Annotated in this window: 60 protein-coding genes (2 of these 60 running past the window's edge); 57 read left to right on the forward strand and 3 right to left on the reverse strand. The window is 58.0% G+C overall.

Features of this window, described 5'->3' with window-relative positions; all coding sequences use genetic code 11:
• The 14 genes from ACYQ11_RS01355 to ACYQ11_RS01420 form a co-directional block, all read left to right on the forward strand.
• Positions 1-175, forward strand: the end of a protein-coding gene (locus tag ACYQ11_RS01355) for a DNA adenine methylase (protein ID WP_459921929.1). 3,683 nt of this gene lie to the left of the window's left edge; the window shows 175 of its 3,858 coding nt (coding positions 3,684-3,858); its start codon lies beyond the left edge, outside the window; its stop codon occupies positions 173-175.
• A 16-nt stretch (positions 176-191) separates the two neighbouring features.
• Positions 192-554 (forward strand): hypothetical protein, encoded by a 363-nt coding sequence (locus ACYQ11_RS01360; protein ID WP_459921930.1) that lies wholly within the window; start codon positions 192-194, stop codon positions 552-554.
• A gap of 18 nt (positions 555-572) precedes the next feature.
• On the forward strand, positions 573-1,436 hold the full coding sequence (locus tag ACYQ11_RS01365) for an HK97-fold major capsid protein (protein ID WP_459921931.1): 864 nt from the start codon (positions 573-575) through the stop codon (positions 1,434-1,436).
• A gap of 12 nt (positions 1,437-1,448) precedes the next feature.
• Positions 1,449-1,811 (forward strand): hypothetical protein, encoded by a 363-nt coding sequence (locus tag ACYQ11_RS01370; protein WP_459921932.1) that lies wholly within the window; start codon positions 1,449-1,451, stop codon positions 1,809-1,811.
• Entirely contained in the window at positions 1,798-2,256 is a 459-nt protein-coding gene (locus tag ACYQ11_RS01375; RefSeq protein ID WP_459921933.1) for a hypothetical protein, read from the forward strand. Before ACYQ11_RS01370 ends, ACYQ11_RS01375 begins: the two co-directional genes overlap by 14 nt.
• Positions 2,253-2,615, forward strand: a complete 363-nt coding sequence (locus ACYQ11_RS01380; protein WP_459921934.1) for a hypothetical protein — start codon at positions 2,253-2,255, stop codon at positions 2,613-2,615. The genes ACYQ11_RS01375 and ACYQ11_RS01380 overlap by 4 nt, the downstream gene beginning before the upstream one ends.
• A gap of 245 nt (positions 2,616-2,860) precedes the next feature.
• A complete protein-coding gene (locus ACYQ11_RS01385; RefSeq protein ID WP_459921935.1) occupies positions 2,861-3,112 on the forward strand; it encodes a hypothetical protein in 252 nt (83 codons plus the stop codon).
• A gap of 12 nt (positions 3,113-3,124) precedes the next feature.
• A complete protein-coding gene (locus ACYQ11_RS01390; protein ID WP_459921936.1) occupies positions 3,125-3,406 on the forward strand; it encodes a hypothetical protein in 282 nt (93 codons plus the stop codon).
• Positions 3,407-3,584: 178 nt separating this feature from the next.
• On the forward strand, positions 3,585-4,238 hold the full coding sequence (locus tag ACYQ11_RS01395) for a flavodoxin family protein (RefSeq protein WP_459921937.1): 654 nt from the start codon (positions 3,585-3,587) through the stop codon (positions 4,236-4,238).
• Between the two features lie 128 nt (positions 4,239-4,366).
• On the forward strand, positions 4,367-4,774 hold the full coding sequence (locus tag ACYQ11_RS01400) for a pyridoxamine 5'-phosphate oxidase family protein (RefSeq protein ID WP_459921938.1): 408 nt from the start codon (positions 4,367-4,369) through the stop codon (positions 4,772-4,774).
• Between the two features lie 153 nt (positions 4,775-4,927).
• Positions 4,928-5,278, forward strand: a complete 351-nt coding sequence (locus tag ACYQ11_RS01405; protein WP_459921939.1) for a DsrE family protein — start codon at positions 4,928-4,930, stop codon at positions 5,276-5,278.
• A 91-nt stretch (positions 5,279-5,369) separates the two neighbouring features.
• On the forward strand, positions 5,370-5,951 hold the full coding sequence (locus tag ACYQ11_RS01410) for a DUF1638 domain-containing protein (protein ID WP_459921940.1): 582 nt from the start codon (positions 5,370-5,372) through the stop codon (positions 5,949-5,951).
• An 89-nt stretch (positions 5,952-6,040) separates the two neighbouring features.
• On the forward strand, positions 6,041-6,745 hold the full coding sequence (locus ACYQ11_RS01415; protein ID WP_459921941.1) for a Crp/Fnr family transcriptional regulator: 705 nt from the start codon (positions 6,041-6,043) through the stop codon (positions 6,743-6,745).
• Positions 6,746-6,815: 70 nt separating this feature from the next.
• Positions 6,816-7,301, forward strand: a complete 486-nt coding sequence (locus ACYQ11_RS01420) for a phage virion morphogenesis protein (protein WP_459921942.1) — start codon at positions 6,816-6,818, stop codon at positions 7,299-7,301.
• A 10-nt stretch (positions 7,302-7,311) separates the two neighbouring features.
• On the opposite strand, the gene ACYQ11_RS01425 is transcribed toward ACYQ11_RS01420, so the two are convergent.
• The 3 genes from ACYQ11_RS01425 to ACYQ11_RS01435 all read right to left on the reverse strand — a co-directional run bounded on the left by ACYQ11_RS01425 (position 7,312) and on the right by ACYQ11_RS01435 (position 9,279).
• On the reverse strand, positions 7,312-7,446 hold the full coding sequence (locus ACYQ11_RS01425) for a hypothetical protein (RefSeq protein ID WP_459921943.1): 135 nt from the start codon (positions 7,444-7,446) through the stop codon (positions 7,312-7,314).
• Between the two features lie 190 nt (positions 7,447-7,636).
• A complete protein-coding gene (locus ACYQ11_RS01430) occupies positions 7,637-8,170 on the reverse strand; it encodes a hypothetical protein (protein ID WP_459921944.1) in 534 nt (177 codons plus the stop codon).
• Positions 8,167-9,279, reverse strand: a complete 1,113-nt coding sequence (locus tag ACYQ11_RS01435) for a helix-turn-helix domain-containing protein (RefSeq protein ID WP_459921945.1) — start codon at positions 9,277-9,279, stop codon at positions 8,167-8,169. The genes ACYQ11_RS01430 and ACYQ11_RS01435 overlap by 4 nt, the downstream gene beginning before the upstream one ends.
• Positions 9,280-9,431: 152 nt before the next feature.
• Here ACYQ11_RS01435 and ACYQ11_RS01440 point away from each other — a divergent pair, with 152 nt between their 5' ends.
• The 43 genes from ACYQ11_RS01440 to cap2-3 form a co-directional block, all read left to right on the forward strand.
• Positions 9,432-9,980: a hypothetical protein gene (locus ACYQ11_RS01440; RefSeq protein WP_459921946.1), complete on the forward strand. Its 549-nt coding sequence runs from the start codon at positions 9,432-9,434 to the stop codon at positions 9,978-9,980.
• Between the two features lie 17 nt (positions 9,981-9,997).
• Complete coding sequence (locus ACYQ11_RS01445) at positions 9,998-10,267, forward strand: hypothetical protein (RefSeq protein ID WP_459921947.1); 270 nt, start codon at positions 9,998-10,000, stop codon at positions 10,265-10,267.
• Positions 10,268-10,270: 3 nt separating this feature from the next.
• Complete coding sequence (locus tag ACYQ11_RS01450; RefSeq protein WP_459921948.1) at positions 10,271-12,127, forward strand: phage tail sheath C-terminal domain-containing protein; 1,857 nt, start codon at positions 10,271-10,273, stop codon at positions 12,125-12,127.
• A gap of 26 nt (positions 12,128-12,153) precedes the next feature.
• Entirely contained in the window at positions 12,154-12,600 is a 447-nt protein-coding gene (locus tag ACYQ11_RS01455) for a phage tail protein (RefSeq protein WP_459921949.1), read from the forward strand.
• A 16-nt stretch (positions 12,601-12,616) separates the two neighbouring features.
• Positions 12,617-13,294, forward strand: coding sequence for a T4 family baseplate hub assembly chaperone (locus ACYQ11_RS01460; protein WP_459921950.1), 678 nt, complete (start codon positions 12,617-12,619; stop codon positions 13,292-13,294).
• 145 nt (positions 13,295-13,439) lie between these two features.
• Positions 13,440-17,345, forward strand: coding sequence for a phage tail tape measure protein (locus ACYQ11_RS01465; protein WP_459921951.1), 3,906 nt, complete (start codon positions 13,440-13,442; stop codon positions 17,343-17,345).
• A gap of 7 nt (positions 17,346-17,352) precedes the next feature.
• On the forward strand, positions 17,353-17,664 hold the full coding sequence (locus ACYQ11_RS01470; protein ID WP_459921952.1) for a DUF7768 domain-containing protein: 312 nt from the start codon (positions 17,353-17,355) through the stop codon (positions 17,662-17,664).
• A 2-nt stretch (positions 17,665-17,666) separates the two neighbouring features.
• Entirely contained in the window at positions 17,667-18,137 is a 471-nt protein-coding gene (locus ACYQ11_RS01475; protein ID WP_459921953.1) for a CIS tube protein, read from the forward strand.
• On the forward strand, positions 18,134-18,424 hold the full coding sequence (locus tag ACYQ11_RS01480; RefSeq protein WP_459921954.1) for a LysM peptidoglycan-binding domain-containing protein: 291 nt from the start codon (positions 18,134-18,136) through the stop codon (positions 18,422-18,424). The genes ACYQ11_RS01475 and ACYQ11_RS01480 overlap by 4 nt, the downstream gene beginning before the upstream one ends.
• 98 nt (positions 18,425-18,522) lie before the next feature.
• Complete coding sequence (locus tag ACYQ11_RS01485; protein WP_459921955.1) at positions 18,523-19,788, forward strand: phage late control D family protein; 1,266 nt, start codon at positions 18,523-18,525, stop codon at positions 19,786-19,788.
• Between the two features lie 13 nt (positions 19,789-19,801).
• Positions 19,802-20,233 (forward strand): YcbK family protein, encoded by a 432-nt coding sequence (locus tag ACYQ11_RS01490; protein ID WP_459921956.1) that lies wholly within the window; start codon positions 19,802-19,804, stop codon positions 20,231-20,233.
• Entirely contained in the window at positions 20,220-20,546 is a 327-nt protein-coding gene (locus tag ACYQ11_RS01495) for a hypothetical protein (protein ID WP_459921957.1), read from the forward strand. The genes ACYQ11_RS01490 and ACYQ11_RS01495 overlap by 14 nt, the downstream gene beginning before the upstream one ends.
• A gap of 15 nt (positions 20,547-20,561) precedes the next feature.
• Positions 20,562-21,611 carry a phage baseplate assembly protein V gene (locus tag ACYQ11_RS01500; protein WP_459921958.1) on the forward strand — a complete coding sequence of 350 codons (1,050 nt, stop codon included), beginning with the start codon at positions 20,562-20,564 and terminating at the stop codon, positions 21,609-21,611.
• Between the two features lie 11 nt (positions 21,612-21,622).
• A complete protein-coding gene (locus ACYQ11_RS01505; protein ID WP_459921959.1) occupies positions 21,623-22,390 on the forward strand; it encodes a glycosyltransferase in 768 nt (255 codons plus the stop codon).
• Positions 22,383-22,757: a hypothetical protein gene (locus ACYQ11_RS01510; protein WP_459921960.1), complete on the forward strand. Its 375-nt coding sequence runs from the start codon at positions 22,383-22,385 to the stop codon at positions 22,755-22,757. The genes ACYQ11_RS01505 and ACYQ11_RS01510 overlap by 8 nt, the downstream gene beginning before the upstream one ends.
• Before the next feature lie 2 nt (positions 22,758-22,759).
• The gene (locus ACYQ11_RS01515) at positions 22,760-23,026 is read left to right on the forward strand and encodes a PAAR domain-containing protein (protein WP_459921961.1); all 267 of its coding nucleotides are present in this window, start codon (positions 22,760-22,762) and stop codon (positions 23,024-23,026) included.
• A 10-nt stretch (positions 23,027-23,036) separates the two neighbouring features.
• Complete coding sequence (locus ACYQ11_RS01520) at positions 23,037-23,324, forward strand: hypothetical protein (RefSeq protein ID WP_459921962.1); 288 nt, start codon at positions 23,037-23,039, stop codon at positions 23,322-23,324.
• Between the two features lie 12 nt (positions 23,325-23,336).
• Positions 23,337-24,308, forward strand: a complete 972-nt coding sequence (locus tag ACYQ11_RS01525) for a hypothetical protein (RefSeq protein ID WP_459921963.1) — start codon at positions 23,337-23,339, stop codon at positions 24,306-24,308.
• Positions 24,308-24,763: a GPW/gp25 family protein gene (locus tag ACYQ11_RS01530; RefSeq protein ID WP_459921964.1), complete on the forward strand. Its 456-nt coding sequence runs from the start codon at positions 24,308-24,310 to the stop codon at positions 24,761-24,763. Before ACYQ11_RS01525 ends, ACYQ11_RS01530 begins: the two co-directional genes overlap by 1 nt.
• A 76-nt stretch (positions 24,764-24,839) precedes the next feature.
• Positions 24,840-26,249, forward strand: coding sequence for a putative baseplate assembly protein (locus ACYQ11_RS01535; protein WP_459921965.1), 1,410 nt, complete (start codon positions 24,840-24,842; stop codon positions 26,247-26,249).
• Positions 26,249-27,820, forward strand: coding sequence for a phage tail protein (locus ACYQ11_RS01540; RefSeq protein ID WP_459921966.1), 1,572 nt, complete (start codon positions 26,249-26,251; stop codon positions 27,818-27,820). The genes ACYQ11_RS01535 and ACYQ11_RS01540 overlap by 1 nt, the downstream gene beginning before the upstream one ends.
• 9 nt (positions 27,821-27,829) lie before the next feature.
• Entirely contained in the window at positions 27,830-28,423 is a 594-nt protein-coding gene (locus ACYQ11_RS01545) for a hypothetical protein (protein ID WP_459921967.1), read from the forward strand.
• Positions 28,424-28,432: 9 nt separating this feature from the next.
• Positions 28,433-29,419: a hypothetical protein gene (locus tag ACYQ11_RS01550; RefSeq protein ID WP_459921968.1), complete on the forward strand. Its 987-nt coding sequence runs from the start codon at positions 28,433-28,435 to the stop codon at positions 29,417-29,419.
• A gap of 4 nt (positions 29,420-29,423) precedes the next feature.
• Complete coding sequence (locus tag ACYQ11_RS01555) at positions 29,424-29,555, forward strand: hypothetical protein (RefSeq protein WP_459921969.1); 132 nt, start codon at positions 29,424-29,426, stop codon at positions 29,553-29,555.
• 46 nt (positions 29,556-29,601) lie between these two features.
• Complete coding sequence (locus tag ACYQ11_RS01560) at positions 29,602-30,003, forward strand: hypothetical protein (RefSeq protein ID WP_459921970.1); 402 nt, start codon at positions 29,602-29,604, stop codon at positions 30,001-30,003.
• Between the two features lie 13 nt (positions 30,004-30,016).
• Positions 30,017-30,550: a phage tail protein gene (locus ACYQ11_RS01565; protein ID WP_459921971.1), complete on the forward strand. Its 534-nt coding sequence runs from the start codon at positions 30,017-30,019 to the stop codon at positions 30,548-30,550.
• Positions 30,551-30,561: 11 nt separating this feature from the next.
• Positions 30,562-34,155, forward strand: coding sequence for a DUF4815 domain-containing protein (locus ACYQ11_RS01570; RefSeq protein WP_459921972.1), 3,594 nt, complete (start codon positions 30,562-30,564; stop codon positions 34,153-34,155).
• A 13-nt stretch (positions 34,156-34,168) separates the two neighbouring features.
• On the forward strand, positions 34,169-34,474 hold the full coding sequence (locus ACYQ11_RS01575) for a hypothetical protein (RefSeq protein WP_459921973.1): 306 nt from the start codon (positions 34,169-34,171) through the stop codon (positions 34,472-34,474).
• A complete protein-coding gene (locus ACYQ11_RS01580) occupies positions 34,471-35,784 on the forward strand; it encodes a glycoside hydrolase family protein (protein ID WP_459921974.1) in 1,314 nt (437 codons plus the stop codon). Before ACYQ11_RS01575 ends, ACYQ11_RS01580 begins: the two co-directional genes overlap by 4 nt.
• Positions 35,785-35,997: 213 nt before the next feature.
• A complete protein-coding gene (locus ACYQ11_RS01585; RefSeq protein ID WP_459921975.1) occupies positions 35,998-36,993 on the forward strand; it encodes an amidoligase family protein in 996 nt (331 codons plus the stop codon).
• Positions 36,990-37,490: a DUF5049 domain-containing protein gene (locus tag ACYQ11_RS01590; RefSeq protein WP_459921976.1), complete on the forward strand. Its 501-nt coding sequence runs from the start codon at positions 36,990-36,992 to the stop codon at positions 37,488-37,490. Before ACYQ11_RS01585 ends, ACYQ11_RS01590 begins: the two co-directional genes overlap by 4 nt.
• Positions 37,490-38,272 (forward strand): class II glutamine amidotransferase, encoded by a 783-nt coding sequence (locus ACYQ11_RS01595; protein WP_459921977.1) that lies wholly within the window; start codon positions 37,490-37,492, stop codon positions 38,270-38,272. Before ACYQ11_RS01590 ends, ACYQ11_RS01595 begins: the two co-directional genes overlap by 1 nt.
• The gene (locus ACYQ11_RS01600; RefSeq protein WP_459921978.1) at positions 38,269-38,844 is read left to right on the forward strand and encodes a gamma-glutamylcyclotransferase family protein; all 576 of its coding nucleotides are present in this window, start codon (positions 38,269-38,271) and stop codon (positions 38,842-38,844) included. The genes ACYQ11_RS01595 and ACYQ11_RS01600 overlap by 4 nt, the downstream gene beginning before the upstream one ends.
• A gap of 199 nt (positions 38,845-39,043) precedes the next feature.
• Entirely contained in the window at positions 39,044-39,265 is a 222-nt protein-coding gene (locus ACYQ11_RS01605; RefSeq protein WP_459921979.1) for a helix-turn-helix domain-containing protein, read from the forward strand.
• On the forward strand, positions 39,258-40,112 hold the full coding sequence (locus tag ACYQ11_RS01610; protein ID WP_459921980.1) for a BrxA family protein: 855 nt from the start codon (positions 39,258-39,260) through the stop codon (positions 40,110-40,112). Before ACYQ11_RS01605 ends, ACYQ11_RS01610 begins: the two co-directional genes overlap by 8 nt.
• On the forward strand, positions 40,096-40,677 hold the full coding sequence (locus ACYQ11_RS01615) for a BREX protein BrxB domain-containing protein (protein WP_459921981.1): 582 nt from the start codon (positions 40,096-40,098) through the stop codon (positions 40,675-40,677). The genes ACYQ11_RS01610 and ACYQ11_RS01615 overlap by 17 nt, the downstream gene beginning before the upstream one ends.
• Positions 40,678-40,693: 16 nt before the next feature.
• Entirely contained in the window at positions 40,694-44,338 is a 3,645-nt protein-coding gene (gene brxC / locus ACYQ11_RS01620; protein WP_459921982.1) for a BREX system P-loop protein BrxC, read from the forward strand.
• A 3-nt stretch (positions 44,339-44,341) separates the two neighbouring features.
• Entirely contained in the window at positions 44,342-48,247 is a 3,906-nt protein-coding gene (gene pglX, locus ACYQ11_RS01625) for a BREX-1 system adenine-specific DNA-methyltransferase PglX (RefSeq protein WP_459921983.1), read from the forward strand.
• Positions 48,248-48,256: 9 nt separating this feature from the next.
• Positions 48,257-50,020, forward strand: coding sequence for a DUF262 domain-containing protein (locus ACYQ11_RS01630; protein ID WP_459921984.1), 1,764 nt, complete (start codon positions 48,257-48,259; stop codon positions 50,018-50,020).
• The gene (locus ACYQ11_RS01635; protein WP_459921985.1) at positions 49,980-52,619 is read left to right on the forward strand and encodes a PglZ domain-containing protein; all 2,640 of its coding nucleotides are present in this window, start codon (positions 49,980-49,982) and stop codon (positions 52,617-52,619) included. The genes ACYQ11_RS01630 and ACYQ11_RS01635 overlap by 41 nt, the downstream gene beginning before the upstream one ends.
• 10 nt (positions 52,620-52,629) lie before the next feature.
• Positions 52,630-54,657, forward strand: a complete 2,028-nt coding sequence (gene brxL, locus ACYQ11_RS01640; RefSeq protein ID WP_459921986.1) for a protease Lon-related BREX system protein BrxL — start codon at positions 52,630-52,632, stop codon at positions 54,655-54,657.
• A gap of 283 nt (positions 54,658-54,940) precedes the next feature.
• On the forward strand, positions 54,941-56,086 hold the full coding sequence (gene mblB, locus ACYQ11_RS01645) for an anti-phage 6A-MBL system MBL-fold protein (RefSeq protein ID WP_459921987.1): 1,146 nt from the start codon (positions 54,941-54,943) through the stop codon (positions 56,084-56,086).
• On the forward strand, positions 56,076-57,273 hold the 5' portion of the coding sequence (gene cap2-3, locus ACYQ11_RS01650) for an anti-phage 6A-MBL system cap2_3 protein (protein ID WP_459921988.1). 1,100 nt of this gene lie beyond the right edge of the window; 1,198 of the gene's 2,298 nt are visible here — the first part of the coding sequence; the start codon lies at positions 56,076-56,078; the stop codon falls past the right edge of the window. Before mblB ends, cap2-3 begins: the two co-directional genes overlap by 11 nt.

The following is a 57,273-nucleotide window of genomic DNA, read 5'->3' on the forward strand; positions in this document are numbered from 1 at the left end:
CGCGAAGGCTTCATCCGGCTGCGACGATCCGCCCCTGCGCAGCGATGCGGGCGTACGTCCGAAGGACATCGAAGACAAGAAGACGAGTCTCGAGGACCGGCTAAAGAGCGGCTTCATGGCTGCCTACCGGCAACGAGTGGCGTCCGCGACCGGCGAACCGGTTTCGAACAACTGACAAAGGAGGAATGACCATGGCTTTCATCAATCCCAATCACCGGGGCCTCGCTTACGGCGACGGCTACCTGCAGGGCGACGGCCAACTCGGCCAGGTGGTGAGGATCGTCGGCAACGACCTCTTCGCCGTGAACACCACGCCGACGGCCAAGTCCTTCGGCATTCTGATCAAGGACTACAAGAACGGAGAGATGCCCGGCATCTACTGCATGGGCGGCGTTTATGAAACCGACGTCTTCGAGGGGACCGTGAATCCCGGCGACGACCTGAAGGTCTCGGGCAGCGGCAAACTCACCGCGGGCGTGCAGGCGGGCGAAGAAGTCATCGCTCGGGCCGTCTCCGTCTCCGGCGGAACGATCAAGTTCCGGCTGTTCATCTGATTAAAGGAGGAAAACGAAATGGAGACGATCCGCATGAACGTGCACAGCCAAGAATACATGGAGACGATGGCGCGCCTGATGTCCGAGGCGCTTGAGTCCCCGGAGGGGATGCGGGCGCTGGCCGCCGCCATCTCCGAGCCCATCGAACAGGAGATCAAACGCAAGGAGATCTCTTCGCTGCTGCTCACGAAGCACACCCTGCCCAAGGGCGAGCGTCCTCTCTACCAGAAGAAGCCCAAAGTAAAGGCCTACTGGATTTCCACCGAGGGCGAGGCTCAGGAGCAGGAGGTCGGCAAGGACGAAGTGGAGTTTCCCACCAACCGTATCCACTCCGCACCCATGGTCGACGTTTCGGTGCTCAAGAACGGCAACATCGGCACACTGATGGACATCCAGACCGCAGCCGCGGACGAAATCCGCAAGGAGATCGACAAGCGGACCATTACGGTGCTTTCGGCGGCGGTGCCCGCGGCCAACACCGTTGAAGTAACCGGCGCGACCCTCACCGAGGAGGCACTCAACGAGGCGATCTCCATCATCGAGGACCTCGAGTTGACGGTGAAGTACATCGTCATGCGGGGCCGCCGCTTCAATGACCTGCGGGGTTGGAACCTGGACCCGGAGACCAAGTCTGAGTTGCGTGCCAAAGGTCTGATCAAGAACTACGGGACCGGCGGCATTCTGTTGACCGCCGCACAGGCCATCGACGAGGTGCTGCTCATCCCCGATGAGGAGGTGGGCAAGATGCCGGTACGCGAGAACCTCAAGACCGAGGCCATCGAGCAAAAAACCCGCTTCAAGACCGGCTGGCTCGTCTGGTCGGAACTGGGGCAAGGCATCACTCGGCCGGATATCCTGGCCAAGATCAAGATTCTCGGCTGACGGAGGTGAGTTGTGACGGTGAAACTGAAGAACATCCGCCCGGGAGTCTTGATCATTGCCGACGCCAAGCTGCGCCTCGATCCGGGCCAGGCCTTCGAAACGGAGTCGATCTCCCCTCAGATGGAGTCGGCATTGTCCGCGGGAAGGCTCGCGCGGATGGACGGCGGAGATGATAAGCCGAGAGAGGAATCAACCTCGTCGGCCGAGCCGCGGCGAGAGGACATCACCGATCTTACCGCAGCCGAGGCTATTTCCCGGATCGGCGTCGAAAAGGACCCTGACAGACTTAAAGCCCACTTGGCGGGCGAGAAACGACGAACGGTGATCGACGCCCTCAAGAAACGGCTGACGGAGGTGGAAGGTGGCGCTGGCTGATCTCGTCGCCGTTCTCCGGACCGATCTGTCCGATCCACAGGGCGAGTTGTTCACTGACGATGTCCTTTCCCGCTGCATCCTGAAAGGCGTCTATCGTCTGGCGCGCGACCTGGAAATCTCTCTTTCCATCCTGAACGGAGAGGTGGTTCCCGAGCCGGAAGGCGAACCGCGCGAGTTGCTGCTCCTGCTGGGACAGATACATGCCTGCCAAGTCATGCGGGCCCAGACCGCCAATGCGTTTTCCTTTTCCAGCGGCGACAAGCGGGTGGATAAAACCAAGCAACCCGCGCATTGGGCCGGGCTCGAGGAAGACCTCAAGGCCGTGTACAAGCAGCGGCTGAGTGAAATCAAACCGGGAGCCGCCGCATCCCCCGAGGACTACATCATCACCCCCGGAGGACTCGCGCCGGTCATCTACGATCAAGGAAGCGAGCTTGAGCTGTGACCCTGCTGAGCGATCCCGAGAAAGCGTCTGCCGTCGGGGACGTAAAGGAACTGATCCTGGCAAGCTCACAGGAAGCCGCGTTGCTGCGTGCAGTCCCCGGTGAGCGATTGTATGGATCGGACGACGCCTCGTTCACTGAAGTGGAGACCTTTCCGCTCGAGTTCATCGAGACGCCGCCGGAGGACCTCGCCAACAAGATCGACGCCACGGCCTGCGTGCTCCCCGCCCTGGATGTGAGACCGGAAGACCGGGTGCGCAGCGGGGCGGACGTTTTCCGGGTTCAGACCGTAGTGGAAGAGCGTCTCTTCGGCGTCGTGACCCACAAGGTGCTGAAGCTGGTGTGGCTGCATGGGATTTAGCCTTTCGGGGACTTGCGACTATCCACGATCTACTTTTTTAGTTGCTTGCACTGGTTTGAGCAATCATTTAGATTTCCCTCCATGCCGCCCCCATGCCAGCCTTTTTCCTAAAACGTGCCTATACTAAGTTCTTCAGCGTCTGAAAAGTTTTCCATTGTAGCGATTGCTACGGCACTCTCCGATTTCCATTGTTATTCTAAATCAGAAGGTAACCCCAACACATAGTGATTGATTAGGAAGGCGATATGCAGACTCTCAAAGACAGGATAAACGACCTCAAGCTGAACTCAGTTGCAAGAATTCCCAAGGATTTCAGATTGATCATGCAATCCTCTACCGAGGATTTGAGTAAATCGGGCATTCTAGAGCAAGCTGTACAAAAGGGGGACACGTTTCCCGATGCGATGCTTATGAATAGCCGCAGTTTGCCAGTCAAACCAGCAAGTTACCTATATCGAGAATATACGGTTGTCACCTTCTACCGGGGAATTTGGTGACCTTACTGTAATTTGGAGCTGGAGGCTCTAAATGATTTTTTCAACGAATTCAATATGATAAGAGCTGGCTTAATTGCAATTTCTCCCCAAAAGCCGTCAATCAATCATGCGGTAAAACGTAAATTAGGGCTTAAGTACGAAGTGTTCAGTGATGTCGGACTTACCCTCTCCGAATCTCTCGGTTTGTTTTTGAGTTACCTTATCGTCTGCAAAAAGTCTACGCCGCTTTGGGAGTGGACCTTCAACGAGCCAATGCTGACGGACTATGGCGGCTTCCCATGCCGGCACGGCTGATTGTTGATCGAAGTCGGCGTATTCTCGATGCCGAGGTGAATGTGGACTACACAATACGGCCTGAGCCGTCAGAAACAATCAAAAAACTTGAGTTGATTATAATTCGTAATCGACAGGTTTAATCGATTACTGAAGATGATTTCATTAAATGGTTCCATTTAATAAAGGAGTGCCGATTATGAGAACACAAATTATAGGTGTATCTGGAAGCCCGATCCAAAATAGCAATACGGATCGATTGATCCAAGCGGTATTGAAAGCAAGTGGTCTCAGTGCAGAATTCATAAAATTATGTAAGACACGTATCAGCCCATGCATAGCTTGTTTGGGTTGTAAAAAGGACAATATCTGCAAAGTGGACGACGCTTTCCCAGCAATTGCAGAGAAGGTGCGTAATGCGGGAGCGCTCGTAGTCGGTGGATACAGCCCCTATGGCGGCGTGGATGGTTTTACGAAAGCTTTTCTGGAACGTCTCTTCTCCCTTCGTCATCAAAATGGCCTTAACAGAGGAAAACTGGCTGTTGTTGTCGCTACGGGGATAGGACGTGGAGCGCCCGGTCTTAATGAGGCTGCCGATCAAATCTCTCATGCTCTTAAACTTGAAGGGATGGAGGTATTGGGCCAATTGAAAGCAGTTGGCAATCCCGAATGCATGGTATGCGGTTATGGCGAGACATGCCCCATGAGCGCTCTCCCTTGGATATTCGCTGAGGACACGACCGTGACATCCGAGAAATTCAGCACTATTGAAAACCAAAAAGAAACATGGCAGCAGGCACATGATCTCGGACTTGTAATCGCTGCCCGTTTGCGTGGACAACTGGCAATGTAACAGTGGAGTGTGACCACACCAACGGAAAGGAGGTGAAACACGATAATAAAGACGGAGAATTTTATTGCTGGCCGAATTATAAGCGTTTTCATGTTTCAAAGACATCTTATGACACACAGGAGGCAATCATGGCGTCAAGTATTTCCAAAGAATTGCAGGAATTTGTAAAGGGCAAGCTGGGTTGGGTGGCCACAGCTAATCAGGATGGCATGCCCAATGTCACCCCCAAAGGCACTATTCAGGTGCTGGACGAAAACACGATTATCTTTGCCGACCTTTTTTCTCTCAAAACCAGGGACAATCTCAAGAACAATCCAAAGGTCGCAGTAACCCTTGTAGATCATGAAAAATTCATTGGGTATCAATTCAAGGGAAAAGCGGAGCTTATCGACAGCGGTCCAATTTACGAGAAGGTAAGAGAGGAGCTGAAGAAGGCGCCAAAACCGCTCCCCGAGCCCAAATACGTGGCAAAGATCACAGTTGAAGAGATTTATGATCAGTCTCCTGGTCCCAACGCAGGAAAGAAAATAGGATAATGCTCTGATCATAGTCACCAATTGGTCATGTGGAAAGCATTAGGTGACATGCTTTCCGAGTCAGGAAGGTGCCCCGGGGGCAGTAGTATATCTCCTGTCCCCGGGGCCACCGCCATTTTCTGGAGTCTATAAACGCGGAAGGAGTCGATTCCCATGAAAAGCGACTTTCACGATTCCCTCGTGATCGTATGGAGTTCACAAGACCCAGACGTCGCCCTGAACATGGTATTTATGTATTGTAAAAATTCTATGCTCAAAGGGTGGTGGGGTACTGTCAGAATGCTAGTTTGGGGGCCATCTGCGAAGCTACTTTCAGAGGACTTAAAACTGCAGACCGAACTCGTCGAAATGAAGAAGGTTGGTGTTGAAACGTTGGCGTGTAAGGCCTGCGCTGACAGGTACGGAGTGTCTGAAAAACTCGAAGAACTAGGTTGCCAGGTTATTTATATGGGAGAACCCTTAACACGATATCTCAAGGAGGGGTGCATGGTTTTGACTTTTTAATTTATAAAGTGCCGTGACCAATAATTGTACGGAGAATGTGACAAAATAACAAAGAAAGATACCAAAAATGTAGACCTGGAGGAGGTATTTCATGAAAGTGGACAAGATTTTAATAGCATGTGGGATTTTCAAGGATGAGATCAATTTCTTACTGGAAAGAAAGCGTGGCTTAATAGACATTGAAGTGATATGGCTTGACGCTGGACTTCATTCCGATCTTAAATTGCTGGAAAATGAGTTATCGTCCACTATCGATAATGCCAAAACTTTTGGAAGCGGTGATGTCAAGATATTGTACGGTAATGGATGCCTTCCACAGATTAGGTCCATGGCTGACAGAAAGGGCGTGCATATTATATCTACAAAAAACTGTTTGTCTGCCTTCCTCGGAGAAGAGAAATTAATAGAATTAGAACAAAACAACACGATGCTTATGACACCTACATGGGTGAGAGTTTGGCCTACAAATATGAGACGATTCTTCGGATGGAATGAGGTGGATTTCCGTATGAATCTTGGAAGGTATGAACGAATTCTTGTGCTGGATTCCGGAATTAATTCTTTGACGGAGGATGAAATACTCGAATTTTTCGACTTGGTACAGGTACCCATCGAGACCACGAGCTTGAACTTGGATCATTTTCATAATATATTAAATTTGTTGCTGAGGTGATTCTGATCCAAAAGTGGCGTGGTCCCTTCGGCTATTTTTTGCCACGACAGTCCAGTGAATTGGAAAATTGCAGGAAGGAGGCAGGTCCGATGAGTTGCCTATGTGAAAAGCTAAAACCGAAGGATAGTGAGTGGTCTCAAATATGCATCGGGCAGCTGTGGGTTTTTGAAGGCCTACGTCAGGCGGAAGTGGAAGCGGTCATCAGAGGGGCGTTGCGTCAAAGATATCAAGTGGGCCAATCAGTTTTTATGCAAGGCGATACAGCGAAACAGATTTCGTTGATCAAAGCCGGTCGCGTAAAATTGAGCAAACTCTTAGAGGATGGTACGGAACTAACCCTGGATATAAGGAAGCCTGGCGATTTTTTGGGGGAGTATATATTTAACGACGATTTCAACTATCCTGTGAGTGCGTGGAGTATGGAGGAGACGTTGGTGTGCAGCTTTACAAAAGATCGGTTTGAAAAATTGGTTCTTGAATATCCCAATATCGGTCTCCAGGTCATCAAGAACTTAAGTGGTCGTATCGTTCAGTTAACTGATCGAGTTGGGGCCATGTCCCAAACTCACCTAGAAGAAAGACTTTACCGTGTCCTCCTCAATGTTGCTCGGGAACATGGTGAAAAAAAGGAAGAAGGCTATGTCATTCAATTTCCGTTAACGCATGAAGATTTGGGTTTTTTGATCGGAGCGCATCGCGTCAGTATTACACGTGTTATGAAACGGCTAAAAGACTCTGGGAAGATCCTCCAAATGGGTCGAAAACTTGTACTGCCACTGGAAGCTATGACATGATGTTCATGCCCGCAACCGTTTTGCCTTGGCTAAAATCTAAAAGAAATACTTTTGAAAATGAGGAAGATTTATGGGAGTTAAGCGCTTCGGAGATTGGGACAAAGCGAAGGCGAAACTGGCCGCCAATCCGGGAGCCCGACTCGCCCTGGCGGTCCGGCAGGCGACCATCAAGAACGCCCTATTCCTCGTCCGCGAAATCAAACGCGGCATCCGCTCCCAGGCACCGGGCGGCAAGGCGTTCGTCAAGCTGGCCGAGAGTACCATCGCACGCAAAGGCTCCAGCAAGGCCCTGATCGACACCGGCTTTCTGGTCAATTCCATCACTCAGCGCATCCTCGCCGATCGGGCTTTCGTGGGGCTACTGCGCGGCACGGTCAACAAGGACGGCGACGACCTGGTGAACATCGGCGCGGTAATGGAATACGGAGCTACCATCCAGCACCCCAACGGCGCGGTGATTGTCATCCCGCCCCGTCCCTTCCTGCATCCCACGATGGAAAAGTACCGCGGGCAGATCATCGAGAACTACCGCCAGGCCATCCGCTCGGTGATTTGATGGGCGGTCTTTATTCCTTCTTACCGATTCCGCTCTTGATAAGCTTGTTCACCGATGAATGACCGGTCTGTTTGAGCAGGGTGTCCACATGCATGTCCGAGCGCACCCCGAAATCCCTATCGTACTGTTCTTCCAGCGTGCCCACGTGCTTGTCGTCGCGGGTGTCTCTGAGACGGCCATTCGTTTGATTTCGCGATCTGTTACCGCGCATTGAAGGATCATCTTTTGCCATTGGATATATACCTCTTCTTGGGTTATTGGTGCGATCATTGTCGCACTATATCGTCACCAGGTTTGGGTGACGGAATTCCCATAATGCTCAAATGCCCGGATCATCATGTCCGGGACCTGTGACCTTCCTGCCGCCGAATGAGGTCCGCAAAACGCGAGACGATCTTCTCGGTGATGTGCTTGGGATTCGACCGCCTAACGGTTTGAGAAAAAACCTCCGCCTCTTTGCCGGTGATTCCGCCGACCTTGTGCAGTTCTGCCACAAGCTCAAGCCCCCACAGCAACGAAACCCCTTCCTGTTTGCACAACTTCCGTAAATTCTTGTCGTTGGTCACGCAGGTTAAACCATGCCGTTTGGCCGTTAGCAGGCACAGCCAGTCCTCAAACGATAATGGTCCGGATCGGCCGCCGGCGGCATACGCATCTTCGATTTCCGGCTCGATGATGATCAGTCCGAGGGCTACCAGTTCGTTTTCATCATCGATTTCGTTGACCTCGTCGACGACCGGGCTGGTCACGTGCAGCGGCCCGATATGATTCACCACGAGTTCCAGCACGGCCCGCTCCGCCTTGATGAAATCGATCAGCACGCATGCATCCATGATCATCAACTTGCGGGGAGCCGGGCGGCGTGTCACAGAATGACCTCCCAATTCTGGAGCAGGTCCTGCATCTCCTCAATGCCGATCCGAAGCATCTCCGCGCCGCGGCTGAGCGATATTTTGTCTTTTTCCACCGCTTCCCTGGTCAGGCGTTTGAATCGGTCTTCGTAGAAATCGAACCTTTGCATCCCGAACGGCTCCGCTGGATCGATGCCCATCGGTTCTTCCTTGAAGGAAAGCTTCCGGTTGAAGTGTTGCTGATAGGCCATGTTGAACTTCATCCAGATGGACTTGTCCACGGCCCCTTCTTCCAGGAGACGCGAGAGAACGGTTTTATAACTGACCCGGAAAATGCGCTTGACCTTGAAGACCCTGTCGACGAAGTGTAATCCGGCCGCTTCATTCCATTCCTTGCGGAACCCCTCGTTCGGCATCAGAAAATGCCCGGCGAAACGGTCGGCTTCGTGCTCTTCCTCTTTGTTTTCCTCGACCTTGGTGACGTCGTAGGCGTCGGGATGCAACATGAGATGGCCGAGTTCATGGGCGGCGCTGAAAATGCGCCTTTCCACCGAAATCCGCTCCCATACGTTCACCACCACCGCCGGCCCGCCGTCCTCCTCGCCCACAGAGAGGCCGAAGAAACTATCGGAAGCCATGGGGACGGGGAAAACCTTCACGCCCGCGTGTTCGAGTAGGCCGCAGATGTCGTGGATGGGTTCGGTGGCCTTCAGCCCCAGCTTTTTCCGGCAGAGTCCGGCCGCCTCGGCGAGGCGGTCTCTGGAGCATTGCCTCCGGACAGCGCTAAGGCTGAACGGCATCTTTTTGTTCAGACTCTCCTCGAGGAAATTGAAATCATCGAGCCACCTCGCCACCTCGGCCAGGACATTCTCGCGATTTTGCATCCGCTTCGCCGAACGGAACCGGACGGTGCGCAATTCCCGAACCGGCTGAAAAAGCTCCTGAAGCTTCACATCGAGGGCCTTGGCGATTGCCTGCATGGTCCTCATCCGCGGCTCGCTCTTTGCGAGTTCGAGACTCTTTATCGCCGGCAAGGAGAGACCCGCGTTATCCGCCAGAGCGCTTTGGCTCAAGCGATTCGCAGTTCTCAACCGCCTCACATTTTGGGCGAGTATCTGCAGATTCATGGGCGCCTCCTTTCTAGTTTTTCTAAAATATACCACACGACAAAATAATGTCAAGTGGTATTTTTTAAAGCCGGAAAAGCCGCCCCGACACTTCCCGTCCGCCTCCGGTAGGTATCCAGCGGAAACAGTCGCTCGAACCGGAGGAACCGGAATTGGAAACCGTTCGCACAATCGTTGAAAACCTGATCCGTCTGGTCAAGGCGGAGATCGACCCAGACGCGGTGCTCGTCGCCGCGGACGACGTCTTCGAGGTGCCCAACGTGCCGAGCCTGATCCTGCAGGGACCGACGCTGGCGGAAAACGGCGACCGCCGCACCATGGCCCACATAGTGGAGAAGGATGTCCCGAACCTCATTTATGAACAGTGTCGGCATCCCCGGCTCTACCACCTCGACTTCGACGTCATCGTCACCGCCGGCCATGAAGGCGATCTGCTGGACCTCCAGGAACGGGTGGCCCGTTTCTATCAGCTCCACACGGTCCTGGCCGTGGAAGACCGCGGGTCCCTCAACCTGACGGAGATCGTCCCCTTGGGCGGGTTGCGTCGGGTGAACCTGTCCAACCTGCGCCAGAGCAGCGGCCGCTGCCGGATCGAAGACTGCCCGGTTTACGACGGCCTCGTCGAAACGGGCCCGCTCATCAAAGACCGCCGGTTTGAGTTCCGGGACGGCGTCGAGGAGGATCGGCTCCATACCCCATGAAACAAGGAGGAACCACTGTGATCGAAATCAAGAATCTTCTGTTCCAACCGCTCACGTTCCACCTCGCGGGAAGCGGCCGGGGGCTTCATCTGAATCCCCGCGAGCGCAGAACGCTGGGTGAGGACGACATTTCCCCCGAGATCGATGCCGCGGCAAAGCGGGGCTTCGTGTCGTTGACGCCGGCGACGCCGACCGTTCCCGAACCCGAGACGGCGCGGGAAGAGCCGGTCGAGACCGAGACGGAAAACACCGGCGCAAACGGCGGCAAACGTCGGAAACGGAGGTAACCCATGGGCACGTATCTTTCACCGGGCATCTATACCCGCGAAGTCGACTTCAGCTTTTACGTCAAGCAGATATCCACCTCCTCCTGCGGCATGGTGGGCGTGGCCGAACGCGGCCCTATCAATAAGCCCGTTCTGGTCACGAGCTGGGAGCAGTTCATCAACAAGTTCGGCTCTTACCTGCAGGCCGGATACCTCGCCTACGCCGCAAGGGCGTTCTTCGACAACGGCGGCTCCGTCCTTTTCGTGAACCGCATCGCCCATCTGACCGACCCCACGGATCGGAACACCCTGACCGCCGTGAAAGCCCAGGTCGTCCTCAAGGACCGGCGCGTAGCGACGGCAACGCTCGCATCCGGCACCATCGGATCGGATCGCATTGCGTGGCGGGCGATTCAGCCGGGGGCCGCGGGAAACGCCGTCTCCGTCGAACTCGTCGCATCGGGAAACGATACGCCGCTGTCCGTTGAAGTCTTGGGGCAGGCGATCACCGTCAATCTGGCGACCGACGGGGCGGGCGATCCGGCTTCCACCGCGGACCAGGTGGTCGCGGCCGTCTCCGGGACTCCGGAGGCCTCCGCGCTGGTCACTGCGGAAACGCAGGACGCGGGCATCGTCCAAGTTGCGGCCTCGGCGAACCTGTCCGGAGGCATGGACGCGCTGGACACGCTCAAGGTGCGCGCGGCCGATGAAGGAACCTGGGGCGCGCGGCTCTCCGTCCAGGTCGAAGACGGTTCTCTCGATCCGACCGTCGCGTTCAACCTGGTGGTCCGCCACAAGGGTGAAATTGTGGAGGTCTTCAAGGACCTCTCGATGGACGAAGCGGCTCCGAACCATGTCGAGTTGGCTGTAAACGAACGGTCGGACTTCATCACCGTCGAGGACCTTGGAACCGCATCCGGCCTTCCGTCGGACCGGCCGGTGATCGGGATGTTCGATCTTTCGGGAGGAGACGACGGTCTTACCGGGCTCGACGATGCCGACTACTCCGGCGATCCGTCCCAGCACACCGGCTTCTACGCCTTCGACGAAATCGACGCGCTGAACCTGATCATGGTTCCCGGCGTCACGACCGCCGAGGTGATTCACGCCGGCGTCACCTATGCGGAAAACCGCCAGGACCTCATGCTCCTCGCCGAAACGCCTATTCACCTTGAACCCCTGGAAGCGGTGGATTTCCGCAAGGGCCAGGGAATGTATTCCCACGGTGCCTTCAACTCGTCTTATGCGGCGCTCTACTATCCATGGATTGAGATCAACGATCCGGTAACCGGCAAGCGCAAACTCGTCCCGCCCAGCGGAGCTGTGGCCGGGTGCTACGCCCGCAGCGACAAGAAGACCCACGTCTGGTACGCGCCCGCGGGCATCGACCGCGGCCGGGTCTTCAACGCCTTGTCCCTGGGCTACAAAACCAGCCGGGGCGAGCGGGATGTGCTCTATCCCGAGGGCGTCAACGTGATCGCCTCCTTCCCCGACAGCGGCATCAACATCTGGGGCCAAAAGACCCTGCAGAGCCAGCCATCGGCTCTCGACCGCGTGAACGTGCGGCGGCTGATGATGTTCATCGAAGAGGCCATCGCCGAGTCCTCGCGTTTCGTGGTCTTCGAGCCAAACAATCCACAGACCTGGCGCGCGCTGATCCGGCTGATCAACCCCTTCATGCAGGACATCAAGGACAAGGGCGGGCTCTACGACTTCGCCGTCCAATGCGACGAGGAGACCAACACCCCGGCCGTGATCGACCGCAACGAACTTGTGGCGCGCGTCTTCGTCAAGCCGACCAAGACGGCGGAATTCGTCGAGCTCAACTTCGTGCTCACCGCCACGGGGGCCGATTTCAAAGAGATATTCAAGACCGGGTAAGGAGGTAAGTCATGCGCAGCGGCAACATGCCCAAGAGTCTGTATCAGAACTGGCAATTCGCCGTCGAGGTGAACGGCTTCGACGTGGCGCTCTTCAAGAAGGGCCAGGAACCCAAGACCGAGTTCGACGAAGTGGCTTTCGCGCCCGCCGGTTCCATGTTCGACCAGAAGGTGGCCGGACGGGTCAAGTTCGAGGACATCACTTTGGAGAAAGGGATTCTCCAGGACGGTTCCGACGAGGCCGCCAGGGAGTGGATCAAGAAACAGGTGGACGTCAACGCCGTGGTCGGCGGCCTGCCCAACGACTACATGCGCGACATCGACCTCGTCCGCTACGACCGAACCGGCAACGAAACGCGACGGTGGACCCTGCACGGCGCGTGGATCAAGGTTCTGGAGTACGACGAACTCGAGGGCGCGAACACGGACAACACCATCGAGAAGCTCGCCATTTGCTTTCAGTATTGGACCTGATCCAAGGAGGTAGACCATGCACACCTTTGAATTGCCGAGCGGCCTCGAGATCGAGCTCCGGGAGATGACCGGAGCCGAGGAGGAACTGCTCACCAACCAGCGTCTCATCCGGACGGGAGACGCCGTCAACCAGGCGCTCAAGAACTGCATCGTGCGGCTGGGGGACAACGACGAACCGACGGTGAAGGACGTGCTCGACCTCCTCTCCGGGGACCGGCTGTTCATTCTGGTCCGCCTGCGTCAGGTCTCTCTCGGCGACGAGGTCGAGCTGGAACTAACCTGCCCGAACACCGCCTGCCGGGCGTCGAACGCCGTCACGGTCAACCTGGAAGAGCTGGAGGTCACGCCATACGGAGAGGAAAGGGAATTCGCTTTCACGCTCCCCGGCTCCGGGCGCAAGGTCCGGTTCAGCTATCTGGACGGCAACAAGGAAAAACGCCTGGCCGCTCTCAAGGAGCCTTCCATCTCCTCGGCCATGCTGATCCGGATCATCGACGTTGACGGCGCGCAGCCGACCAAGAAGCTTATGAACGATATGTCGATGCGTGACCGAAGCGCCCTCCGGCAGGAAATGCTGCGGGTGGACGCGGGTGTCGACACAACCGTGGAGACCGACTGCGAATCCTGCGGGATGCGTACCCGCACGCGGCTGGAGGCGGAACCGGGTTTTTTGTTCCCCGGAGTTCGCTTGTAAGGGACGCGTTTTTCCTCGCCTACGGCGGGCTCCACTGGAGTTTCTCGGAAACACGGGCGCTGCCGCTCTCGGTCCGCCGCGAATTCGTGGAGGCCCTGGAGCGGCAGCTCGCTTTTGAGCGTGAAGAACTGGAGCGCAGGCGCACATGAACGGAGATCTTGGACTCGGCATCATCGTTTCGATGAAGGACGCGTTCTCGCAGAACGCGGGCCGGGTCCAGTCGTCCATGCAGTCGCTGGACGCGACGGTGGCCGCCTCCAGCGAGCGCATGACGCGCAATCTCGACCGAATCCAGAAAGGCACCATGATGATCGGCGCGGGCTTGGCGCTCATGGCCGTGCCTGTCGGACTCGTGGCCTCCACCGCCGCGACCCAGAAAGCCCTGGGCGAGATGGCATCGCTCGGCACCAAGGACCTTCGCGCTCTCGAGGACGCCGCCGAGAGCTTCACCAACACCTGGGCCGGGTACAGCAAGGGCGAGTTCATCAGCGCGGCCTACGACGTAAAGTCGGCGCTCGCCGGCTTGAGCGACGAAGCCGTGGGCACATTCTCCGCCATGGCCGCGCTCACCGCCAAAGCCACCAAGGCCAGCATCCAGGAGATGGTCGGCACTTTCACCACCGGGTACGGCATCTTCAAGCCGATCATGGCGGACATGACCGACATGGAGTGGGCCAAGGCCTTCTCCGGGGCCATGGCCCAGACCGTGGCGTCGTTCAAGACCACAGGGGCGCAGATGGCGGAAGCCGTCAAAAACATCGGCGCGGTGGCAGCCTCCTCCAACATTCCGCTGCAGGAACAACTCGCCATTCTCGGACAACTGCAGACCACCATGCCCGGTTCGGAAGCCGGAACGCTTTACAAGGCTTTCATCATGAAGGCGGCGGAAGCCGGTGAGCAGTTGGGGCTGTCCTTCGTGGATTCCACGGGGAGACTCAAGGGGGTCATCCCCATTCTCCAGGAGATCAAATCGCGCTTCCCGGACCTGTCCCAGGCCGCCGCCCAGGTGCAGATCAAGAAGGCGTTCGGCTCCGATGAGGCGGTGAAGTTCCTGCTCCAGATGTCCCAGGGGATGGAGTCCCTGGAGGGCAACATCAGCTCCATCGAACACGCGATGAAGAGCGGCACCGCCGTCACCGAAGAAATGGCGCGGGCCATGAACATGGACATCGGCAGTCAGTTCCAGCTCCTACGCCAGCAGGTCGGAAACCTCGCTGAAATCCTCGGCCGCACGCTCCTGCCCGTGGTCACGCCGATCATCCAGGGGATATCGAAGGCTGTCCTGTTTTTCCAGAAGCTCGCACGTTCGATGCCGGGGTTGACCAGGGTCCTCCTGACCTTGTCCATGGCCCTGGGTGCCGTGCTGGTCGTTGTCGGGGGAGTGATCGCTGCGGCCGGGACCATCGGCCTGATGCTCCCCGCCATCAAGGCGGGGCTTGCCGCCATGGGCGCGGCAATCGCCGGTGTGGGAAGCACGTTCGCCGCATATTTCTTTCCAGTGGTCGCGATCATCGGCGGTGTGGTGCTCGCCGTCTATCTCCTCAAACGAGCTTGGGAGACCAACTTCGCCGGCATCAGGGACACCATCCTCGGCGCGTGGGAAAAGGTGCAACTCGTATTCCAGGGAATCCGGGCGCTGACCACCTCGCTCTCCGGCGGAGCCGGGACCATGTCAGCCAACCTGGCGCAGAAGCTCGAACAGGCCGGACTGATGGGACTGGTGGTCACGGTCTTTCGCATCTACTACCGGGTGCGCCAGTTTCTGACCGGCTTGTGGCAGGCCTTCTCCGATGCGTTCGGAAAGATCAGGGCGATTCTCGAACCCGCAGTCCGTGCGCTCATGCAGGCTTACGGCACACTGTACAAAGCGATCTTCTCGGTCCTTGAAATCTTCGGCTTGGCGGCCTCTTCCGCTGATGCCTCCTCCTACCGGAGTCTCGGCGAGACCCTCGGCACGGTGCTCGGTGTGATCGCCAAGGTCGGAGCCTATCTCCTTAAGTTCGTCATCTACAACATGGTGGCCGTCATCACGGTGGTCGCTTGGGTCGTGCGCGCGGTCGTTTGGCTCGGCAAGACCATTGTCACCGCTTTCATCGAGGCGGGGAAGTTCATCTACAAGTTCTTTCTGCCGGTCCGGCTTTTGGTCGAGGCACTCCGCGCCGCGGCCCGGGTGGTTTACACGGTCTGGCGGGTGCTCACCGGCGACCTCTCCGTGCTCGACGGGCTCAAGGCCATCGGTGGAGCGGTCTTTGATTTCCTGGCAACGCCGTTCCGCTGGGCCCGGGACGTGATCGTCGGCGTCTGGGATTTCATCAAGGGACTCTTTTCCGCCGTCGGAAGTTTTTTCGTTTCAGCGGCATCGGCTTTGGCGGCAGCCTTCATGAACCTGCCTCTGGTCCGGACGCTGGCCGATGTCTTCGGCGCGGTCCGGGGATTCCTTTCCGGCGACACGACTTTCTTCGAGGCGGGCAAAGCAATCCTCGTGGCCGTCGGCAACGGCATCTGGTCGGCGGTCACCTATCCGTTCGAGAGGCTCAAGAAAGCTCTCGGGTGGCTCCGCAGTCTCCTGCCGTTTTCCGATGCGGAAACCGGTCCGTTGTCGGACCTCACCGGCTCGGGAGCGGCCATCCTCAAAACACTGGCCAAGGGAATGCTCGGCGTCCTCTCCCTGCCGGGCAAGGTGCTGGGTCTGGCGCTGCAAGGAATGCTGGGCGCGGTCCGTTGGGTATGGGACGGCTTGAAAAGCATGGGAGGCGGCATCCTCTCCGCGATCACCTGGCCGTTCAGAAAAGGAGCGGAGGCCGCGTCCGCCGTCTGGCGTACTGTCAGCACTGCGGCATCGAACGCTTGGAACGGGCTCACGGCGCTCGGTCGTGGAGCTGCTGGCGTGTTGGCCGCGCCCTTCAGTTGGATGTTGTCTACGGCCGGGACTGCCTGGAACGGCATCGAGCACGCGGCGTCAAGACTCTGGACCGACATCGGCAACGTCGGGCGCACAGCCTGGTCGCTCGTCAGCACGCCCTTTTCGTGGATCGCCGGTTCCGCGGGAGCGGCCTGGGACCGGGTTCAAACCTCTGTCGGCGCGGCCTGGGATGGAATCGCCAACCTTCTGCAGGGTGGATGGAACCGGATCGGTTCGCTGTTCCAATCGTCCTGGTCGTTCCTTTCCGCGTCCTTCGACTGGATCGCCGGGAGCGCTGCCTCCGCCTGGAGCCGGATCACCGGAACGGCGTCGACGGCATGGGACACCCTCAAGACCATGGCGCAGAGCGCCTGGGAGTGGATCAAAGCCCCGTTCGAGGGGTTGGCGTCGGTCGCATCGTCCGCATGGGAACAAATTAGGACCACCGCATCGAGCGCCTTCGGGTCTCTGGCGTCCAGCGTGTCCTCGTTGGCGGGCTCGGCGTTCGAGAGCGGCAGGGCGTTCATGACCGCGGTGGGCGACGGCATCAAGTCCGCCGTGAGCGCGCCGTACCAAGCCGCCAAGTCGGCCCTTTCGTTCGTGCGGAATCTGCTGCCTTTCTCCGATGCCAAGGAAGGCCCGCTCGCGGACTTGACCCGAAGCGGTGCGGCGCTGATCCAGACCCTGGCCGGAGGCATCACCAAGGCGGCGTCCGCACCCGCCGAGGCCATGACCCGCGCATTCGGGTTCATGACCGGGCTGACCGGCAAGATCGCCGCTCCGGCAATGTTGGCGGGAGCCCTGGCGCTCACACCGGTCATGGCGGGAGAAGCTCCGACGCTTGCCTCTTCCTTGGAAAGTACCGGAGCGGCGGTTCCGATGGAGCGACCGGCCGCTTCTCTTCCCACCGGCCAGGCCCGTCTACTCGGTGAGACCAAAGGAGCGCTCGGTCAGGAGTCCGGCCCGCCCGGCATGCCTTCGGGAGAGACGCTTCGCCCGGTGCTCGAATCCTTGCTGGCGAAACTGGAGCAACTCGGCGAGCGGCCCATTGAGGTGTCGGTGACCACGCTGCTCGACGGACGGCAGGTGGCCCGTTCCGTGTACCGGGACCTGCGCGAGCGCAAGATCAAGAACTACGAAACGCTGTGAGGAACGCATGAAACGGGTATTCATTTGCAGCCGGTACGCCGGGGATGTTCTCCGGAACACGGCGACCGCCAAGAGGCTCTGCCGGAAAGCGGTGGAGCGCGGTTGCGCGCCTTTCGCGCCGCACCTTCTCTACACGCGCTTCCTGGATGACGGGAAGACCTCCGAACGCGAGGCAGGCATCGCCTGCGGCCTGACGTTCATGGAGTTCTGCGACGAGGTCTGGGTGTTCACCGGCGAAGGCCTTTCCGACGGCATGCGCCGGGAAGTCGATCATGCCCGGCGTCTGGGCAAGCCAGTGGTCGATCTGGAGGTGCTGTAGCCGTGGCCTGGGACCAAAAAGAGATCACCGCGTATCTGGTGGACGTGGACACGGGCGACTACCTCGATTTCCAGTACAACCCGAACGACATCGTCGACGAGAAGAGCACGGCCTACGCGGCCATCAAGATTCCGGGCATGAGCCATCCCCGCTACCAGTACGTGGCCGGCGAACCGCGCAAGATCGGATTCAAACTGGTCTTCTTCAAGGGGGCGGTAAAGGAGTCGGTGGACTGGCTGCGCTCCCTGCTCTATCCCGAACACGCCGGAACCATGCTCAAGAACGCTCCGCACCGGGTGCTTTTCATGTTCGGAGACCTCTACCCGGGCGTGCTCTGCGTCGTCCGGCAGGTAAAGGTCAGGTTCTTCCACATGTTCGACCGGGACAACCTGCTGCCCCAGCACGCCGAAGTGGACGTGATGCTCGAGGAGTACATCGACCAGTCCGTGGACTATTCGGAGGTGCGCGGATGATCGGACGTCGATCCAGATACGCGGCATCCATTCTCTACACGTCGGGAGACGGAGATTTCCTGGGCACACGTCTTCCGACCGCAGGCAAGCCACGCCACGACGACCGGTTTCACACGGTGATCGAGGGGGACCGGGTCGATTTGCTGGCCCATCGCTATCTGGGACAGGCCGATCTCTGGTGGATCATCTGCGACTACAACGACATTTTCTTTCCCATGGAGCTGACGCCGGGGACCATCCTGCGCATCCCCTCGGCGGAACACGTCAGCATGCGGCTTCTGGACTGAGTCCCCGGACTCATCCATCCATCCCGACACCTCGCGCCGCGCGCCGGTAAGTATCCGGTGGAACCCGTCCTTCGGGCGGGCCGACTGGAGACCGGCGCATGGATATCGACACCTTCAAACCGACCTTTCTGATCCAGATCGAGGGGCAGACCCTCTCGGCGGATATCACGCAGGAGATCACCTCGTTCGTCTTCGAGGACAACGAGGAGGAACTCGACGTGTTGGAGCTCGCGGTCACCGACCGGAACCTCCAGTTCGTCGACGATCCCCTGTTCCAGGAAGGCAACGAGATCGTCGCCCGTTTCGGGTACGTCGGCAACCTCTCACCGCGCAAGAAGGCAGTCATCAAGGACATCGACTACGACTTCCCGGAGGACGGCGACCCGACGATCCGCATCAAAGCCTACGACAAAGGCTTCAAGCTGGCCGGGAAGGAAAATCAGAAGGTCTGGCAGAAACCCGCACCCGGCATCCTCTATTCCGAGATCGCCGAAGAGATCGCAGGGACCAACGGCCTTACTCCGGTGGTCACGCCCACGAAAGCCCGCCATCTGCGCGTGGCCCAGAGCAACGTTTCCGACGCCCAGTTCCTCAAGGAGCTGGCCGGAAAGGCGCGCGACAAGGACGGCGACGGCGTCACCGGATACGTCTTCTACATCCAGGACGACGAGCTGCATTTCCATCCCCGCGATCTGGACAAGAAGCCCGCCGCGATCCTCGAGTATTTCACCGACCGCAAGGGCGTTCTGCGTTCCTTTCGCCCCTCGACGCAATCACAGGGGGCCAAGGGCGCGGGCGTCGAGACCAAAGCCGTGGGCGTGGACCCGCGCAAGAAGGAGCCGGTCGAGCACAAGGCAAACAACGAGACCACCCCGGAGCGGACGTCCCTCGGTAAGCGGACCTACCTGGTGGACGGGAATACCGGCGAGGGGGCGTTCAAGGAGCAGGAGTCCGGGCAGGTGGTCCCCACCTTTGACCGTTCCGAGGGCTTTCACGAGGAGCCCCGGCAGGAACCGGCACAGGACCTTTCCGAGGGGAAATTCCGCGAGGCCGAGCTCCGCCAGGTGGAAGCCGACGCGGTGACCATCGGCATCCCCGCGCTGCGCGCCAAGCAGAACGTGGAGGTCAAGGGGGTGGGCCGAAAATTCTCGGGCGTCTACTACTGCCATTCGGTCCGCCACGCTTTCGGCGATGGCGGATATCACTGCGAACTGAAACTCAAGAAAAACGCCCTGGGCAAAGGGGCCGGCGACAAGTCGGACGAGGCCAAGGGCAAGCAGAACGACCAGGAAGCGCCGACCACGCCGAAGGAAGAGCCACCGCCGATGGTAACCATCGACGCGGACAGCGGGCGGAGGCTTTAAGGAGGGAAAGCGCATGGGAGATTTGAGCCGGAATTTCTCGAGGAGCGAGTTCGCCTGCCGGTGCTGCGGCAGGGCCGAGATCGATCCACGCCTGGTGGATGCGCTCCAGCAGCTCCGCGATCTTGCGGACGCGCCCGTCCGCATCACCAGCGGCTACCGCTGCCCCGAGCACAACCGGGCGGTGGGCGGCGCGAAACAGAGTCGACATCTGCTCGGACACGCCGCGGACATCGGGATCAAGGGCTTGTCCGTCGCCGGGATGTACGAACTCGCCGAACGGGTGGCGGCTTTCCGCGAGGGCGGGATCGGCGTCTACCCGGAGCAGGGATTCATCCACGTCGACATCCGCGAGGGACGGACCCGTTGGGGCCATCTCGGCGGGAAATACGTGTCGTTCGAAGAAGCCATGAAAACCAACGGAGGTGACCGCAATGCAGCAGTTTGAACAGATTCTGACCTTCATCCTGAACCACAAGGAACTCATCGCGACCCTGATCGTGACCCTGCTCACCGTCATCAAGCTCACCGCCTGGGGCCAGGCCAAAGCCGCCGCACTGGAAGCGGTGATCGGCGTCATCGAGCGGGTCGGCGCGAAAGAGGTCAAGACCGGCGTCGCCGGCCAGGAACTCAAGCTCGACACCGCGGCGCAGGACGCCCTGCGTCATGCCGTGGCCAAAGTCGATCCGAAGAAGACGCCGGACGGAACGGTCACCCGCATCGTGCGCGAGGTGCTGCGGGGCGTTCTGCCGCTGAAATAATCCGGGGGACGAACCGTGATCGAGACACAAGACCGTCAGCACGAGGAACGCTACAAGAATCGCTGGTACGGAAAGTACCGTGCCTTCTTGCGGGACAACAACGATCCGGAGCGGCTCGGCCGCTGCCGGCTCGAAATTCCGGCTGTGCTCGGCACCGGCAAGGAGAACTGGTCGGATTGGGCGTGGCCGTGCTTTGCCTACGGCGGCAACGAAAACATCGGCGTGTTTCTCGTCCCCGAGGAAGGCGCGTCCGTCTGGGCCGAGTTCGAGGGCGGAAACGTCCAATACCCGATCTGGTCCGGCGTCTGGCTGGCCAAGAGCAACCCCGGCGAGCAACCGGAGGAATCGAAGCGCCTGTGTTCCGATCCGACCTGCCAGGACTGCGAGGACAAGCTCGAGCACAAACCCGACCGGCGGGACGACCTGGAGCACAAGAAACACCACGGCCACCCGCCGTACTACTGTCCGCGCCGCAAGGTGCTGCTCAAGACCGAGACCGGCCACACCATCGTTCTCGACGACCGGGACGAGGAGGAATTCCTCAAGGTCATCGACAGGGCCGGACAGATTCTTCACATGGAATGCCGCGTGAAGCGCGACGTTCAGACCGGCAACGCGCGCCGCCGGGGAACCAAGGACGCCGAGCAGGGCGACCAGCTCGACATCGACTCGGATATCAAGGACCAGAAGGCCCGCATCGAGATCACCGATCTGTGCCGCCAGTTCGTGCGCTGGGAGGCGTGGAAGGACAAGGAGAAGATCCATATCCAGTCCTGCGACAAGTCCCGCGCCCGCTGGCAGAAGATTCTCATCGACACCACCAAGGGCAAAGAGAAGGTGCACATCTGGGGTCTCTGCGGCACGCAGGAAATACTCATCGATTCCACCGCCGGGACCGAGATGATCCGCCTCACGGACAAAGCCGGCCAGGTCGTCGTGATGAACGCGGCTGCCGGCCGGGAACGCATTCAAGCCACTGATAAATCCGGAAGCGTGATCTTCATGGACGCCGTCATGGGGAACATCGTCATCCGCTCGACGAACAAGGTGTTGATCAACCCTTAGAGGAAGAATCTATGCATCCATCCGTTTCAATAGTCATCCGCGGATATAACCGCGAGCGCTACATCGGCAGAGCCATCGAAAGCGTTCTTGCCCAAACCTACGAAGATTTCGACCTCCTCGTTTGGGACGATGGCTCAAGTGATAGGACTGCGAAAGTGGCCATCGAATGCGCCAAAAAGGACAGCCGGGTCCGCCTCGCTGCCTATGACCACAGAGGAGCCGTCAAGTCTTTGAAGTCCGCCTTGGCGGATACCTTCGGACCATACCTGTGCTGGGTGGACAGCGACGATATGCTCGCTCCAACGGCTTTGGAAGAAACCGTCGCGGCCTTAGATGGTAACCCGTCGGTCGGAATGGTTTATACGGACTACCAGGTCATCGACACATCCGACCAGGTCAAGAGTTACGGCAGGCGCTGCCGAATTCCATATTCCAAAGATCGACTGCTTCTCGATTTCATGACCTTCCATTTTCGCCTCATCCGACGCTCGGCTTTCGAGCAGGCAGGCGGCATCGACGACGAATTCAGATGCGCCGAGGATTACGACCTTTGCTTGCGCCTATCGGAAATCACAGAGATCCGTCGCATCCAAAAACCTCTTTACCATTATCGTATCCATCCTAAATCCGTTTCCCAAGAGATGAGATTGGAGCAGGTCCACTGGTCTCGGGAGGCCATTTCAAGGGCTTTGAAACGTCGTGGCCTGTCCGAGCGCTTCGAAGTCGATCTTCAGATTCACGAGCGATTCTCATTGAAAAGGAGAAACCCCGATGGATGAACGTGAACTCGGCCACACACCGTGTAATTGGGAGCAAAGTGAACATCTCCTGGCGCGCACCTTTGAATCCTGGCGGGCTGAGTTCCGCACCATCCTCGAAGACCACCGGCGGGAAATCCAGGCGCGCCTTGAGAAGATTGAACGCGAGATCGAGAAAAAGTCGGACAAGGAGAACGTGGACCTTCTGGTGCGCAGCATCCAGGACGACCTGCGCCGTCATACCGATGACATCAAGAACCTGCAATCGGGCATGAACGAGAAGATGGGCGTCGAGACGATGTGGAAGGTGGTTGGGCTTGTGCTGACCGTCGGCGGTGTCGTGGGCGGCATTGTCGGCTTTCTGATCCACCTCCTGACGGGGAAATGACCATGGCGAGACCCCAGGCGAGACTCTGCGATATCTCCAGCCACGGCGGAGTGATCATCACCGGGGCGCTTCGCACGGTCGTCAACGGAAGACCGGCGGCGCGCCTGGGCGACCTACACGTCTGCCCGATACCAGGGCACGGCGTGACCCCCATCGTGACAGGCAGTTTCGACACCGCGACCGAAGGGCTGCCCAACGCCCGCATCGGCGACATCACGGCCTGTGGAGCGATCATCGTGACCGGCAGCCTGAACACCGACGACAATTGAGGAGCGAGGAATGGATTTCCGTTACTGGGATGTATTTCCAAAATCGATCCGGGTCACCCGCAGTTGGTGGTCCATGTCGATCCCCCTTTCGATCCGTGGAAACCCCCAGGGCGAATTGCAGTACGAATCCGTCAATTCGGACATTGCCTGGGTCGACTGGGAAGGACGAGTGCAACTCGGCTGGAGTGTCGGAGCGACGGTCATCATGGTCTACGATTCTCCAGCGCGGGACAGTGTCCGCTACATCCAGGTCGAAGTGGTCGAGGAAAGCGGAGGCGGATATGGCATTCCATCATAGGAGATATTCGTCATGGAGAGGTTAGACGAAGAGGGTTTTGGATACGGGTACGGATATGGCTACGGAGAGGAAGGCGGGCCGATCATCGAGCAGACCAGTTCGTCGCCGTCCCATTACGAGATCATGGCGTTGGTCCGCTTGCTCGCCGACGGGCTCGGCGTGACGGACGGTGAAGGCGAGGAGCCCTATCTTCGGCAGATTCGAGACAGCTTGGCCGAGATCAAAGGCATCCTGCAGCAGAGTCACGACGCATCCGAAGCCCTGCGGGCGGAAGCTCAAACGGTACTGGAGGCGCACGCCGAGAGCGCGCAGCAATACATGCAGGTCGTGGATCAACCCACGCCGCCGGACTTTGACCCCTTTGTCGCCATGCCGGCCGGCACCGCCGTGAGAGATCTTCCCGACGGAGGACGCATCTTCACCCTCGCCGACGGCGTCATGGTTCGGGTGGGACCGGACGGAAGACTGACGGCCATCGGCATGGATGGATCTGTGAGCCTTCTCGAACCCGCGCGCGGCGGCGTGGTGACGCTTCCCGACGGACGGGAGCTTGTGCTCAAGCCCGAGGCGGTGCGTGTGACCCACGAGGCTGCCGGGATCAAAGGGCTTCCCCTGGACATCGATCCGATACAGACCGCGCAAGGGCGCTACCGCATCGAGCTGCCCGGCGGATACCGGATGGATGTCTTCCAACTTGAGCGCACAGCCATGATCGGCAATCCCGCGGGCACCTCTGTGGTGCTCGGCATTTCCCGCATCGAAGGCGTGGGAGAGGATGTCGAGGTTCGTCTGGTACCCGGCGGGGCTAAAGGTTTCGCAGCCGTGGAAAGCGGTCACAAGGGCGTCATCGAGGCCGACGGCACGATCCATGTCGCCATGGCGAACGGCTTGGACTTGGTCATTCATTTCCCGGACGACGAGGGCTCCAATGGAGACCCAGGTTCGGATAGCCCGCCCGGCTGCATCTGCGAGGAGCGTGACTGATGGCCTTGGACTTCCTCGGACGCGGTTTGAAGTTCCCCTTCCGCTTTCAGCGGCGGTCCGGAGGCGCACAGGTCTCCTCGGCCACCTCCACCGAACACGAACACATCCACGAGAGCATCATCCAGATTCTCGGCACCCGGCCGGGTGAACGCTTCATGCGCCCGGAATTCGGATCGAGGCTCAAGGACCTGGTGTTCGAACCGAACGACGAGGTGCTGAAGGGCTTGATCCGCCATTACGTGATCGACGCCGTGAAGCGCTGGGAGAAACGGGTCGTCATCACCGGCGTGTCCTTCGACGATTCCCCCTCCAATAAGGACAGCAACCTTCTTCCGGTCAGCATCGCCTATCGCGTCATCCAAAGCCAGGTGGAAGGCAACCTGGTCTATCCCTTCTACCGCGAACCGCGCCAATCCGCTCCGCCCCGACAGTTCCGCGCCGTCGCCGGTAAGTAACAAGCGGGTCCTCGTCCGGCTCGTCCGGCTCGTCCGGTGGAACCACTTGTGACCGAACCTCTACGGATGAACGGAAATGGGCAGAGCGAGCATCGCTTACACGAACAAGGACTACGACTCCCTGCGCCGGGAACTGCTGGCGCGGGTGCCGCAGCTCACCGACCGCTGGACGGACTTTAACGCATCCGACCTCGGCGTGGTGTTGCTGGAACTCTTCTGCGGCATCGGCGACATGCTGGCCTACTATCTCGACGCCCAGGCGGCCGAAGCCTTTCTGCCCACCGCTCGCCAGCGGCAGAACGTCATCAACCTCTGTAAGCTCATCAGCTACCGGCTCGACGGGCCGGTGGCCGCAACCACCGCCTTGCGTTTCTCCCTGGCCGCGCCCCTCAATGCGGACCTGGTGATCCCAGCAGGAACGACGTGCAGGGCCCGTCTGGAAAAAAACGACATCGTGTTCGAGACGGCCGAAGACGCGACGATCCCTCGGAGCCGGACGAGCGTCGATGCGGGCGCGCGCCAGGGAAAACGCAAGAACGAGAATTTCGCGACCCACGGGGAAACAGGCGATTCGATCATCCTGGGCGGAAAGGAAATCGCCCACGGTTCGATCCGTGTGTGGGTACAGGACCAGGAATGGACCGAGGTATCCCACTTCCAGGAAAGCGGCTCCGACTCGCGCCACTTCATGGCCGAGACCGATGCGCTTGACATCGCTCGGATCGTCTTCGGCGACGGATTGCGCGGAGCGGTTCCCGACACCGGCGCGGAAATCCGCGTCGAGTACCTCGAAACTCTCGGAGCTGAAGGCAACTTGGGTCCCAACCTCGTCACCGAGCTTCTCAGCCCCATCTACCTCGACGGCGGTCTGGTTCCCCTTGCGGTAACCAACCCGGTCCCCGCGACCGGCGGAGCGGACCGCGAAACGTTGGAACACGCCCGCCGCCAGGCCCCGGCCGAGGTCCGCTCGCTCTGGAAGGCGGTCACCAAGGAGGATTACCTGGCACTGGCCGAAGGGTTTCCCGGCGTGGCCAAAGCCCAGGTACTCGACGTCAACGATTGCATGAACATCCGCTACTACCAGGTCAACCTGGCTGTGGCCCCGGACGGCGGCGGTCCGCCGTCAACACTTCTGAAACAGGACCTCGCCGAACACCTGGAATCGCGCAAGGTCATCACCGTCGAGATCAACCTCTTCGATCCCGTCTATCGGCCGGTCTCCATTGACGCGGAGGTGTTCGCCTATGCCGGCGAGGACCTCGACCTGGTCCGAAGCCGCGTCGAACAGACCTTGGCGGACTTTTTCGCCTTCGACCGCATGAACTTCGGTGCGCCGGTCCATTTCTCGGATCTGGTAGCGCTTCTGGACGGCGTGCGGGGCGTAAGCCATGTGCGCATGTACACGCCGACTCAGGACGTCGACATCCGCGCCGGTCAGATCGCGGCGCTCGGTCAGGTCAATCTCGAAGTGCGGAGGGCGTCCTGATGTCCTCCTACTTCGAAAAGAAACTCATCGACCTACTTCCGCCTCTCTACCGCGAACGGGATGAGTCCGGCGATCTGGATGCCTTTCTCAAGGTCCCGGCCGCGAGCCTGGACGAACTTAAGGTACTCGCCGAGCGTTTCCCCGAGATCTTCGACGTCGGGCGTTGCGAGGAGAGGTTCCTGCCGTTTCTCGGCGAGATCGTCGGCCACCGCTTCGATCCCACCGTAAACGCGTCGGCCCAGCGGCGTCTCATACGCGAGGCCATAGAGATTTACCGGCGCAAGAGCACCATCCCCGCCATCGGCCGCTCGCTCGTTGACATTGGGTGGGAAGGGCGCATCGAGGAGACTTTCCATAAGGCGCTGCGCCTGAACCGCCGTTCGGTTGTCGGGCGGGCCAAACTGCCGGGACTGATCTACAGCCTGGGCGTCTACCGCATCGACAGCGACAGCCTCGTCCAGGGAGTCCGGGAGGCGCTGCCCTTCCATCATCCCGCGGGGACGCGGGTCTTCTTCCTGCAGTGGCTCTACACGCTCCTTTCCATGGAGTCGGATTTCGAGGCGATCATCAAAAAGGTCGTCGAGCGGGTGTGCCTCGGGCATCTGCACGAAACGTTCGTGGTCAACCACAACGCGCTGAACACGGATTACCACCTCACCCGCAAGAACAAGACCTGGGGTTGGTGGCGGATCACCGACGGCACCACGCTCATGCAGGACATCGAGCGAGCCGCGGTGTGCGTCTCCCGCTGGCATGGCCGCTCGCCCCGGTTCCGTCTGAACACCGGCAACCTGAACGCCGAACGTCTGCCGAACCTATGGATCAGTGAACGGCGTGCGGCGTTTTGCTGCGAGATCGAAACCAAGCCCGTAGTGGAACCGGGTGTCTCGTTCATCCGTCTGGCGGGCCAAGATTTGAACCGCTCCCGTCTGAACCGCTCCGCTCAGTCTTGCCGGGTCAAGTTCCGGCAGAAAGATCTGCTCTCGGAAGCCGTCCAGGATGCGCCCGATCTCGCTGGAGACCGCCGCACGCACCGGTACGGGAAGCGGTCGCGGCTCTCCCATTGGTTCCGCGTCGGGCATTCGAGGCTCGGAAGGGACGACAAGGTCTCCGGCGCGGCCGTGGGCAGTCACCTCTTCATCACCGCTTACGCCGATGCTCAGTGGTCGGAGGTATCCGGCGCATGGGACGTCGTCGACCGCTGGCGCGCCCGCAGGCCCGGCTTCTCCCTGAACAACAAGGCGCTCAACCTCGCCGAACTGACCGACGCCTATGTGACTGAGGCCCGCGCATCCTTCGAGATGGACGTGGACACGGGCATTCCGGGCCGAAGACGCGTGGAGACGCTCCTGCTCAACCGCCGCAGGCTGAATCACACAGGTTTGCTGTTGTCGGTGGACAGGACCCGGCCCATGCGGCTCGGCTCGATGCCGCTCAACGGGTCGGGCTTCCGCAAGTCGAAGCCGTGCCTCCGCTGGCGCTACCGGCAGCGGGACGATCACGCCCAGGCGACAGCCGGTTTCGAGGCGGCGGCGAATCAATACACGGTCACCCAATGGCCGGCGGCATAGGAGAGATCGATGGCGATACACCTGTATGAAGACTTCACATTGACCCAGCGGGTGTCCGAAGGGGACCTCGCGAATCCCGATGACGACACCTACAACGGCACGGACGGGGAAACGAAAGACAAGGAGCTGTTCGTGGCCAACGAACAGACGATCCTCGCCGCGGCCCTGGCATCGGGGGCGACCTCCCTGCAACTCTCGGCACCGCGCTTCACCGACGGTGAAATCATCATCGTCGACGACGAACAGATGCGCATCCTGAGCGGCGGCGGGACGACCGTCCTTGCCATGGAACGCGGCTACGGCGGCACAACCCCGGCCGCTCACGATCCGGGTGCCGTGGTCTATTCCGGCTACGACTATACCGGGCTGGTGATCGAACCGGTGGATGTTGCCGGCGGCGACGAGTCGGAATGGTACGCATTGGCCCTGACGCAGGCGGGACTCGACACCGCCGTCGGAGGCGCGCCGCTCAACCTGGGCGACAAGGCGCACGACGAGACCCTCTCGTTCTGGCGTCGCTGCACGGTGCCACCCGGAACGCCGGTGCAAAACAAGACCGACCTCAAACTCCGGCTCACCGGCACGGAAAATCCGATCCTGTAGGAGGAACGCATGGCCTATCACAATGTATCCGGGACCGCTTCGAACACGACCGACTTCCTCGTCCGCCTGAAAGACTTCCTGGTGGGAACGGTTGGATGGTCGCTTCATGACGACAGGTCGGGCGACGCCGAGCCCAGCTACGTGCTGGCGTCCACGGGAGAGAGCGGAGCCGAGGACATCTTCCTCCGGTTCGTCAACGATACGGCGGCCGACCGCATTGCAGTCCGGGCCTATTTATATTGGGATGCGGTGACGCACGCGGGCGTGAAAGAGGCGTTTCAAACCAGCTACACATACATCAAGACCGTGGACGCTTCGGCTTTCTTGTATTGGATTTACGCCGACAAGGATCATGTCTTCATCGTCACCAAGATCGTCGCCACTTACTACGGGCAGTACAGCGGTCTGATCAAACGCTTCTGGTCGGGGGCGGCGGCGGTCACCCAGGCGGCGGCCGGACCCGGCGCGGATATCACTGTGCAGGTCAACGACGCCACCCTTTTTACGGTCGGCTTGAGCTACATCATAAAAGACGACGCCGGGATCGAGCGCGCCCAGGTATCCGCCGTCGACACGGTTTCCACCCCCAATACGGTCACTCTGGCGAGCCTCGTAAGCGCCTACACGGCGGGAGCCAAGATCGGCGAAGACCCACAGCCGGTCGTAGTCGGCCACTACCAGTCCCCGGGCAGTATTTACGCCATCAACAAATTCGACGGGTGGGCGAGCGCGGCCGGACAGGCCGGATCGTGTGCCGCGGCCCACGGCAATTTCCACACCGCCGCCAATCCCGACCAACGATACGGACTGGTCACCATGTTCCCCTGGCTCGTCGCGCACACAACCGCGGCTTACAAGGAACTGCGCGGCGAGTTGATCGAGGTCTATGCCATCGGCAGCGGTGCGGCCGACTCGGAGGACGTGCTCACGTTAAACGGTGCCTCCTACAAGATCTTCAACCTGTCCGGTCCGGGATGGTGCGCAGTGAAGGAGTGATCCAATGGCGGTTAAGCAAGGCACCAAGAAGGAGATTGCGGCAAACGCCGGACGCCTCACCTCGATGTTCCGGGTGGTCCGGAACGTCGGTAAGGCGAACAGGATCAACGGGAGGCTGAGACGTGGCAATCCGTAGCGGAAACACTCTCTCCGTCCGGCCCTTCGCAGTGTCCGTGGTTCCGATGAACCGCGCCCAAATGCCGGCCTTCCCGGCTGTCGTTTTCGAGGCCGTCGGAGCGGCGTCCGAGACGCGGACAATCCGCCGCGACACGGCCGCGGCCATGAGGATCACGGCTGAAGTAGACGCCCCCGCCGACATCCAGGCCGTGATCGTGCGTCCGGTTCTGCGGAGCTTCGATCTGCGGGGATGGGTGGTCCGTTTCCCGACGGTCCTTTCCGACGCAGCCGTCCGGATTCACCGGTCGGTCGAGCTACGGAGCGATACCCATTCCGCGGTGTTCGCCGAGATCGAGCGGACGGCGGATTCGAAACAACTTGTGGTGCGCGAGACATCCCGTCAAGCGGACGCGCGCCTGACCGTCTTCGCAGTGCTGATCCGCGAAGGCCACACCATCCAGACCTGAAGGAGGAATACGAATGTCACTTGGACTCATCGTCAAAACAGGCCGCATCCTCACCGCCCGGTTGCTCTTGGGCGATCCCATCGAGGGCATCACCCACTGCGCCATCGGCGACGGGGACGCCACGTTCACCGACCCGCTCAATCCGCCCGCCCCGGATATCGACCAGACGACGCTCAAAAACGAGCGGGCCCGCAAAAAGCACTACAAGCGGACCTTTCTCAAGGAGGACCCGGAAGGGACGCTCATCGTCAACGGCATCCATTACATCGAAACCGGCGAGGAGACCCAGACCATCGGCGTCTTTTTCCGCTTCGAGGAGAACGAGGCCAACGGCATCACCATCCGGGAATACGGCTTCTTCGGGGGCGACGCAACCTTCATCGCCGGACTCCAGTCCGATTATGCCGCGAACGGCGTTTATCACCCCGACACCAACCCGACCGGTGAGGTGCTCGATCCCGGCTATCTGTACGAAATGAAGAACATCCCCGATTTCAACAAGACCGCGGACACGCGCGTCGAGCTGGTCGGGGTCATCAAGATTTAGGAGGAAAGACCATGTCCATCTCACGCGATACGTTCGACCCGGCGAAGAACTACAAGCGGGTCCGCTACCACCAGGACCGGGACCTGCTCGACTCGGAGCTCAACGAGCAGCAGGACATCATCAACCAAGAGCGCAGGAAGCTCGCGGACATCCTCTTCAAGGAAGGGGCCATCGTCAGCGGCTTCGGCGTGACGGTCGCGGCCAACGTGCTCACCGTGGCCGAGGGGCTGGTCTACATCGACGGCTGTCTGGAGCGCGTGTCCGGCGCGGTGCTCACCTATGACCCGGCCAAGACGAGCGGCGCGGATTACGTCTATGTCGAGCTGCTCAAGTACAACTACGGCTACAACCAGGACGCCGTGCTCATCAACCCCGCGACGGGCGAACCCACCGCCGAACGGGAGAAATGGGTTCTTTCTCTCAAGGATCACGACACGAGCGGCGAAGCCTTGCCCAACAACGTGACCCAGCGCAAGGTGGTCGCGGTCCACAAGTTCGACCGTGAGACCGGCGACGTAACCGCGACCGTCCGCGAGAAATCGAACCTCTATCTCCAGGACCTGCTCGGAACCTTGCCCGGAAGCCGCATCACCGTGGCGTCGATCACCGAGGATCAGCTCGCCTTCGCGGCCGCCGAGGGACTGAACTCGCTGCTCCAGAACCTGGCCGAGCGGACCTTCGACCAGGCCGGCAGCTACCTGGTCAAGGGGCTCGACAGCTTCATCGGCGACAACGACGGGGACAACGTCGAGGTGATCACCAACGCGGGCCGTGCTTACATCCAGGGCTTCCGACTGCAGAAGGATATGCCCACCACGACACTGGTGCCCAAATCCACGGCGGTCAAGTCGGTCCGCGGCGAGCAGAAGACCTACGTGGTCGGCACCCGGCGATATGCGCTCAACAACACGCCCCTGAAGGAAACCACGCAGGTGGAGGCCATCGTCGAGATCGTCTCCAACATCACCCGCGGGTCGGTGGGCGGCGGCGAGGACCTGCTCGTCCCCAACCCGGTGGTGGACATCCTCGAGGTGAGCCAGGGCGCGACGGTCTTCCAGGAAGGCGCGGACTGGCAGCAATCCGGCAACTACGTGGACTGGCTGGGTTCGGGCAACGAGCCCGCCATCGGGACCACGTACACCGTCCGCTGGACCTACACCAAGCAGATGATCGAGGGGACGGACTACGCGGACGGAGGCTGGTTCGGACGCTCGGGGCACCCGACGGCGGACGAGTATTTCTACCTGGTCACCGTTCAGAGCGCCACCGGTGAGACTCAATACGATTCCGCCAAAGTCGTGTCGCGCGATACCCTGACCGGGGAAATCAACCGCCTCTCCTGGCTGCCGGTCAGCGGGGCGACCGGGTATCGCATCTACCGCGGCACGCAGAACACGGTCCGCGCGGACTTCCAACGTCTCAAGGATGTCGCCGCGGGTGTGACCTCGTACATCGACGACGGCGTTGACGAAATCGTGGGCGGAAACCCGCCCGCTTCCAACACGAGCGGCCTGACCATGTCCCCCGCGCAGATCGAACCGGGCAACCTTTCGATCATCAACTTCGGCCGCACGAACATCGGCGATGAGCCGGTGGGCGGCTCCAACTGCAGCATCGATTACGACTACTACATCGGCCGCAAGGACATCATCTACGCCACCACCCGCGAGATCAAACGGCTGGAAGGCGCTCCGGCCGACTGGCCGAAGCTCCCCATCGTTCCGGAAGGTACGCTCGGACTGTGCAGCGTCGATTGTCCACCGAACTCGGTTGACTTGACGGTCTTCAATTTCGGGCTGACACGCATCACCATGGACCAGATCCACGAGATCATCAAGGACGTCGAGGACCTGAAGTACAACGACGCTCAGTTCCAGATGAACAACGAACTGCAGAACCGGGACGCCCAGACCAAGAAGGGCGTCTATTCCGATGACTTCTCGAACGACGCCCAGTCCGACATCTACCACAGCGAGTGGAGCGCCCGCATCGATGAGGTACGGCAGTTCGCCGCCCCGAACCGAGCGGCCACGCCGCAAGTGCTCGATGTTGACTCCGCCGGGAGCGACGCCATTTTCAAGGACAGCCTCGTTCTCCTGCCAGGCACGGAGCGCGTACTCATCGAGCAGATCGATTGGTCCGAAGACAAGAACATCAACCCTTACGCCGTGTTCGAGAAACCAGACGCCGCCGTGGAGGTAACGCCGAATATCGGTCGGCGCGGTCAGACAGGCGTGGCTGTGGTCGGTTCCAACTTCACCCCCGGCGCGACCGGGGTGACGGTGCGCTGCGACGGGAAGGTGGTGGCTTCAGGTCTCAGCGGCGACGCAGTGGGCAGAGTCATCGCCTCCTTCGTCATCCCCGACGATGTCCGCAACGGCAACCGCGTGGTCGAAATGACCGACGGCACCTTCTCGGCGCAAGCCAACCTTCAGGTCAACGATCCCCTGGTCATCACGCGCATCGAAAGGGTCGTGGTCAACCGCACCATCGTGCAGCGTCAGACCATCGTCCAGCAGGTGCCGCCGCGCATCATCCGCGTCCCCGTGGTGCGAACCGTATGGCGCTGGCGTTGGGTGACCCGCCGCCGGGACCCGCTTGCGCAGACTTTCAGCTTCGGGGAGAACCGGGTCATCTCCGCCGTTGGGCTTCACTTCACGCAGAAAGATGCTTCCATCCCCGTAACCATTCAGATCCGCGGCGTCACGACCGGGCTTCCCAACGAGGTCATCCTGGCCGAGAAGGTCATCGCCCCGAATGAGATCGCCCTCGGTTCAGAAACCAAGGTGGTCTTCGACGATCCCTTCTACGCGGAGACGAACACCAGCTACGCCGTCGTGCTGCTGACCAATAGCACCAATTACCGGGTGCGTATCGCCACGCTGGGCCGCCTGGGACAAAACGGGGTCATCACCCGGCAGACTTACACCGCCGGGGTGTTGCTGGAAAGCTCGAACGCCGAAACCTGGACGCCGCTCAACAGCTCCGATCTCACCATGCGAATCTACGGCTACGATTTCCAGCCCGAAGGCGAGGTCCGCTTCCAGCCCATCACCGGAGTGCAGTTCAGCGACCTGAACTTGGATGAGTATTCGTCCCTTCCGGAAGGCTGTGGCATCGTCTGGGAGTACTCCACCGACGGCGGCGTCATCTGGGACGCCATCGTGCCGGCGGAGGAGGAGCGGCTGCCCAACCTCGCGGCCCAGGTGCTTGTGAGGGCGATCCTCTCCTCCAACGTTCCCAACGACTCCCCTGTGCTGAACTACAAGGACGTCAACCTCATCGGTTATCTCAACGACCCGACGGGTGCGTATTTGAACCGTGAGAACGAACTCACCCAGGGTGTCTCCTCCACCAAGGTCTACACGCAGATGAACATCCCCAGCGGGACCACCATCGATTGGTTCGCCTCCAACGACGGCGGGTCAACCTGGGAACCGATGTCCATCCAGACGACGCGGGAGATCGACCAGGAATGGACCGAATACACGCTCACCAGGACCTTCACCGATCCGAGCGGAACCAAGGTCCGCTACAAGGCGGAGATGACCGGCAACAACCTAGTGTACCCGAGGATTCACACTCTCGGCGCGACGCTGAGCTGATCGGAGGGATGTCATGATTGTTCGCAGACAAGGCGGATTGACCGAGTTCATTCCGTCACCACAGGAAAAGCGCGACGGTGTGCTGCGGGACCACACCCTCGAACTGTTCGCCAACCTGGACGCGCGCATGCGGCGAATCGAGGAACGACACGGCATCTCCACGGACGCCACCGAGGCGTTCGCCGGACTCATGGCGCGCATCCGGCGGGAGGAACTCGAAGCCGGGCGGATCAACCGGGAACTGATGGACGCCGGATACCTACATGAAGACCTGTCCGCCGCGGCGGTTGCGGCGCAGGCCGGGAGGAACCAACTATGAGCATCACCATCAAGAGCAACACCGATACGATTCTGGAGCTGCCGGGGTTCACCGGAACCCTTGGACCGGGAAAGACCGCCGTCGTTCCTGCAATGACCCCGGACCTGATTCGCGCCGTGGACCTCGGCCTGCTGTTGGTCCCCTCCGGCGCGGAACCGCCCGAGGGGTTGCCGCCGGTCGTCTTCGATCACCGCTACCCGCACGTCCTGCCTCTTGCCGCCGGGCGCGCTTACTATGTCCGCATCCTTCGGGCCGCGGGCGGTTTCCACGACGGAACCCGGCCCCGAAACTTCGTCGCCTATTACGGAGACGGTGCGGGTTCGACTTGCGCCTTCTCAGACGACGGGCTTGCCTGGGACACGGAGAAGAAGGTAACCGGCATCGCGGCCAACGGCTATCACGTGGTCTGCGCGCTGGAGACCGCGAAGCGGCTGCGAATCCTCTACTGGAACCCGGACGTTCCGAACCAGCCCTACGCCATGGCCGGTCTGCGCACAGCGATCTCTGATCCGTCGGTCGACCCAGCCGCGTTCACGGGCGACACCCCGTGCGCCGGCGACCTGGTTACCGAGGGAAGCGTTCAGGTCTGGAACCGGGGCCATTACGGGCCGTCGTTCCTCTGGTACAACCCGCTGCCCACCTTGGTCGAAGAGAGACCTTTTACCTGGCGCTACGCCATGTATTTCATCGCTTCGACCGGCGGCAACGACAGCCTCGGTCTGGCCTGCTCCGACGATGCCGTCGAGTGGAAACTGATCGGAAACGGTCCGATCCTCTCAGGCTTGATCGACCCGCAGCCTTGGGAAGGCGCGAATGGCTACGTATCCGCCGCCCACGTGGAGCGGCTTCCGGACGGGAGATGGTGGATGCTCTATTCCGGGGGCACCGCGGGAAACGCCGGAATCGGCTACGCATGGTCCTGGGACCGTGTCCACTGGCGCAAGGCCGAGATCAACCCCGTGTTCAAAAACGGCAGCGGTCCGTTCCTCGAGCGATGCTATACGCCGAGCCTGGTTCAAGACGCTGACGGCTCGCTGCTCCTTTACCGAGCGGCCAAGGACGCCACAGATTACCGGACCTTCGTTTCCCGTCTGCGGGCATCGGCCCTCGGATGGCGCGACCTGCTTGGACCTGACCGGCTCGGTCAGGGGCTCACTTCGCGGGAAGCTGTCCGGCGTGGCATCGGCACCCAGGCCGAGCGCGACGCCGCCATCCCCGCCCCGTCCATGGGAGACGAGTGGTTCAACACCGACCTCGCGGGCGGCGGAAAGTGGGAGAAACACACCGGGACTATCTGGAAGCAGACCTGATTCCCGGAACACCTCATTTTTCTTTAGACGCCAGGAAATCCCGTAACCCAGCGTGTTTCGGCGGGTTGTGGCATCTTGTACATAACTCATTGGAATCAAATGGGATATGTGTCGAATTTGCCTTGCTTTCTGATCCGAAAGAAGCCTGTATGTGTGTGAACACAAGAGCCAATCCCTTGCCGGAAACGGGCTTACAGAACGCAAGGAGAGACCATGGACTTACGCCGGATCAACTTCGGAATCGAGATCGAGACGGTCAAACGGACGCGCGAGCGGGTCGCCCGGGCGATCCAGTCGGCGGTGGGCGGCCAGGTCCGCCACATCGGCAGTCCGGGGAGCTTCGACCCCTGGGAGGTCACCGACGACCACGGCCGGGTATGGAAGGTGGTGTCCGACGGTTCGCTCATCAATGTGCCGGTCCATCTGCGGGCCGAGGTGGTGAGCCCCGTCCTGTCTTACGAGGATATCCCCGTCCTCCAGGAGGTCGTCCGGGCGCTGCGGGCCTGCGGAGCCAAGGTGGACGAACGCTGCGGCATCCACGTCCACGTCGACGCCACGGCTTTTGACGGCCGGACCCTCGGTAACCTCGCCAAGATCGTCTACAAACAGGAAGCGCTCATCCTTACCGCCCTGGGCGTGAACGAGACCCGCCGCCGCAACTACAGCAAACCGGTGAGCGACGATCTCATCGCGCAGATCGAGCGACGCCGTCCCAGGACCAGGGACCAGCTCAACCACATTTGGTACGGCTACCACAATCGGCAGCCCCAGCACTACGACAGCACCCGCTACCATGGGGTGAACCTGCACAACGTCTGGTACCGGGGCACGGTCGAGTTCCGCTGGTTCGAGGGGACGCTCCACGCGGGCAAAGTGAAAGCCTACATCCAACTGGTCCTGGCCGTGGCGGCCAAGGCGCTGAACGGCCGGGCCGCATCGAGCCGCAAGCGGTCCTTCGATCCTCAGAGCGCCCGGTACGACTTCCGGGTCTTCCTGCTCCACCTGGGGCTCATCGGCGACGAGTTCAAGACCGCACGCAAGCATCTGATCGCCGCCCTGCCGGGGGACTCGGCCTTCAAAAGGGGCAGAGTGAAACCAGACGAACAACCCGCCCCAAAGGCGGAACCCCTCACGGAGGCCGGGCCTGAAACCCGGCCTCCGGCGTTTTCAGTGGACGAAACCGGCGGGGTCCAAGGAGGTGCGTCATGAGAGTGCTGATCCGAAACACCGCCCTTGACGGGCGGCCGTTGGAAGGAGACGGCGAAGTCTTCAGCGGGAAGACGGTGACCGACGTGGTCCTGGCTATGAAAGGGACCACGCTCTTTTCCGACCAGCGGGACCTCGAGGATTACATCGACATGGTTCTGCGCAACGCCAAGATGCTGTCCGGCGTCGAGCTTACGGTCCGGGGCGATACGCCCGAGGAAAAGGCCGCATCCTTCCTCGATGCCCTGATCAAACAAGGTCTTGCCGAGGTGAAGGACGACAAACCCGCGCGGATACCGATTCCCCCCTTGGTCTGGCAGGGCATCGACACGGTCCGGCTCTCGGGGCTGACCAACATGCTCGACCGTCCGGTCGTCGCCCGGCTGGCCGGAGAGCTCGGCTGGCCCGATACCGCGCGCTGGATTGAGGAGCACCCGAAGGAGTATGCCGAGGGCGTCTTCCGGGGATTCATCGTCGATCCGCAGGGAGGGAAACCCTGATGTGCGGGCTCGCGGGCGTCATCTTCGGAAAAAAGCGGCGGAGCGCCGAGGAGCGGGACCACCTCGCCTGGCTCTTCACCCGCCTGCTGCTGCTGAGCGAGGAGCGTGGTCCCCATGCCACCGGCGCGGCATGGCTCGATGCCGACGGCGGCCACCGGCTCTTCAAACGTCCGGTGACGGCCGAGCGGTTCGTGACGGACAAGGCCTTCGCCGAACTCCTCGCCTCCATGGACAACCGCGCCGCGCTCCTGCTTGGGCACACCCGTTGGCGCACCCGTGGGGACGAACAGGTCAACAGCAACAACCACCCCATCCGCGCCGGGGAGGTGATCGGCACCCACAACGGCACCATCTACAACGCCGATTACCTCTTCCGCCGCTGGAAGATGCGGCGCTTCGCCGAGGTGGACAGCGAGATTCTGTTCCGCCTGGCCGCGAACGCCGCACGGGACGGTGCCATGGATATCGAGCGGTTCAAGGCGCGCCTCCAGCGCTGCCGCGGGCAGATCACCGCCGTCATCGCCTGCCGGACCGACCCGGGCACTGTCTTTGTGCTCAAGGGGAACAGACCGCTGGAACTGCGGTGGCATCCCCGCCGCAAGGCCGTCCTCTACGCTTCGGACCCCGCGTATCTGGACGCCGTGCTGGCGGAGGAAAAGGGGTGGAGGGAGCTTCCGGTCCCGCCCATGAGCCTGGTGGTGTTCCGGTGCGAGGACCTGGCCGCGTACTCGGTGGAGCCCTTCGAGTTCGTCACCCAGGAGAGAAAGCGGGCGGAACCATGACAGACACCCCAATGAACCCGATGAACCAGGCAATGAACCCAACAGAACCCTCGAAGGCGAACACAAACGGAATGCTGAAACTCTTTGTCTACGGCACCTTGAAGCGCGGTTTCTGGAACCACGACCGTTATTGCCGGGGCGTCCTGACGGTGGAGGACGCCTTGGTCCGCGGCCGCCTCTTCGAGACATCCTCCGGAATCCCGGTCCTGCAGGTCCCGGAGGAGGATATCCTCTCCGTCGGGACCACCAATCCGCTCGCCGACGTGGCCACACAAGCCCACGTGACGGCCCGCATGTCCAATCCCGAGCCAACCCCCGACCGGTTCCCGAAGAACGTCACTGGTGCGCCCTGGGGTCCCGTGTATGGGGAGCTTCTCACCTTCGATGACCCTGAGACCCGCCTTCCGGCCATTGACCGGTTGGAGGGGTTCCACCCCGGCGGTCCCTGTCTCTACCGCCGCGTGCTGGTTCCGGTCCAGGTCAACGGAGCAGTGCTTCCGGCCTGGCTCTATGTGTCCGGGGATCGGTGGACCGGAGGTTTCAAGGAGCTGACCATAGGAGCCTGGCACTGAAAACCTGACAGTTCACAAGCCAAAATTGGAAGCCATGGTCCTTGGAATTCGAGGAAATCGGAATTTTCCCGTTTGTCCTTGACTGAAGAAGGCTACTTGCATATACTTTGGTCTATTTTCGTTGGTGTTCGTAGGTATCTGACCGACCTGCCTGTCTTGACACATTTGACGCAGGCAGAACCTGTCTAAGAGGGATGAAATGACCGCAGAAGAACGATGGGTCGGGGTCGAGGATGTTGCAAAGCATCTCGGTGTCAACAAGGACTCCGTGTATCGATGGATAGAGAAGATGGGGTTGCCGGCCCATCGTGTCGGACGGCTTTTCCGATTCAAGATTACGGAAGTCGACGAATGGGTCCGTGCTGGCGGTGCCAGCGAGGCAAGCGATCCATCTGCCACGGAAAAGAAAACTGATGACTAAGCCAGTAAACAGAACAAGACCGGCCGAGAAAGGTAAAGGCAAGGTGGATGGCAACCTTCTAAGGAAGGGTGCCACCACCGCGCCGCCATACAGCAGCAAGATCATCAAGGCGGGGGCTCTCATACCTGACACAAAAGCACTTCTCTCCTCATGGGACTCAGGGCTGCCCGTCAGTGAAAATCTCCAGCGCATGCGACACCAGAACCTTCTGGGCAAGACCTCCCGGTCCAGGGCAGAGGATATTCTCGCGATTTTCCGGCAACGGTATCTGGTTGAAGAGCCGGTTGCTCGGGCTCTGGCGACTATTGTGAGCCGTCAGTCCAACGGCAACACCCTTGACCGGATTCTGTATTTCCATGCAGTGCGCGCCGACTCGCTATTGCATGATGTGGTAATTGAGCTCCTGGTACCACATTGGTCACGGGGCATCATGGAAATTGATTCTCTGGAGATTGAATCGGCATTGAGAAAATGGGTTGAAGAGGGAAAAACCTCGGGTCCCTGGGGCGATTCCACCGTTAGACGGGTCACACAAGGTGTGCTTTCAACACTCCGTGACTTTGGCGTCCTTCAGGGAGCGGTCAAAAAACGCATCGCTCCAGCCTACTTGTCCGTACAAGCGTTCGCGTACATCGCATTTTACCTGAAGCAACACCAACCCTCTGGAACCAAACTGCTTGATCTGGTCGACTGGAAGTTGTTCTTTCTGCCTCGCGAGGGAGTGGAGCGGTTTCTTTTGGAAGCGCATCAGCACGGGCTGCTTGAATACCACGTTGCGGGTAGCGTTACTCGCTTGACCTTCCCCGTAGAAAGCCTTGAGGAGTATGCGAATGTCCTCACTCAATAATCGAATCGAGCTCCTCGAGAACGACTTAAAAGCGAGTCCACCTCGCATCAGCGTCTACCACGATCTGCCATTTGCCATTCTCCGTTACGATCCGGAGGAGGAGTGGGCACTTCGGCGCGAAGCTCGTTTGCTCGCAACGCGACTGGAAGAAACGGGCAAAAAGACATGCATTATCCACATGTCAGAGCTTTTGTGGAAAGCGATTCAGGAGAGCGAAGGAATCGATGCGGTGGTGGAGCTTGAAAATGACCGTGGATTTCTTGCTGCCCAGGAACAGGTGACCACGTACCTGTCCGACCGGGATTGGCGTCCTTTGGCCGGTCTTCTGACGGAGCGCCTTCAAACGTTGGATGCCTCAACTGAAATTGTTTTTCTGATGCGAGCGGCAGCGATGGCCCCAGGCATTTATCACATGTCCAAGTTGCTCGATCAGATGCAAGGCAAGACAAGCTTAACCACGATCCTTTTCTATCCCGGCTCCATTGAAGGGACAACCGGGCTGAGGTTCATGGCTCTTAAGGACCGTGATGCGTTGGGAAACTACCGGGTCAAAATATATGGATAGGAATCAAGGAGAGCACATGAAAACAATTGGCAATCTCCTTTCGCGGGACCTGAGTCGGAAAATCGAGGAGATCATCCAGGTCGATCAATCCGACGAGCAGTCAGTGTATTCGGAAATCACCGAGTATATTGCCACGGAAAGCATCCGCGATCAGTACGCTGCTCTCCTTAAGGCCGTTGCAGAGGCCCCGTCGGACCCCCATGAAAGCGTCGGCATCTGGGTCTCGGGCTTCTTCGGCTCGGGCAAGAGTTCATTCGCAAAAAATCTCGGGTACGCGCTGGAAAACAGGCAGGTCCAGGGACAAAACTTTGCGACTCTTTTCAAACAGCAGATCCGTGATGAGCAGGTCGGCAATCTGCTCGATCTTATCAATACCCGCTTCCCAACGGAGGTCATCCTCTTTGACATCGCCAAGGAGCAGGACACGCGCCGCGTCACACAGCGCATCGCAGAGTTTATCTATACATGTCTCCTGCGAGAACTTGACTACGCCGAAGACTTCGACATCGCTGAACTCGAGATAGAACTCGAAGCGGAAGGTAAGCTGGAACAGTTCATCGCCAAGTGCAAGCAAATCCATGGGCAGGAGTGGCGAATCGTCCGCAAAGGCGCGCAACGGCTATCTCGGGCAAGCGCCGTCCTCCATGCCCTTAATTCTGTGACCTATCCAGCCGCCGATTCGTGGGCGCATACCCAACGTAGTCGCGATGCCGCCATCAGCGTGAGCAAGGTTGTACTCCGTACCTTCGAACTCTTTGGCCGCAGACGTCCTGGAAAAGCTCTTGTTCTCGTTATCGATGAGGTCGGCCAGCATGTCGCCCGCAGCGGCGACAAGATCGAAGATCTGCGGGCCACCATCGAGGAGTTCGGTAAGGTCGGCAGAAACCTGTTGAAAGCCAGAAAGATACCGGCACCGTGCTGGATCGTCGTGACATCTCAGGAAAAACTCGATGAGGTGGTGGCAGCCATTGATTCGAAGCGCGTTGAATTGGCAAAGCTTCAGGATCGTTTCCGCCATCGTGTCGATCTTGCACCGTCGGACATTCGCGAGGTGGCTACGCGGCGGGTTCTCGCCAAGAAAGATGAGGCCTTGCCAATTCTTCGAAAGCTTTACAGCGGGAGCCAGGGATCGCTGAATGCCGCCCTTCGGCTTGAGCGCAGTTCGCGCCGAACAGCGATCAGTGAAGAGGATTTTATCCAATTTTATCCATACCCACCGCACTACATCGATATCGGCATCAGCATCATGTCGGGAATTCGGCTTCAACCCGGAGCGCCAAGGCATTTTGGAGGAAGCAACCGGACGATTATCAAGCAGGCTTATGAGATGCTTGTTTCCAATCGGACGAATCTCGCCGGGTGTCCGATTGGTACGTTGGTGACGTTGGATCGCGTTTACGAACTTGTTGAGGGTAATCTTTCGAACGAGCGCCGCACCGATATCCACCAAATCAGCGAGCGCTTCAAAGGTGAGCCGGATAAAGAATGGACCCTGCGGGTTGCCAAGGCGATCTGCCTCCTGGAATTTGTCCGCGACCTACCTCGGACGGAGGCGAACATTGCCGCTTTCCTGATCGACAATGTCGGCGACCCGGCACCGGTAGTCCAGGTTGAGGCAGCCATCAAGAGACTCTACGATGCGCAGTTCATCCGCAACACCGAGGATGGATGGAAACTCCAGACCGCCCAAGAAAAGAACTGGGAGACCGAAAAGAAAGCCCTTGATCCCAAACCCCGTGACCGAAACGAAATCGTCCGGAGCGCCCTGCGCTCGACTTTTGGCGAGCCCGCTCTTCGGACCTACCGGCACAAAGAGTTTCGAACCTTCCGTATCGGGATCGGCGTGGACGGTACGACCGTCGGGGATGAAGGCGATATCAAGCTGTCTTTGGCCATGGCCGAGGATGACAGCGAGCTGTCCAACCGGATCAACGAGACGCGGGACGAAAGCCGGCAGAAGACTCACGAAAACGATCTCTACTGGGTCTTCTCCCTTGCACCGGAGATTGACGAACTGGTCGCCCAGCTCTTTGCTTCCAGGAAGATGGTTGAAAAATACGACCAGCTCCGGGCCCAGAGCAAAATTACCCCGGACGAGGCCACCTGTCTTCAGGATGAAAAAAACCTCGTTCTGAATTACGAATCACGGCTCAGGGACAAGATGACAGAAGCGCTGGAACGCGGAGCAGGTATGTTTCGCGGCGTTGCTAAAGACGCTTCCTCGCTCGGCAAGAACCTGGGCGAGATCGTCAAAAAGTTTCTGGAGCAGGTCGTTCCCGAGCTCTATCCCAAATTGCAGATGGGTTCCCGTCCTCTCCATGGAGATGAGCCCGATGTTTTTTTGAAGGCAGCCGATCTCAAGGCGCTCCCTCAAGTGTTCTATGTCGGGGACCGTGGTTTTGGGTTGGTTACTAAGGAGGGCGCTAAATATGTACCGAACCCGAACGCGGACATTGCTAAAGAGGTGCGCGACTACCTCGTCAGTCAGCATGAGTACGGCAACCGGGAAGCCTGCCTCGGCAAAGCGCTCGAGAGCCGATTCAACGGTACGCCCTATGGATGGGAGCGTGACGTGCTCCGGCTGGTCCTGGCTGTGCTTTTCCGCGCCGGCGTCATCGAGGTGTCCTTCGGCGGTCAGAAATTCGACTCGTTTGCCGAGCCGCGAAGCCGGGAGCCCTTCATCAATAACACGAAGTTCAAGTCCGCGATCTATACCCCGATCAAACCGGTCGATCTGAAGACTCTCACCCAGGCGGTACAGAGCTATGAGGGCCTCACCGGAAAGACTGTGGATGTCGAAAAAAACGCCATAGGGGTGGCCGCAAAGCAGTATGCTGAGATGGAGACCAAAGAGGTTATCCCCATCATCGCAGAGGCCAAAGCCCGCTATTTGCCGGTGCTGACCATCGTCGAGGAATACCGGGAAGCCCTGACGAATATCCAGAACGGTTCCGCCGATGACTGTGTGAACCTTCTGGCCGCCGGTGCCGCTTCGCTCAAGGAGGGCCGTGAGCGTATCCGCAAGATCTCCGAATGTCTGAACGAAAAGGGCCTGGCCACCTTGCAGAGAGCGAGCTTGGCCGCCAATGAAATGTCCCGCCTGTTTGAAGCGCGTGGCCAGGACGAAGTAGTCGAAAAGGGCAAAGAGCTTCGCGAGCTGTTGCAGTCCGAGACCTTTTTTGAGTCCATGGCGCAGATCGAGACAAAAGCGCAGGAAATCGTGGCTGCGTATCGCGAACTCTATGAAAGCACACATGCCGGGCGAGCAGTTCAGTATCAGGAGGCGGTCGAGAAGATCAAGGGACGGAAGGAATGGGAGCAGGTGCCTGAGTCCATGAGGGAACCGGTGCTCTCCCCGCTGGTTTCGCGCGGTTGTGCCGAGAAGGATTTCCCCGAAACGAGCCTCGCATGTAACGCATGCCGCGCCGGTGTGAGCCAAATGGAATCGGACATCGAAGCCCTTGGCGGTCTGTTCGCTAAGGTCGTTTCCGAAATCCAGCGTTTAACGACGCCGCCCGAGGTGAAAATCGAACGCGTCCGGGTGTCCGAGTATTTCTCAGGCTCATTTGAATCGGCGGACCAGGTCAAGAAGGCCGTAGCTCGCCTGCAGGACCATCTTCTCAAACTGCTCGATGAGGGCGTGAAAATAGTGGTGGAGTGATTCATGGATCAGACCCTACGAAATAAGCTGCGCGGCGTCGTGACCCAGTGCCGGAAGCTGCTGGAGGACTCCACATCCCAGGCTCTCCAAGGGCGCTTCGGCATCTACGCGGGTCGCAAGAAGGGCGAGGTGCAGATTGAGGACGAGGCCCGCATGTCGCACCTCACCGAGGAGGACCGCGCCTGTCGCCAGGACCTGCTTGACCATCTGGACCACATCCGAGCCATTGGCTACAAGCCGAGCGAGTCGCTGGAGCAGCTTGTCCGCGAGATCAGTTTCACACACCTCAACCGGCTTTGTGCCTATAAGATGATGGAGTCCAGGGGCCTTATCCGCGAGGCTGTGAGCCGCGGGCTCAAGTCCCAAGGTTTCTTCTTCTACCTCGCCGACCATCCGGAAGACGAAAAGCTCCATAACGGAGGCGGGCAGGAGACGGCATACCGCAACTTCCTCGACTGGCTGGGCGGAACGCTTTCACAGGAAATCGGCGTCCTCTTCAACCCTAATGACCCGGCGAACCGCATCTACCCGCCACAACGGGTACTGGACGAAGTGTTGGCCCTGATCAACGATGGTGATCTGAAGGACATCTGGTCTCAGGACGAGACCATCGGTTGGGTTTACCAGTATTTCACGCCGAAAGAGTTGCGCGACAAAGCCCGCAAGGAAAGTCAGGCTCCGCGCAATTCCTATGAGCTGGCCTTCCGCAATCAGTTTTTCACCCCTCGGTATGTGGTGGAGTTCTTAACCGATAACACTCTCGGCCGTATCTGGTACGAGATGCGCAAGGGCAAGACCATCCTTAAAGACCGCTGTAAATATCTGGTGCGGCGTCCCATGGAGATATTCCTGAAGGATGGTGAGCAGCCTCCGGCGGAGTCGAAAGAGGCGCGCGAAGACCTTTCTCAGGAAGAACGGCTGAAGCAGCCGGTTTACATTCCTCACCGGCCCAAGAAAGACCCGCGTGAACTAATGGCTCTTGACCCGGCCTGCGGCTCCGGCCACTTCTTGCTGTACTGCTTTGATCTGCTTCAGAGCATCTATGAGGAAGCCTACGACGATCCAGACCTGAGCGCGGCGCTCAGGAAAGACTACCCGGCGATTGAAGATCTCCGACGTGCTGTGCCCGGACTGATCCTCAAGCACAACCTGCACGGTATCGACATCGACCTGCGTGCCACCCAGATCGCGGCTCTGGCCCTGTGGCTGCGCTGTCAGCGGGCCTATCGGGAAATGGGATTGAAAAACGGGGAGCGCCCGAAGATCACCCGCTCCAACATCGTCTGCGCAGAGCCGATGCCGGGCGAAACAGACCTGTTGAAGGAATTCACCGCCACCCTACAGCCCAAGGTGCTGGGCCAACTCGTCGAGGCAATCTTCGAGAAGATGAAACTCGCCGGCGAAGCGGGAAGCCTGCTCAAAATTGAGGAAGAGATTCGAGATGTGGCAGGTAAGGCGAAATTCGAATTCATTCAGTGGAAGAAACACCAAGACAAAGCTAAGTGGTCGCTATTTCCAGAGTTGGTTAAGCGAGACCAACCTTCCCTTTTTGACTTTGCTGACATGACTGATGAGGTCTTCTTTGATCGTGCAGAGGATGAGATCGTCGCAGCACTGCGTCAATATGCAGAGAAGGCTGCAAACGGTAAGGCTTTCCGGAAGCGATTATTTGCTGAGGATGCGGCGCAAGGATTCTCCTTTGTTGATGTCTGCCGCAAGAAATATGACGTAGTGCTAATGAATCCGCCGTTCGGACAACCAACAACTGAGGTTTTTAAGTCAATACGGAAGACATTCCAAGGTGCACACAATGACATATACTGCTCATTCGTCAGATGGGCTCTTAGTGCTTTGACGGGAGGTCGTGTTGGAATTATTACATCACGATCTTTTCTTCTTGCACCTCGATTAGTTGATTTTCGAGTTAATGACGTTCTTCCACACCTTGAACTCCTTCTCGATTTTGGATTGGGAGTCATGGATGAGGCTTACGTCGAAAGTGCTGCCTACGTTTTGAGCGGTATAGGTAGTGTCGAATTCCAAACCTTTGATTTGCGTAGAAACGCCCCTGAGCATCAGCAGACTGTAGAAAGTGGACTAAACGATCATCCGCGCTATTGCTCGCGAACAGAGTGGTTCCGCCGTCTGCCAAAATCAAAAATCCTGTACTCAGCGCCTTCTTCAGTTCGACGTATGTTAGATAGCGAAATTTTCTTCGAGCCAAATGCGGGAACTGCCCGTGAAGGAATGAAATCTTTCAATAACGAGAGATTTCTTCGACTTTGGTGGGAAGTGTCCCCATCGTCGATTGGCAGAGATCGGCATTGGGTGCGTTTAGCAAAAGGGGGAGGCTTTGCGTTTTATTACTCTGATATTCACCTGCTACTCAATTGGTCGAATGACGGGTCTGAGCTTCAGGCAGTAAACCAATCGATCAATGGCTCAACTGCCCAAGTAAGACAGGCATCCGATTATTGGTATCTACCAGGTGCGACCTACTCGAAAAGGAGTGCAAAAGGATTCAGCGCGCGAGCCCTTCCCGCAGATTGCATTTTTACAAGCAATGGTCCCGCTGTGCTGCCCTACGGAAAGTGGACGCCAGCATTCATACTTGGGTGGCTCAACAGCAAACCGGTTCGGGCCATTATCCACATGCAAGCGAATTTCGCCGATTACTCAACAGGAGCTATAAAGAATATTCCCTGGCTGAGTCAAGTAACTAAAGAAAAAAAGGAAGAGCTTGAAAGAGCCACTATAAGTATTGTCGGACGACTTCGTCTCACAAAGTCGTTCATAGAAACGTCACCATACTTTCAGTTCATATCCGGAGGCCAGGATTGCATTAAGGACACGCCGGCACTCATTCAGGATCAGGTGCAGTCCGTTATGGCGCAATGGGATGCCGAGATAGCACGAGCCTACGGCTTTGAGGCTTTAGAATGGGCCGACGAGGCCCTAAATGAAGAGGCGGAATCTGATAGTAACAATCAGGATGAAGAAGACAGCGAGGAAGATCAGGATGCTGAATTAGCATCAGAGTACAGACCCTTGTTAGCTTATTCAATTGGCTGCATACTAGGCCGCTGGGACATCCGTTTTGCCATAGGCGAGCGGCAACCTCCTGAACTCCCCGATCCGTTCGAATCCCTCCCTGTCTGTCCGCCAGGCATGCTCCAAGGTCCGGACGGGTTGCCCGCCAAACCCGAAAACGTGTCCTCTGGTTACTCAATCCGCATCGATTGGGACGGCATCCTGGTGGATGACCTTGGGCATGAGGATGACATCATCCGTCGCGTTCAAGACGTGCTGGAAGTGATCTGGAAGGACCGCGCCGAGGTCATCGAACGGGAGGCCTGCGAAATCTTGGGTGTGCGGGAACTGCGCGAATACTTCCGTAAGCCCGGCAACGCCGGCTTCTGGATGGACCACGTCAAACGCTACTCCAAGAGCCGTCGAAAGGCTCCGATCTACTGGTACCTGCGCTCGGCCAGGGGCAACTATGGACTCTGGCTTTACTATCACCGCCTGGACAAGGACATCCTCTTCAAGGCGCTGCTCAACTACGTGGAGCCAAAGATACGCTTGGAGGAGGACCGCCTCAAGACCCTGCGGGTCCGAAAAGAAACTGCCGGAAGTTCCGGTCGCGAAGCCAAGCAGATCGAAAAAGACATTGACCGCCAGGAGCAGTTGGTCTCCGAGTTGCACGACTTTGCGGACAAGCTCCGCAGGGCCGCAAACCACCATCTGGTGCCCGATCTCAATGACGGCGTGGTTCTCACCATCGCCCCTTTATGGGAACTCGTGCCCTGGAAGGAAGCCAAGGCGTATTGGGAAGACCTGGTCGAGGGCAAGTATGAATGGTCGAGCATCGGCAAGCAAATGCGTGAGAAGGGACTGGTTAAAATTTAGGAGGGTTACATGTCATTCCAAACACCCATTACTATTAAAGAATCTGTAGATAACATTCACGCAAAGAGGTACCTTCTTCCGGCAATCCAACGTGAAGTCGTGTGGGGAATAGATCAAATTACGCGTTTGTTCGATTCTCTTATGCGGGATTATCCCATCGGTTCGTTTCTATTCTGGCATGTAGAAAAGAAAAACACCAACAGATACCAATTCTATGAGTTTGTCCGCGAATATCACGAAAAGGATAGCCCCCACAATCCGAAGGCAAATGTGAGCGGCGAGGATGATATTACCGGCATCCTTGATGGACAGCAACGTCTTACGTCATTATATATAGGACTCCGTGGGTCGTATGCATACAGAGAGCCAAGAAAACGCTGGAATAATCCACAGGCATTTCCCAAACGACGCCTTTATCTGAATTTGCTTTCCCCTAATAAGAATGGTGACGAGACTGACTTAATTTATGATTTCGCGTTTCTAACCGACGAGAACTCCCAGATAAGGGTTGAAGATATTTTTTGGTTTAAAGTTGGCGATATTTTGAACCTTAAAGAACAGTGGGAAGTGAACGACTATCTTATCAGCAAGGGATTAACACAGGGGCCACAGGAACAAGCCAGGTTTGCTAACAGAACACTGTTTAAACTGTGGTCAGTGATCCACGAGACCAAAGTAATCAACTATTTTCTGGAAAGAGACGAAAGCCTTGATAAGGTACTGAATATTTTCATTCGTGTAAATAGCGGCGGGACTATTCTAAGCTATTCTGATTTGTTGCTATCAATTGCTACAGCTCAATGGCAGAACCGAGATGCCCGGGAAGTGATCATGCCATTCGTTGATGAGCTTAACGCTATGGGCGACGGTTTCAATTTTAATAAGGACCTGGTATTGAAAAGTAGCCTCCTTCTATCGGACATTAAGGATTTTACTTTCAAAGTCGACAATTTTAACAAGAGCAATATGCTTAAGATTGAGCAGGAGTGGGATACGATAGAAAAAGCTCTTCGTGGTGCGGTCACGTTGGTATCGGCGTTCGGATATAGTCGCGATACTCTTACCGCAAATTATACCGTTATTCCAATAGCTTACTATCTCAAGAGCAAATGTCTTCCAAAAAATTTCGATCTATCAGCCCAGTACTCCGAGGATCGCAAAGCGATACAAAGGTGGTTGGTTCTTGCTTTGGTCAAGAGAGTATTCGGCGGTGTTCCAGATTCGGTGTTACGTCCGATGCGGGAGGTTCTGAGCAATCCATCGAATGTGTTCCCACTAGTCCAAATAATCGATAAATTCAAAGGGACAAACAAATCGTTGGTTATTACTGAAGATGATGTAGAAAACATGCTTTCCTATCGATATGGGCAAGCATATACCTTTTCTACTTTAGCACTGCTTTATCCTTCGTTTGATTTCCGAAACAGGTTCCATATAGACCATATCCATCCACGAAGCCACTTCACCAGGGCTAAATTGCGAAACAAAGGAATACCAGAAGTTGATATCGAATTCTATGTGGAAAGTGTCGATGCACTTCCGAATTTGCAGCTCCTCGAAGGTATTCCTAATCAGGAGAAAAGTGACACTGATTTTGATGTATGGCTTGCAGATAAATACGATTCTCAAAGAGAAAAGACTGACTATATGAATAGGCATCTAATACCTGAAACGAATCATTCCTTATCAAGCTTCAGATCTTTTTTCGAGGAGCGTGAGAAAAAAATTAAAGATGAACTATGCAGTGTTCTTGGCATTACTTTTGGAAAATAAAATGAACTATCCCGGAATCGTAACAGAACATCTCATCGGCCTGATTTCCAAGCAGGTCAACGATAACGGTCTCGTGGTCTGGTACGATCCGGACTGCACGTATGCCAGCGCTATGGCTGCGTTGAACCTGCCGGACACCACAGTTCTCCGCTATATGGGCAGTTTTGTCCAGTTGCGTTGGGAAATTGACCAAAAGAATCTCATGGAAGGCGAAGGGGCCCCGCGCTTAGTGGTTTATGTCCCGACAGCCCAGGACCAAACCCATCATGCCCTCATCGAGCTGGAAGCTGCGGGCGTGATCATGCAACCCGGCCAGCAGCCCCCGGCGCGCAACACCCGGCTGGCCGTCGTGGCGCGTAATGCCCTTAAAGGGGTTCTGGGCGAAGACACCGCCGCCCATGTGGAAAAGCAGACCGAGGCCGGGAAACTGACTTTGGCCGATCTTGACACCCTGGCCGACAAAGGCGGCGAGATTTCCAAGGGAGTGATCGCCCTCATTTTCGGCACAGGCAATCCGCAAGAGGTCGCCCTCTCTTTCCTCGACAATGATCGGCTCGACGAGAGCATTACCAAGAAAGACGCCAAGGGTGAACTTGGGGAACTTCTACGGCATGACTTCGGCTTCGACGCCCCTGATGGCTCGGAACTGGAGGACCTCCGCCGACGCCTGGCCCGGCATGTTCTGATGACCGATTTCATTACGGGCCTCGGTGAAGTCATTCCACACGAGCTGTCCTCGGTTCCGGTCGCCTCAACGCCGACTGCTGCTGCTGCATGTTCGGCTGTGGCCTGTGCGTGGCGGTTGCGCCGTGATCGGCGAGAAAGCTATGTGGAGGCCGCCTGCAGGGTGGAACAGGAGTTCAACCTGGCCGCTTTGACGTTTGAACCTGATGGGATGGTCAAGGTTGAAACCTTCCCGGCTATCGAAAGGGCGCTCTTGAGGCATGCTGAAAACCGGCTGCTCGAGCAATCGGACGGCGATATATTAACCCTGGCAGAGTCCCGTTTGTCGCGTTTCTGGTGCGATGCGGAACCAAAACTCCAGGCTCGATGGGCGCTCGTCGCTTCCGCTGCCGAGGTGCTGTTGGAGGCAGATCGCGTCGAGAAGGCCCTGAAAAAAGCCCCTGCGTCGGCCACCGGAATGATCAAGGAGTATGCAGAGGGTGCGGACCCGTGGTGTCTGCTGGACACCCATCACCGTCACATGGAAAGCCGTTGGTATAATTTCGAGCCGTATGGCGACGACCACGACAGTATAGAGAAACTCGTAATCCGGGCCAGACGACGTTACGCGGCTGTAGGCTCCGAAATGGCCCGGCAATTCCTGATGCAACTGCATAAAAACGCTCCGGACAAGAGCGTTGCGCGCCAGCGCGAGGTTTTCGAGAACCACGTCAAGCCGTTCCTCGCCGATAAGAAGACCGCCTACGTGTGGGTGGATGCGCTTCGGTATGAAATGGGACGGGAGCTTGCCCGCTTGCTCAGAGAAGACTTCGAGGTTGACTTCCATCCAGCCCTCGCGGCCGTACCCACCGTGACCGAGATCGGCATGGCAGCCCTGCTGCCGGGCGCTCATGGCGATGCGAAGGTGGTGACGGCAGGCAGCGGCAAGCTGGCGTTGGAGATCAACAAGACTGTCATCAAGGATCGCAAGGACCGAGTGGGGCTTCTGAAGAAGCATGCCGGCGTGGGGGTCTATGACGCCAAGTTGGACAATCTCCTTCCCAAACCCTCCAAGAAGGTTCGCGAGGGCATCGAAAACGCGCAGTTGATCCTTGTGACATCCCAGGAGATTGATGAGCTCTGCGAGCAGGACAACATCACCCAGGCGCGCAGGCAAATGGACGGGGTTCTGAACGACCTCCGGCGAGGCGTTCGAGTGCTCTTTGACATGGGCATCAAGCGAATCATTCTGGCGGCTGACCATGGCCACCTCTTTGCCGATGAACTGAGCGAAGACATGAAAGTGGACGCACCGGGCGGCGAGACCGCTGATCTCCATCGCCGGGTTTGGATCGGGCATGGGGGCAATGCGGACGATGCGTTCCTTCGTGTGCCTCTCAAAGAGCTTGGCATGGAGAGCGAATTCGACTTGGCGACGCCGTGGACCTTCGCCTGCTTCAAGTGCAAGGGGGGTGCGAAGGCATATTTCCATGGCGGACTTTCCCCACAGGAATTGCTGGTGCCGGTCATGATCCTCAGGCCGTCATCCAGGCCATCCGCTGGTCCGCCGGTAGGTATCTCCTGGACGCTCGTGCCTGGGAGTGAGAAGCTCACAACTCGGTTCTTTTCAGTTCAAATCACGGGTTTCAACTCGGGATTGTTTGACATCGCGCCGCCAAAAGTCCGTTTCGAACTTCGCGCCAAAGGAAAAATCGTGTCGCGGGCGGTCAGTGCTTCCTATGGGTTCGAGGAAGCTACGGGCGATGTGGCGCTTCGCAATGAGGAAGCCAATTCTAAGAAGATAGCCCCCAACACGGTCACCCTGATGATCACCGAGGAGCTGGATCAGAAGAGTGTCGGATTGTACTTGCTTGATGCTGCGACTGGAACTGAATTGGCGCGGCTGGAGAAGATCGAAGTGATCATCGCAATGTAAGGGAAAAACGATGCCAGAACTTGATCGCAAAGCAACAAAAGTTTTCGCCGGGAAGGTGGTTCGAAAGGACCTTGTCCGAAAGGTGAAGGTCGGGGTGAACGTACCGGTCTTTGTCCTTGAGTATCTTCTCGGCAAATACTGCGCCACAGATGACACAGCCGCCATCGAGGCGGGCCTCCGTGTCGTGAACACGACGATCAGCTCCAACTTCGTGCGACCCGATGAAGCCAATAAGGCGCAGTCGTTGGTCAAGGACAAGGGAAAACACACGCTCATCGACAAAGTGAAGGTCCGTTATCTATCGGACGATGACAAATATTGGGCAGAATTGCTGAATTTCGGCCACAAGTTTGTCCATGTGCCAGAGCACTTTTTGCGCGAATACGACCGTCTGCTAATGGGCGGAATCTGGGCACAGATCGACATCCGCCATCAATACGACGAGGATGCCAAGGGCAAGCGGAGCCCCTTCTGGATTGACAGTTTGAAACCCATTCAGATCGCCACGTTCGATCTGGCGGAGTTCCAGAACTGCCGGCGTGAGTTCTCGGCGGACGAGTGGCTCGACCTTCTCCTGCGAACCATAGGACTCGAGCCGCAGAATTTCGACCGCCGGCTCAAGATGCTGTTTCTTGCCCGGATGATCCCGCTCTGCGAACACAATTATAACCTCGTGGAGCTGGGGCCTCGAGGCACAGGCAAGAGTTACGCCTATCAGGAGCTTTCGCCATACACCATCCTTTTAACCGGCCCCACGACCGTCGCAAATCTCTTTTACAACATGGCCAGCGGAAAGATGGGCCTGGTGGGCATCTGGGACTCCATCGCCTTCGATGAGGTGGCCGATCTCCAGAAGATGCCGAAAGAGGTGGTCACGACACTCAAGACCTATTGCGAATCCGGCATGTTTGCCCGAGGGAAAGACGCTCTTACCGGTATGGCCTCCATAGCGATGTTCGGCAACACCAACCAGGCCGTCGAAGTGATGGTACGTTCTTCCCATCTCTTCATGCCCATGCCGGATGTGATCCGAGAGGACATGGCCTTCCTTGACCGACTCCATTTCTACATCCCCGGCTGGGAGATTCCGAAGATGCGGGTCGAGTATTTTACCGACCATTACGGGTTCGTGGTTGATTACCTTGCGGAGGCGCTCCGTGAGCTCCGAAGACACAACTTCACTGAAGCGATAGACCGGCATTTCTCGCTTGGTTCTCATCTTAATGCCCGAGACGTGAAAGCGGTCCGGAAGACGGTCTCAGGCCTGATCAAGCTCATTTATCCCCATGGTGAAATGACCCGCGACGAGCTTGCAGAGATTACGGAGCTGGCCATCGAGGGCCGGCGGCGGGTCAAGGAGCAGCTCAAGAAGCTGGGTTCCTTCGAGTACCATCAAACATCCTTTTCATACGTCGACAACGACACGCGCGAGGAAAGATTCGTGGGGGTCCCGGAACAAGGGGGTCGCGACATGATCGCTTCCGACCCGCTCGCACCTGGGTCAGTATACACCGCCTCCGTGGATGATCAGGGTAAGGTCGGCCTCTACCGCCTTGAGGTCGGCTGCTCTCCAGGAACCGGGAAACTCAAGATAGCCGGAGGCATCGACGGAACAATGCGTGAATCAATCCAGCGGGCTTATGCCTACCTGGCAGCGCAGAAGGTCAAGATAGGGATTTCACAGCAGGTAGATACGACGGACTTCCATGTGGAAGGCATAGACCTGCTCAGCAATCACGTGCCTTGTGAAGCCGGTGTCGCGCTCATCGTGGCAGTGTACTCCGCCATCAAGAAACAGTCGGTTTTAGCGGGGCTTGTGATACTCGGAGATCTGAGCATCCAGGGCAATATCAAGTCCCTTCGATCTCTGGTGGAGCCTCTCCAGGTCAGCATGGATAACGGGGCGCGTCGCGCGCTGGTTCCACTGGAGAACAAACGCAATTTCCTTGAGGTTTCTGGAGACATCGTTGAACGGGTCGATCCCATCTTTTTCTCGGACCCAATGACAGCGGCGATGAAAGCACTGGGGATGACGTAAATGTGTTCGGACTCAAACGAGGAATGAAACAGCCAGATTATGACTAACGAGGAAATAGCCAGATTTTTCAATAAAGCGAAGCCCCATATTCAGAGCAATCCGAACTTGGGCGATCCACAGGTCAGAGGATGGTTCGCACGCGTCAGCACTTCAGGGTTAATACCGGGTATTGGATTCTGCCGAAAGCGTCTTTTGAATCTGACAGCCGGAAAAAGAGGCCTTTTCGCTCAAGTGGCGGGCGTGTCTGGATGTGCTATTGTATAGAATTTCAGGGAGATAATCCATGCACAAAATGACATTGTTTCCGTTGGGAAACGCCGACTGCTGTCGCATTGATTTGGAGTGCGGCAAAAAAATCCTTTTTGACTTTGCGGACACACGGGCCCCAGAGGATGAGAACGACTTGCGGTGCGATCTCATCAAGGAGCTCAGGGAAGATCTCGAGGCATGCAATCGCGACTACTTTGATGTTGTGGCATTTAGCCACCTCGACAAAGACCATTTCAGTGGTGCAACGGAATTCTTTTTCTTGGAGCATGCTAGAAAATATCAGGGCGATGAAAGGATTAAAATGAATACCATGTGGGTGCCCGCTGCACTCATTACCGAGCAAGCTCCTGATGATGGCGAGGCTCGTATCCTCCAGAAAGAGGCGCGTCACCGCTTTCGAGAAGGGAAAGGTATCCGTGTTTTTTCGCGTCCGGAACGTTTAAGGCGGTGGTGCGCGGAAAACGGTATCAAACTCGACGACCGACTTGGAATGATCACTGATGCGGGACAACTTGTTCCAACCTTCTCGCTTTCCACAGATAAAGTCGAGTTTTTTGTACACTCGCCATTTGCTATGCGTCAAGACGAAAACACTGTCGAGGACCGGAATGAAGATTCCCTTGTGATGCAAGCCACCTTCGAGATCGATGAGGTCCAGACGAAGGCCCTGTTTTTAGCCGATTCAATTCACGAGATATTGTCAGACATGGTGAATATTACAAGAAGCAAGGGCAACGACCATCGTCTTGAATGGGATATTGCCAAACTTCCACACCATTGTAGTTATCTGTCAATCGGCCCTGAAAAAGGCAAGAGCAAGACCAAGGCTGTTGAGCAGGTCGATTGGTTGTACAAAGAGCAAGGACAAGATGGGGCCATAGCGGTTTCAACGAGCAAGCCGATTCCCAAGGCCGGCACAGACGAGGATAAGGATGATCAACCGCCGCACCGCCAAGCAGCTGAGTATTATAAGGATGTTGCTGCTGACCTCAACGGACAGTTCGTAGTGACCATGGAACACCCTACGCCTAATGCCCCTAAGCCCTTGGTGATCGAGATCGGAAGAGCGAAAGGAACACTTAAAAAGAGTGTCCTTGGTGCAGCCTATATAGCCACTTCACAGCGCGCTCCAAGGGCAGGTGAAGCGAATGGAAGTTGACTTTTACGAGGCTGAAGGCGAAGTCGTAAGTCTCGATCAGCTTGAGATCGCGAAGGCTTGTGACCTCGCGTTTATGCTGGATGCGGGTGAAATTCCGTTTGCCAGCCTCGTAGAATGCCGTAAAATAGGCGCCCTCGAGAGGGTCGTTTTCGAGGTGGAGGTTGAGGTACCACAGTTATGCCGCCACCCAGTCCGACCGCGCGAACGAATTGCCGCAACTTTTCATAAAGAGGATACTATTTGGCCGATTGTTCACGCCCTGCGCAAGGATTTTCCACAAGTTCCCCATCTAAACCTGCACATTGAAGAATTCCCGCGAAATCTTTGCATCTACGCCGAACGATATGAAGAAATCAAACGTCGTTGGACATCTCCGCGATTTGTTCATCGAATTCGGGACTGGCTGGCACTCACCGCGAAAGGAGAGCTCCATCAGGAGGATCAACCCTTAGAGCAAGTCTTAATGGACTACGCTGGATATCTTGTGCTTCCAGACAGGCTCTTAGAAGAAACCGATGACGCCCAACCGCTTTTTGTGGTTAACATTCATCCGGTTGAGAAAGAGAAGGTCTTCTTAATTGCCCAGCAACAGCAACCACGGGATGGAGTTTTGAATATCGTTGCCAGCATACACCGATGTCCTCCTCAGACGCATGGTGTAATTCATAGGAAACCCACTACATTAGCCGAGCTATCTGCCTTGGTCGATAGTGCAGGCCTTGATGTTCTTGCTGAACTAAGGGGGCGTCTCAAAAACTGGCAAAATCATAAAAAGGCTCTCCTTGACTCACATATCCTTCTCGTTATCCAGTTTCCAAAAAGAAGAAATGACGATGGGGAGGTTGAAGCCGTCGATACATGGGCTTTCTTTTTGGGAGATGCGGCAGGAAATAGAGAACATGCTGGCGATCTACGAATACGTGATCTTGGTATCAGGATCGGGCTCTGGGCCATACAAGATAAAGAGGTTGGCCTTCTCCTTAGTCCGGACATGTCGAAACGCGGTGAGGATGTCGGTCTCGATGTGCTCAATGTATCTTTTCAGCTTACCCGATCAACGGCTGCCAGCCTCAACGGCGTCAGTACGATTGACGATGTTCGAATTGTCGCGATTGGAGCCGGGGCCCTTGGTTCACAGGCACTAATGAATCTCGCTCGCGGCGGATTCGGAGCCTGGACCATCGTTG

The organism is Desulfatiferula olefinivorans, from assembly GCF_054657895.1.

What these genes read in the sequence shown, in the direction of transcription:
- ACYQ11_RS01360 (WP_459921930.1), top strand. Translation starts at nt 192, where the DNA reads ATGGCTTTCATCAATCCCAATCACCGGGGCCTCGCTTACGGCGACGGC.
- ACYQ11_RS01365 (WP_459921931.1), top strand. Translation starts at nt 573, where the DNA reads ATGGAGACGATCCGCATGAACGTGCACAGCCAAGAATACATGGAGACG.
- ACYQ11_RS01385 (WP_459921935.1), top strand. Translation starts at nt 2,861, where the DNA reads ATGCAGACTCTCAAAGACAGGATAAACGACCTCAAGCTGAACTCAGTT.
- ACYQ11_RS01395 (WP_459921937.1), top strand. Translation starts at nt 3,585, where the DNA reads ATGAGAACACAAATTATAGGTGTATCTGGAAGCCCGATCCAAAATAGC.
- ACYQ11_RS01400 (WP_459921938.1), top strand. Translation starts at nt 4,367, where the DNA reads ATGGCGTCAAGTATTTCCAAAGAATTGCAGGAATTTGTAAAGGGCAAG.
- ACYQ11_RS01405 (WP_459921939.1), top strand. Translation starts at nt 4,928, where the DNA reads ATGAAAAGCGACTTTCACGATTCCCTCGTGATCGTATGGAGTTCACAA.
- ACYQ11_RS01410 (WP_459921940.1), top strand. Translation starts at nt 5,370, where the DNA reads ATGAAAGTGGACAAGATTTTAATAGCATGTGGGATTTTCAAGGATGAG.
- ACYQ11_RS01415 (WP_459921941.1), top strand. Translation starts at nt 6,041, where the DNA reads ATGAGTTGCCTATGTGAAAAGCTAAAACCGAAGGATAGTGAGTGGTCT.
- ACYQ11_RS01420 (WP_459921942.1), top strand. Translation starts at nt 6,816, where the DNA reads ATGGGAGTTAAGCGCTTCGGAGATTGGGACAAAGCGAAGGCGAAACTG.
- ACYQ11_RS01435 (WP_459921945.1), bottom strand. Translation starts at nt 9,279, where the DNA reads ATGAATCTGCAGATACTCGCCCAAAATGTGAGGCGGTTGAGAACTGCG.
- ACYQ11_RS01450 (WP_459921948.1), top strand. Translation starts at nt 10,271, where the DNA reads ATGGGCACGTATCTTTCACCGGGCATCTATACCCGCGAAGTCGACTTC.
- ACYQ11_RS01455 (WP_459921949.1), top strand. Translation starts at nt 12,154, where the DNA reads ATGCCCAAGAGTCTGTATCAGAACTGGCAATTCGCCGTCGAGGTGAAC.
- ACYQ11_RS01460 (WP_459921950.1), top strand. Translation starts at nt 12,617, where the DNA reads ATGCACACCTTTGAATTGCCGAGCGGCCTCGAGATCGAGCTCCGGGAG.
- ACYQ11_RS01465 (WP_459921951.1), top strand. Translation starts at nt 13,440, where the DNA reads ATGAACGGAGATCTTGGACTCGGCATCATCGTTTCGATGAAGGACGCG.
- ACYQ11_RS01470 (WP_459921952.1), top strand. Translation starts at nt 17,353, where the DNA reads ATGAAACGGGTATTCATTTGCAGCCGGTACGCCGGGGATGTTCTCCGG.
- ACYQ11_RS01480 (WP_459921954.1), top strand. Translation starts at nt 18,134, where the DNA reads ATGATCGGACGTCGATCCAGATACGCGGCATCCATTCTCTACACGTCG.
- ACYQ11_RS01485 (WP_459921955.1), top strand. Translation starts at nt 18,523, where the DNA reads ATGGATATCGACACCTTCAAACCGACCTTTCTGATCCAGATCGAGGGG.
- ACYQ11_RS01490 (WP_459921956.1), top strand. Translation starts at nt 19,802, where the DNA reads ATGGGAGATTTGAGCCGGAATTTCTCGAGGAGCGAGTTCGCCTGCCGG.
- ACYQ11_RS01495 (WP_459921957.1), top strand. Translation starts at nt 20,220, where the DNA reads ATGCAGCAGTTTGAACAGATTCTGACCTTCATCCTGAACCACAAGGAA.
- ACYQ11_RS01505 (WP_459921959.1), top strand. Translation starts at nt 21,623, where the DNA reads ATGCATCCATCCGTTTCAATAGTCATCCGCGGATATAACCGCGAGCGC.
- ACYQ11_RS01510 (WP_459921960.1), top strand. Translation starts at nt 22,383, where the DNA reads ATGGATGAACGTGAACTCGGCCACACACCGTGTAATTGGGAGCAAAGT.
- ACYQ11_RS01515 (WP_459921961.1), top strand. Translation starts at nt 22,760, where the DNA reads ATGGCGAGACCCCAGGCGAGACTCTGCGATATCTCCAGCCACGGCGGA.
- ACYQ11_RS01520 (WP_459921962.1), top strand. Translation starts at nt 23,037, where the DNA reads ATGGATTTCCGTTACTGGGATGTATTTCCAAAATCGATCCGGGTCACC.
- ACYQ11_RS01525 (WP_459921963.1), top strand. Translation starts at nt 23,337, where the DNA reads ATGGAGAGGTTAGACGAAGAGGGTTTTGGATACGGGTACGGATATGGC.
- ACYQ11_RS01530 (WP_459921964.1), top strand. Translation starts at nt 24,308, where the DNA reads ATGGCCTTGGACTTCCTCGGACGCGGTTTGAAGTTCCCCTTCCGCTTT.
- ACYQ11_RS01535 (WP_459921965.1), top strand. Translation starts at nt 24,840, where the DNA reads ATGGGCAGAGCGAGCATCGCTTACACGAACAAGGACTACGACTCCCTG.
- ACYQ11_RS01540 (WP_459921966.1), top strand. Translation starts at nt 26,249, where the DNA reads ATGTCCTCCTACTTCGAAAAGAAACTCATCGACCTACTTCCGCCTCTC.
- ACYQ11_RS01545 (WP_459921967.1), top strand. Translation starts at nt 27,830, where the DNA reads ATGGCGATACACCTGTATGAAGACTTCACATTGACCCAGCGGGTGTCC.
- ACYQ11_RS01550 (WP_459921968.1), top strand. Translation starts at nt 28,433, where the DNA reads ATGGCCTATCACAATGTATCCGGGACCGCTTCGAACACGACCGACTTC.
- ACYQ11_RS01555 (WP_459921969.1), top strand. Translation starts at nt 29,424, where the DNA reads ATGGCGGTTAAGCAAGGCACCAAGAAGGAGATTGCGGCAAACGCCGGA.
- ACYQ11_RS01560 (WP_459921970.1), top strand. Translation starts at nt 29,602, where the DNA reads ATGAACCGCGCCCAAATGCCGGCCTTCCCGGCTGTCGTTTTCGAGGCC.
- ACYQ11_RS01565 (WP_459921971.1), top strand. Translation starts at nt 30,017, where the DNA reads ATGTCACTTGGACTCATCGTCAAAACAGGCCGCATCCTCACCGCCCGG.
- ACYQ11_RS01570 (WP_459921972.1), top strand. Translation starts at nt 30,562, where the DNA reads ATGTCCATCTCACGCGATACGTTCGACCCGGCGAAGAACTACAAGCGG.
- ACYQ11_RS01575 (WP_459921973.1), top strand. Translation starts at nt 34,169, where the DNA reads ATGATTGTTCGCAGACAAGGCGGATTGACCGAGTTCATTCCGTCACCA.
- ACYQ11_RS01580 (WP_459921974.1), top strand. Translation starts at nt 34,471, where the DNA reads ATGAGCATCACCATCAAGAGCAACACCGATACGATTCTGGAGCTGCCG.
- ACYQ11_RS01585 (WP_459921975.1), top strand. Translation starts at nt 35,998, where the DNA reads ATGGACTTACGCCGGATCAACTTCGGAATCGAGATCGAGACGGTCAAA.
- ACYQ11_RS01590 (WP_459921976.1), top strand. Translation starts at nt 36,990, where the DNA reads ATGAGAGTGCTGATCCGAAACACCGCCCTTGACGGGCGGCCGTTGGAA.
- ACYQ11_RS01595 (WP_459921977.1), top strand. Translation starts at nt 37,490, where the DNA reads ATGTGCGGGCTCGCGGGCGTCATCTTCGGAAAAAAGCGGCGGAGCGCC.
- ACYQ11_RS01600 (WP_459921978.1), top strand. Translation starts at nt 38,269, where the DNA reads ATGACAGACACCCCAATGAACCCGATGAACCAGGCAATGAACCCAACA.
- ACYQ11_RS01605 (WP_459921979.1), top strand. Translation starts at nt 39,044, where the DNA reads ATGACCGCAGAAGAACGATGGGTCGGGGTCGAGGATGTTGCAAAGCAT.
- ACYQ11_RS01610 (WP_459921980.1), top strand. Translation starts at nt 39,258, where the DNA reads ATGACTAAGCCAGTAAACAGAACAAGACCGGCCGAGAAAGGTAAAGGC.
- ACYQ11_RS01615 (WP_459921981.1), top strand. Translation starts at nt 40,096, where the DNA reads ATGTCCTCACTCAATAATCGAATCGAGCTCCTCGAGAACGACTTAAAA.
- brxC (WP_459921982.1), top strand. Translation starts at nt 40,694, where the DNA reads ATGAAAACAATTGGCAATCTCCTTTCGCGGGACCTGAGTCGGAAAATC.
- pglX (WP_459921983.1), top strand. Translation starts at nt 44,342, where the DNA reads ATGGATCAGACCCTACGAAATAAGCTGCGCGGCGTCGTGACCCAGTGC.
- ACYQ11_RS01630 (WP_459921984.1), top strand. Translation starts at nt 48,257, where the DNA reads ATGTCATTCCAAACACCCATTACTATTAAAGAATCTGTAGATAACATT.
- ACYQ11_RS01635 (WP_459921985.1), top strand. Translation starts at nt 49,980, where the DNA reads ATGAACTATGCAGTGTTCTTGGCATTACTTTTGGAAAATAAAATGAAC.
- brxL (WP_459921986.1), top strand. Translation starts at nt 52,630, where the DNA reads ATGCCAGAACTTGATCGCAAAGCAACAAAAGTTTTCGCCGGGAAGGTG.
- mblB (WP_459921987.1), top strand. Translation starts at nt 54,941, where the DNA reads ATGCACAAAATGACATTGTTTCCGTTGGGAAACGCCGACTGCTGTCGC.